General features: G+C 42.9%; 60 protein-coding genes, 3 tRNA genes and 2 pseudogenes (2 of these 65 only partly in view). 32 read left to right on the forward strand and 33 right to left on the reverse strand.

What is annotated here, in order from left to right; all coding sequences use genetic code 11:
- Positions 1–89 carry the beginning of a thiolase family protein gene (locus tag CMAQ_RS09980; protein ID WP_012186977.1) on the reverse strand. Its footprint begins 1102 nt before the window's first position, so 89 of the gene's 1191 nt are visible here — the first part of the coding sequence; it begins with the start codon at positions 87–89; the stop codon falls past the left edge of the window.
- 186 nt (positions 90–275) lie between these two features.
- Here CMAQ_RS09980 and CMAQ_RS09985 point away from each other — a divergent pair, with 186 nt between their 5' ends.
- From CMAQ_RS09985 to CMAQ_RS09995, 3 genes are read left to right on the forward strand one after another with little or no spacing between them, the layout of a single operon-like run.
- Entirely contained in the window at positions 276–1427 is a 1152-nt protein-coding gene (locus CMAQ_RS09985) for a tryptophan--tRNA ligase (RefSeq protein ID WP_012186978.1), read from the forward strand.
- A 37-nt stretch (positions 1428–1464) separates the two neighbouring features.
- Positions 1465–3180: a GH116 family glycosyl-hydrolase gene (locus CMAQ_RS09990; protein WP_048062818.1), complete on the forward strand. Its 1716-nt coding sequence runs from the start codon at positions 1465–1467 to the stop codon at positions 3178–3180.
- Positions 3181–4218: a GH116 family glycosyl hydrolase gene (locus tag CMAQ_RS09995; RefSeq protein WP_048062819.1), complete on the forward strand. Its 1038-nt coding sequence runs from the start codon at positions 3181–3183 to the stop codon at positions 4216–4218.
- Here the strand turns inward: CMAQ_RS09995 and CMAQ_RS10000 are convergent.
- Positions 4215–4676, reverse strand: coding sequence for a YkgJ family cysteine cluster protein (locus CMAQ_RS10000; RefSeq protein WP_012186979.1), 462 nt, complete (start codon positions 4674–4676; stop codon positions 4215–4217). The genes CMAQ_RS09995 and CMAQ_RS10000 overlap by 4 nt on opposite strands.
- 151 nt (positions 4677–4827) lie before the next feature.
- Between CMAQ_RS10000 and CMAQ_RS11020 the strand changes: the two are divergent.
- From CMAQ_RS11020 to CMAQ_RS10015, 3 genes and pseudogenes are all read left to right on the forward strand, one after another.
- Positions 4828–5109: pseudogene (locus CMAQ_RS11020) on the forward strand (30S ribosomal protein S26e); the annotation flags it as partial.
- Between the two features lie 249 nt (positions 5110–5358).
- Positions 5359–5449, forward strand: a tRNA-Val gene (locus CMAQ_RS10010).
- Positions 5450–5477: 28 nt separating this feature from the next.
- Positions 5478–6638, forward strand: a complete 1161-nt coding sequence (locus tag CMAQ_RS10015) for a hypothetical protein (protein WP_012186981.1) — start codon at positions 5478–5480, stop codon at positions 6636–6638.
- Here the strand turns inward: CMAQ_RS10015 and CMAQ_RS10020 are convergent.
- The 3 genes from CMAQ_RS10020 to CMAQ_RS10030 form a co-directional block, all read right to left on the reverse strand.
- On the reverse strand, positions 6635–7243 hold the full coding sequence (locus tag CMAQ_RS10020; RefSeq protein WP_048062820.1) for a hypothetical protein: 609 nt from the start codon (positions 7241–7243) through the stop codon (positions 6635–6637). The two genes, CMAQ_RS10015 and CMAQ_RS10020, sit on opposite strands and share 4 nt — an antisense overlap.
- A gap of 197 nt (positions 7244–7440) precedes the next feature.
- On the reverse strand, positions 7441–8247 hold the full coding sequence (locus CMAQ_RS10025) for a GNAT family N-acetyltransferase (protein ID WP_232203768.1): 807 nt from the start codon (positions 8245–8247) through the stop codon (positions 7441–7443).
- 69 nt (positions 8248–8316) lie between these two features.
- Positions 8317–9357 (reverse strand): histone deacetylase family protein, encoded by a 1041-nt coding sequence (locus CMAQ_RS10030; RefSeq protein WP_012186984.1) that lies wholly within the window; start codon positions 9355–9357, stop codon positions 8317–8319.
- Positions 9358–9475: 118 nt separating this feature from the next.
- On the opposite strand from CMAQ_RS10030, the gene CMAQ_RS10035 reads away from it, so the two are divergent.
- Positions 9476–9886, forward strand: coding sequence for a roadblock/LC7 domain-containing protein (locus tag CMAQ_RS10035; RefSeq protein ID WP_012186985.1), 411 nt, complete (start codon positions 9476–9478; stop codon positions 9884–9886).
- A gap of 46 nt (positions 9887–9932) precedes the next feature.
- Positions 9933–10712 (forward strand): eIF2B alpha/beta/delta subunit family protein, encoded by a 780-nt coding sequence (locus CMAQ_RS10040; protein ID WP_012186986.1) that lies wholly within the window; start codon positions 9933–9935, stop codon positions 10710–10712.
- Positions 10713–10740: 28 nt separating this feature from the next.
- Here the strand turns inward: CMAQ_RS10040 and CMAQ_RS10045 are convergent, their stop codons facing one another.
- Positions 10741–12123 (reverse strand): nucleotide sugar dehydrogenase, encoded by a 1383-nt coding sequence (locus tag CMAQ_RS10045; RefSeq protein ID WP_012186987.1) that lies wholly within the window; start codon positions 12121–12123, stop codon positions 10741–10743.
- 114 nt (positions 12124–12237) lie between these two features.
- On the opposite strand from CMAQ_RS10045, the gene CMAQ_RS10050 reads away from it, so the two are divergent.
- Together CMAQ_RS10050 and CMAQ_RS10055 are read left to right on the forward strand one after the other, a co-directional pair.
- Positions 12238–12327: transfer RNA gene (locus tag CMAQ_RS10050), tRNA-Thr, on the forward strand.
- Between the two features lie 204 nt (positions 12328–12531).
- Positions 12532–13068, forward strand: a complete 537-nt coding sequence (locus tag CMAQ_RS10055; RefSeq protein WP_012186988.1) for a THUMP domain-containing protein — start codon at positions 12532–12534, stop codon at positions 13066–13068.
- Here the strand turns inward: CMAQ_RS10055 and CMAQ_RS10060 are convergent.
- The 4 genes from CMAQ_RS10060 to CMAQ_RS10075 form a co-directional block, all read right to left on the reverse strand.
- Positions 13065–13424 carry a 50S ribosomal protein L21e gene (locus tag CMAQ_RS10060; protein ID WP_012186989.1) on the reverse strand — a complete coding sequence of 120 codons (360 nt, stop codon included), beginning with the start codon at positions 13422–13424 and terminating at the stop codon, positions 13065–13067. The two genes, CMAQ_RS10055 and CMAQ_RS10060, sit on opposite strands and share 4 nt — an antisense overlap.
- 55 nt (positions 13425–13479) lie before the next feature.
- The gene (locus tag CMAQ_RS10065; protein WP_012186990.1) at positions 13480–13899 is read right to left on the reverse strand and encodes a hypothetical protein; all 420 of its coding nucleotides are present in this window, start codon (positions 13897–13899) and stop codon (positions 13480–13482) included.
- Between the two features lie 118 nt (positions 13900–14017).
- Positions 14018–14224 (reverse strand): ribbon-helix-helix domain-containing protein, encoded by a 207-nt coding sequence (locus CMAQ_RS10070; protein WP_012186991.1) that lies wholly within the window; start codon positions 14222–14224, stop codon positions 14018–14020.
- Positions 14225–14627: 403 nt separating this feature from the next.
- The gene (locus CMAQ_RS10075) at positions 14628–15059 is read right to left on the reverse strand and encodes a hypothetical protein (protein WP_012186992.1); all 432 of its coding nucleotides are present in this window, start codon (positions 15057–15059) and stop codon (positions 14628–14630) included.
- An 80-nt stretch (positions 15060–15139) separates the two neighbouring features.
- On the opposite strand from CMAQ_RS10075, the gene CMAQ_RS10080 reads away from it, so the two are divergent.
- Entirely contained in the window at positions 15140–15688 is a 549-nt protein-coding gene (locus tag CMAQ_RS10080) for a thioredoxin domain-containing protein (protein WP_012186993.1), read from the forward strand.
- Positions 15689–15837: 149 nt separating this feature from the next.
- Here CMAQ_RS10080 and CMAQ_RS10085 read toward each other — a convergent pair whose 3' ends face one another.
- The 5 genes from CMAQ_RS10085 to CMAQ_RS10105 form a co-directional block, all read right to left on the reverse strand.
- Positions 15838–16356 carry a hypothetical protein gene (locus CMAQ_RS10085; protein WP_012186994.1) on the reverse strand — a complete coding sequence of 173 codons (519 nt, stop codon included), beginning with the start codon at positions 16354–16356 and terminating at the stop codon, positions 15838–15840.
- A gap of 46 nt (positions 16357–16402) precedes the next feature.
- Complete coding sequence (gene leuS, locus CMAQ_RS10090) at positions 16403–19354, reverse strand: leucine--tRNA ligase (protein ID WP_012186995.1); 2952 nt, start codon at positions 19352–19354, stop codon at positions 16403–16405.
- 196 nt (positions 19355–19550) lie between these two features.
- Positions 19551–20237, reverse strand: coding sequence for a YkgJ family cysteine cluster protein (locus tag CMAQ_RS10095; RefSeq protein WP_012186996.1), 687 nt, complete (start codon positions 20235–20237; stop codon positions 19551–19553).
- Positions 20238–20279: 42 nt separating this feature from the next.
- On the reverse strand, positions 20280–20915 hold the full coding sequence (locus tag CMAQ_RS10100; protein ID WP_012186997.1) for a dihydrofolate reductase family protein: 636 nt from the start codon (positions 20913–20915) through the stop codon (positions 20280–20282).
- The gene (locus CMAQ_RS10105) at positions 20854–21456 is read right to left on the reverse strand and encodes a GTP-dependent dephospho-CoA kinase family protein (protein WP_012186998.1); all 603 of its coding nucleotides are present in this window, start codon (positions 21454–21456) and stop codon (positions 20854–20856) included. The genes CMAQ_RS10100 and CMAQ_RS10105 overlap by 62 nt, the downstream gene beginning before the upstream one ends.
- Positions 21457–21598: 142 nt before the next feature.
- Between CMAQ_RS10105 and CMAQ_RS10110 the strand changes: the two genes are divergently transcribed.
- The 4 genes from CMAQ_RS10110 (at position 21599) to CMAQ_RS10125 (ending at position 24590) form a co-directional block, all read left to right on the forward strand.
- Positions 21599–22804 (forward strand): aminotransferase-like domain-containing protein, encoded by a 1206-nt coding sequence (locus CMAQ_RS10110; protein WP_048062822.1) that lies wholly within the window; start codon positions 21599–21601, stop codon positions 22802–22804.
- A 55-nt stretch (positions 22805–22859) separates the two neighbouring features.
- A tRNA-Val gene (locus tag CMAQ_RS10115) sits at positions 22860–22951 on the forward strand.
- 52 nt (positions 22952–23003) lie between these two features.
- Positions 23004–23693 (forward strand): DUF47 domain-containing protein, encoded by a 690-nt coding sequence (locus tag CMAQ_RS10120; RefSeq protein WP_012187000.1) that lies wholly within the window; start codon positions 23004–23006, stop codon positions 23691–23693.
- 3 nt (positions 23694–23696) lie between these two features.
- The gene (locus tag CMAQ_RS10125; protein ID WP_012187001.1) at positions 23697–24590 is read left to right on the forward strand and encodes an inorganic phosphate transporter; all 894 of its coding nucleotides are present in this window, start codon (positions 23697–23699) and stop codon (positions 24588–24590) included.
- Here the strand turns inward: CMAQ_RS10125 and CMAQ_RS10130 are convergent.
- Entirely contained in the window at positions 24582–25565 is a 984-nt protein-coding gene (locus CMAQ_RS10130; RefSeq protein WP_012187002.1) for a bifunctional phosphoglucose/phosphomannose isomerase, read from the reverse strand. The genes CMAQ_RS10125 and CMAQ_RS10130 overlap by 9 nt on opposite strands.
- Before the next feature lie 89 nt (positions 25566–25654).
- Positions 25655–27130 (reverse strand): MFS transporter, encoded by a 1476-nt coding sequence (locus tag CMAQ_RS10135; RefSeq protein WP_012187003.1) that lies wholly within the window; start codon positions 27128–27130, stop codon positions 25655–25657.
- 98 nt (positions 27131–27228) lie between these two features.
- Here CMAQ_RS10135 and CMAQ_RS10140 point away from each other — a divergent pair, with 98 nt between their 5' ends.
- Together CMAQ_RS10140 and CMAQ_RS10145 are read left to right on the forward strand one after the other, a co-directional pair.
- Positions 27229–27879, forward strand: coding sequence for a 6-hydroxymethylpterin diphosphokinase MptE-like protein (locus CMAQ_RS10140; RefSeq protein WP_156769902.1), 651 nt, complete (start codon positions 27229–27231; stop codon positions 27877–27879).
- Between the two features lie 54 nt (positions 27880–27933).
- Entirely contained in the window at positions 27934–28851 is a 918-nt protein-coding gene (locus CMAQ_RS10145; RefSeq protein ID WP_012187005.1) for a glycosyltransferase, read from the forward strand.
- 83 nt (positions 28852–28934) lie between these two features.
- Here CMAQ_RS10145 and CMAQ_RS10150 read toward each other — a convergent pair whose 3' ends face one another.
- Complete coding sequence (locus CMAQ_RS10150) at positions 28935–29993, reverse strand: sn-glycerol-1-phosphate dehydrogenase (RefSeq protein ID WP_048062823.1); 1059 nt, start codon at positions 29991–29993, stop codon at positions 28935–28937.
- Positions 29994–30060: 67 nt separating this feature from the next.
- The gene (proS, locus tag CMAQ_RS10155; RefSeq protein WP_048062824.1) at positions 30061–31527 is read right to left on the reverse strand and encodes a proline--tRNA ligase; all 1467 of its coding nucleotides are present in this window, start codon (positions 31525–31527) and stop codon (positions 30061–30063) included.
- A gap of 105 nt (positions 31528–31632) precedes the next feature.
- On the opposite strand from proS, the gene CMAQ_RS10160 reads away from it, so the two are divergent.
- A complete protein-coding gene (locus CMAQ_RS10160) occupies positions 31633–33060 on the forward strand; it encodes a TldD/PmbA family protein (RefSeq protein ID WP_012187008.1) in 1428 nt (475 codons plus the stop codon).
- Between the two features lie 21 nt (positions 33061–33081).
- Here the strand turns inward: CMAQ_RS10160 and CMAQ_RS10165 are convergent, their stop codons facing one another.
- Entirely contained in the window at positions 33082–33633 is a 552-nt protein-coding gene (locus tag CMAQ_RS10165; RefSeq protein ID WP_012187009.1) for an XTP/dITP diphosphatase, read from the reverse strand.
- Positions 33634–33719: 86 nt separating this feature from the next.
- Between CMAQ_RS10165 and CMAQ_RS10170 the strand changes: the two genes are divergently transcribed.
- Positions 33720–34007: a transcriptional regulator gene (locus CMAQ_RS10170; protein ID WP_012187010.1), complete on the forward strand. Its 288-nt coding sequence runs from the start codon at positions 33720–33722 to the stop codon at positions 34005–34007.
- Positions 34008–34047: 40 nt separating this feature from the next.
- Here the strand turns inward: CMAQ_RS10170 and CMAQ_RS10175 are convergent, their stop codons facing one another.
- Positions 34048–34362 carry a pepsin/retropepsin-like aspartic protease family protein gene (locus CMAQ_RS10175; RefSeq protein WP_012187011.1) on the reverse strand — a complete coding sequence of 105 codons (315 nt, stop codon included), beginning with the start codon at positions 34360–34362 and terminating at the stop codon, positions 34048–34050.
- A 91-nt stretch (positions 34363–34453) separates the two neighbouring features.
- On the opposite strand from CMAQ_RS10175, the gene CMAQ_RS10180 reads away from it, so the two are divergent.
- Positions 34454–34741, forward strand: a complete 288-nt coding sequence (locus CMAQ_RS10180) for an acylphosphatase (protein WP_012187012.1) — start codon at positions 34454–34456, stop codon at positions 34739–34741.
- On the opposite strand, the gene CMAQ_RS10185 is transcribed toward CMAQ_RS10180, so the two are convergent.
- Positions 34738–35742, reverse strand: a complete 1005-nt coding sequence (locus CMAQ_RS10185; protein WP_012187013.1) for a sodium:calcium antiporter — start codon at positions 35740–35742, stop codon at positions 34738–34740. The genes CMAQ_RS10180 and CMAQ_RS10185 overlap by 4 nt on opposite strands.
- Positions 35743–35876: 134 nt before the next feature.
- Here CMAQ_RS10185 and CMAQ_RS10190 point away from each other — a divergent pair, with 134 nt between their 5' ends.
- The gene (locus CMAQ_RS10190; RefSeq protein ID WP_012187014.1) at positions 35877–36287 is read left to right on the forward strand and encodes a hypothetical protein; all 411 of its coding nucleotides are present in this window, start codon (positions 35877–35879) and stop codon (positions 36285–36287) included.
- Positions 36288–36290: 3 nt separating this feature from the next.
- On the opposite strand, the gene CMAQ_RS10195 is transcribed toward CMAQ_RS10190, so the two are convergent.
- From CMAQ_RS10195 to CMAQ_RS10205, 3 genes are all read right to left on the reverse strand, one after another.
- Complete coding sequence (locus CMAQ_RS10195; protein WP_048062826.1) at positions 36291–37118, reverse strand: DMT family transporter; 828 nt, start codon at positions 37116–37118, stop codon at positions 36291–36293.
- A gap of 685 nt (positions 37119–37803) precedes the next feature.
- Positions 37804–38379, reverse strand: a complete 576-nt coding sequence (locus CMAQ_RS10200; protein WP_012187016.1) for a DUF655 domain-containing protein — start codon at positions 38377–38379, stop codon at positions 37804–37806.
- 6 nt (positions 38380–38385) lie between these two features.
- Positions 38386–38733, reverse strand: a complete 348-nt coding sequence (locus CMAQ_RS10205) for an RNA polymerase Rpb4 family protein (RefSeq protein WP_012187017.1) — start codon at positions 38731–38733, stop codon at positions 38386–38388.
- A gap of 267 nt (positions 38734–39000) precedes the next feature.
- Between CMAQ_RS10205 and CMAQ_RS10210 the strand changes: the two genes are divergently transcribed.
- The 3 genes from CMAQ_RS10210 to CMAQ_RS10220 all read left to right on the forward strand — a co-directional run bounded on the left by CMAQ_RS10210 (position 39001) and on the right by CMAQ_RS10220 (position 43628).
- The gene (locus CMAQ_RS10210) at positions 39001–39840 is read left to right on the forward strand and encodes a ZIP family metal transporter (RefSeq protein WP_012187018.1); all 840 of its coding nucleotides are present in this window, start codon (positions 39001–39003) and stop codon (positions 39838–39840) included.
- 897 nt (positions 39841–40737) lie between these two features.
- A complete protein-coding gene (locus CMAQ_RS10215) occupies positions 40738–42468 on the forward strand; it encodes an FAD-dependent oxidoreductase (RefSeq protein WP_012187019.1) in 1731 nt (576 codons plus the stop codon).
- Positions 42465–43628 carry an NAD(P)/FAD-dependent oxidoreductase gene (locus CMAQ_RS10220; protein ID WP_012187020.1) on the forward strand — a complete coding sequence of 388 codons (1164 nt, stop codon included), beginning with the start codon at positions 42465–42467 and terminating at the stop codon, positions 43626–43628. The genes CMAQ_RS10215 and CMAQ_RS10220 overlap by 4 nt, the downstream gene beginning before the upstream one ends.
- Before the next feature lie 5 nt (positions 43629–43633).
- Here CMAQ_RS10220 and CMAQ_RS10225 read toward each other — a convergent pair whose 3' ends face one another.
- From CMAQ_RS10225 to CMAQ_RS10240, 4 genes are all read right to left on the reverse strand, one after another.
- Positions 43634–43933, reverse strand: coding sequence for a hypothetical protein (locus CMAQ_RS10225; RefSeq protein ID WP_012187021.1), 300 nt, complete (start codon positions 43931–43933; stop codon positions 43634–43636).
- A gap of 94 nt (positions 43934–44027) precedes the next feature.
- On the reverse strand, positions 44028–44450 hold the full coding sequence (locus tag CMAQ_RS10230; RefSeq protein WP_012187022.1) for a hypothetical protein: 423 nt from the start codon (positions 44448–44450) through the stop codon (positions 44028–44030).
- A 165-nt stretch (positions 44451–44615) separates the two neighbouring features.
- Positions 44616–45671, reverse strand: a complete 1056-nt coding sequence (locus CMAQ_RS10235) for a GH12 family glycosyl hydrolase domain-containing protein (RefSeq protein WP_012187023.1) — start codon at positions 45669–45671, stop codon at positions 44616–44618.
- Positions 45672–45765: 94 nt separating this feature from the next.
- On the reverse strand, positions 45766–47034 hold the full coding sequence (locus CMAQ_RS10240) for an MBL fold metallo-hydrolase (RefSeq protein WP_012187024.1): 1269 nt from the start codon (positions 47032–47034) through the stop codon (positions 45766–45768).
- Positions 47035–47150: 116 nt separating this feature from the next.
- Between CMAQ_RS10240 and dph5 the strand changes: the two genes are divergently transcribed.
- Entirely contained in the window at positions 47151–47975 is an 825-nt protein-coding gene (gene dph5 / locus CMAQ_RS10245) for a diphthine synthase (protein ID WP_012187025.1), read from the forward strand.
- On the opposite strand, the gene CMAQ_RS10250 is transcribed toward dph5, so the two are convergent.
- The gene (locus tag CMAQ_RS10250) at positions 47950–49254 is read right to left on the reverse strand and encodes a hypothetical protein (RefSeq protein ID WP_012187026.1); all 1305 of its coding nucleotides are present in this window, start codon (positions 49252–49254) and stop codon (positions 47950–47952) included. The genes dph5 and CMAQ_RS10250 overlap by 26 nt on opposite strands.
- Positions 49251–50831, reverse strand: a complete 1581-nt coding sequence (locus tag CMAQ_RS10255; protein ID WP_052290738.1) for an AAA family ATPase — start codon at positions 50829–50831, stop codon at positions 49251–49253. The genes CMAQ_RS10250 and CMAQ_RS10255 overlap by 4 nt, the downstream gene beginning before the upstream one ends.
- A gap of 445 nt (positions 50832–51276) precedes the next feature.
- Here CMAQ_RS10255 and CMAQ_RS10260 point away from each other — a divergent pair, with 445 nt between their 5' ends.
- Together CMAQ_RS10260 and CMAQ_RS10265 are read left to right on the forward strand one after the other, a co-directional pair.
- Positions 51277–52134: a KaiC domain-containing protein gene (locus CMAQ_RS10260; protein ID WP_048063100.1), complete on the forward strand. Its 858-nt coding sequence runs from the start codon at positions 51277–51279 to the stop codon at positions 52132–52134.
- A gap of 52 nt (positions 52135–52186) precedes the next feature.
- Entirely contained in the window at positions 52187–53134 is a 948-nt protein-coding gene (locus CMAQ_RS10265) for an NAD-dependent epimerase/dehydratase family protein (protein WP_012187029.1), read from the forward strand.
- Positions 53135–53144: 10 nt separating this feature from the next.
- Here the strand turns inward: CMAQ_RS10265 and CMAQ_RS10270 are convergent.
- A pseudogene (locus CMAQ_RS10270) lies at positions 53145–53666 on the reverse strand (encapsulin); the annotation flags it as partial.
- Between the two features lie 265 nt (positions 53667–53931).
- On the opposite strand from CMAQ_RS10270, the gene CMAQ_RS10275 reads away from it, so the two are divergent.
- Positions 53932–54699 (forward strand): SDR family NAD(P)-dependent oxidoreductase, encoded by a 768-nt coding sequence (locus CMAQ_RS10275; protein WP_012187030.1) that lies wholly within the window; start codon positions 53932–53934, stop codon positions 54697–54699.
- A gap of 347 nt (positions 54700–55046) precedes the next feature.
- Complete coding sequence (locus CMAQ_RS10500; protein ID WP_012187031.1) at positions 55047–55883, forward strand: hypothetical protein; 837 nt, start codon at positions 55047–55049, stop codon at positions 55881–55883.
- A gap of 7 nt (positions 55884–55890) precedes the next feature.
- On the opposite strand, the gene CMAQ_RS10285 is transcribed toward CMAQ_RS10500, so the two are convergent.
- Entirely contained in the window at positions 55891–56352 is a 462-nt protein-coding gene (locus CMAQ_RS10285) for an ASCH domain-containing protein (RefSeq protein WP_012187032.1), read from the reverse strand.
- A gap of 84 nt (positions 56353–56436) precedes the next feature.
- Between CMAQ_RS10285 and CMAQ_RS10290 the strand changes: the two genes are divergently transcribed.
- The 3 genes in view from CMAQ_RS10290 to CMAQ_RS10300 are tightly spaced (at most 14 nt apart) and all read left to right on the forward strand, a layout consistent with a single transcriptional unit that may run on beyond the window.
- Complete coding sequence (locus CMAQ_RS10290; protein WP_012187033.1) at positions 56437–56973, forward strand: AAA family ATPase; 537 nt, start codon at positions 56437–56439, stop codon at positions 56971–56973.
- Positions 56973–57371, forward strand: coding sequence for an RNA-binding domain-containing protein (locus CMAQ_RS10295; RefSeq protein WP_012187034.1), 399 nt, complete (start codon positions 56973–56975; stop codon positions 57369–57371). Before CMAQ_RS10290 ends, CMAQ_RS10295 begins: the two co-directional genes overlap by 1 nt.
- A gap of 14 nt (positions 57372–57385) precedes the next feature.
- A protein-coding gene (locus tag CMAQ_RS10300; RefSeq protein WP_012187035.1) for a DMT family transporter crosses the window boundary here: on the forward strand, positions 57386–57671 show its beginning. Its footprint extends 566 nt past the window's final position; 286 of the gene's 852 nt are visible here — the first part of the coding sequence; its start codon is at positions 57386–57388; its stop codon lies beyond the right edge, outside the window.

Below are 57671 nucleotides of genomic sequence, written 5' to 3' on the forward strand. Positions count from 1 at the left end.
AAGTGAGGTGATTTAACACTCTTAAGTGAACCACCGAACTTACCTATGGGGGTCCTCACATACCCCACTATCACAACTTCATTACTCATAATGCCTAACGTTCACGTTAAGTGTTTAAAAATATTAAGCCTACGTTACTTGGTTTAACATTACCTACGGTTTTTAAATCATTGAACATTAATTGCATATTACCGAGCAAAGGTTATTAGCCTTAACCCATGCCTAAACATTAAGCCTAGTATTCCAATGAATGAAATACTTTTATACACCTAATAGTGGGCGTCTTCGGTGATTCTTATCTGGGTCAGGAGTATGCTGTCACCCCATGGGAGGTTAAGGGTAAGGTGGATTACTTAAGGTTAGCTAAAGAATTCGGGGTTCAATTATTAACTGAGGATGACTTAAACCTACTTAAGGATTTAACAAGTGGCGATGTACATTACTTAATCAGGAGGGGCTTCTTCTATGCGCATAGGGGGTTTAGGGAGATATTGAATAGGGCTAAGCTGGGTGAGTCATGGGCCCTATACAATGGTAGGGGCCCAAGCGGTGACCTCCACGTTGGTCACCTGGTGCCTTGGATACTTACTAAGTGGTTTGTGGATAAGTTTAATGTACAGTACTTCTTTGAACTCACTGATGATGAGAAATTCCTGGTTAGGGAGGGTTACACGCTTGAGGAGACTAATAGGTTGGCTTACGATAATGCCCTAAGCCTAATAGCCCTCGGCTTCACGCCTGATAAGTTACACATAATCGTGGATTCCGATGATATTAAGTACCTCTATAAGATAGCCGTTAAGGTTGCTAAGAAGCTCACCTTATCCACTGTTAAGAATACCTTCGGCTTCACTGATTCAAACAACATTGGTGCCGCCTTCTTCCCAGCCATTGAAATAGCCGTAGCCTTCCTGCCAACTGAATTATTCGGTAAGGAAACCCCAGTATTAATACCAACCGCCATAGACCAGGACCCGTACTTCAGGCTTGCTAGGGATGTTGCTGAATCCCTCAATTACCCTAAGCCAGCCACATTATACAGTAAATTCCTCCCAGGATTAACCGGTGAGGATAAGATGAGTGCCTCCAACCCAGACTCAGCACTCTACGTTAATGATGATGAAAGGGAAGTTAGGAGGAAGATAATGAACGCCTTCACCGGTGGTCAACCAACAGTTGAGCTTCAACGTAGATTAGGCGGTAACCCGGATTCATGCCCAGTCTACAAGTATCACATGCTCATTGATGAAAATGATGAGGCAGTTAAGAAGATTTACGACGACTGCAGGGGTGGTAGGCTCCTCTGCGGGGAATGTAAGCTAATGCTTTATGATAAGGTTAAGTCATTCCTAAGTAGGCATAGGGAGTTGAGGGAGAGGGCTAGGGATAAGGTTAATGACTACAGGGTGTCCGTTAAATTCAAGTGAAGGAATGCATTAAAATAACTGCACTGTGCTCTAATCCATGAGGGTTTACGCATCCAAATTCTCCTCAGGTATACCGCTTGGTGGCTTAGGCACGGGTTCGATTGAGATTTGGCCTGATGGATCCTTTAAGGAATGGTTAATATTCAATAATAGGAAGTGGAGTAACTACGGTGAACCGGAGTTCTACGTTAATGACTCAGACCTAGCCTTCATGATTAGGATAGCCCCAGAGGGTTCTGAACCATTGGTTAGGCTACTTAAAACAGGCTTCTGGGTTGAGACTGACCAGGACTTAACCTACAGGGGATGTGGGCCAAGCGCCGTGATTCACCCATATCACATGCCTTGGTTTAGGCCAGTTAGGGAAATTGAATTCACGGGTAAGCCACCCATGGCTATACTCAAGTTCATAGACCCCTCCCTGGAGGAGCATGGGGTTGGCGTGGAATTGGAGGCCTTTGGATCATTAATACCGGGTAACGTTAATGACTCAGCGATACCAGCTGCCTTCCTTAAATTCAACCTAGTGAATAAGGGGAGGACCACAGTGGAGTTATCATTAATGGGCGTTATGAGGAATCCGCATAGGATTAATGAGGGCGCCGGTGTTGTTAATAAGTTAATCGAGGGGGAGGGTTATAGTGGGGTTAGCTTCAATGGGTTAAGTATCCCGAAGACCCACGGTATGTTTAATGGCGAATTAGCGTTAGTTATAATGGGTGGATTCGACTCAGCTGCGACGCTTAGGTTGAATCAGAGGAATAGGGGTGAGTTCATTAATGCGTTAAGGCGGTTAATGGTTGATTTCAGGGGTGATGGATTATTAAGCGGTGTTACTAATGATGAGGCGTATGGTGTTGACTTATACTCAGCCCTAACTAAGAGTATTAGACTTAAGCCCGGTGAATCAGCATCAATAGTATTCATTATTGCATGGTATTACCCTAACCACATTGATAATGATGGTGAATTAATCGGCCACTACTACGAGAACCTATTCAGGAACATTAAGGGGGTATTGGATTACTCGGTTAAGAACTTTAATAGGCTTTACAGTGATGTTAAGGATTTCGTGAACTCACTCTACGATACTAATTACGATGAGTGGATAATTGACTTAGCATCATCTCAATTAACCACGTTACCTAAATCAACCTGGCTAACTAAAGACGGGTACTTCGCTATTTGGGAGGGTGGACCAGGATGCTGCGGCTTAACAACACTTGACGTTGCATTATGGGGTATTGTTGGTGTTGCCCTACTCTACCCCGATCTAGCAGTTAAGGTTAGTCGCCAATTCTCAGGGTTCATTCTTAAGCCTGGAATGTCACCATTCTATGAATTGTTTGCATTAGCCTTCCCTGAGAACATGAGATTATATAGGGAGGCTTTAGCCAAGGACCCAACTATACAGCATGATGTTGAGAAATTCAGAAGCACAGTAAGGGCAATAGTTGAGAAGACTGGGCTTGATCCAACGGGCAGGGTGCCTCATGCCTTCAGGGCCAGTGAAAGCAGTGTTGATGGGTACGATAGGAATGATTTAATGCCTGAATTCATACTACTAAGCCTACTCAACTACTACTGGACTGGGGATTCATTATTCCTTAGGGATATTTGGGGAAGCGTAAAGACTGTTATTGAAGCTATGTTAAGGCAGCATAATGAAGCCAAGTTAAACCTACCATACCATACTCCACCATCTGGTTATGAAGGCTCCTCACAGGTGGCTAATGAGCTTGGGAGGGGTTAGATGAGGGATGTAATGAGGCTACTTTTCAGTGGACCAATGTACTTCCACACAACCGTTAATACGTTTGATACAATGAGCCTACTGGGTATCGCAACATTCACCTCAGACCTATGGATAGCTGCATTAAAGGCTACTTTAAGCATAGCCAATGAGGCTGGGGATGAGGCCTACGCCAATAAGTTAAGTGAAGTCTTTAACATCGCCTTAAGTAACTTCATTAAATACCTGTGGAATGGCGAGTACTTCGACCTATGGTTCGACCCTGTAAGTGGCCTTAGGGATAATGCAGTAATGACCGCTGGCTTAACCGGAGAATGGTACCTCAGGGTTCTCTTAGGCTTAGATTACGCCGTGGATAAGGATAAGGTAGTCTCAATGTTAAGGGCAATATACAGGAATAACTTTAAGAAGGGTGAAGGCTTAATTAACGCCTCATACCCAGGTAAGCCTAGGCCATCACTGGTCGGTGACTTAAAGTACTTCAACAGTACTGGAATACCGTATAGTGTTGGTGGACAAATGGATACACCTTGGACTGGTATAGAGATACCTGTTGCAATACACATGATATGGGAGGGATTGGTTAACGAGGGCTTAGAAATACTGCGTAGTGTTCATGATAGGTATATTGATTACGGATTATACTGGAACCACGTTGAGTGTGATGGCCATTACTTTAGGCCATTGGTATCACTTGATATACCCAATGCCCTAGCTGGATTCAGGTACATTGGGAGGGATAAGTCAATAACAGTAAACCCAAGAATTAAGACACCCATTAGGGGACCTGTGCTTGCACCTGGGTCAGTTATGACACTGGACTACGGTGAACATGAGGTTAAGTTAACCGGTAGGATTGGTGAAGTGGAGGTTAGTAAAATAACGCTTAGTGGTTTCATGGGTAAGTCCATTAGGGTCTTCTACAATGGCGTTGAGGTTAAGGCAGTAGTGAACATTGAGGACGGCCACGTCTCAGTAATTTTAGATAACCCTGTGAAGCTTAGTAGGGGAGGCACATTAACTATAATTGGGTATTAGTGAATCCTTAAGTGAATCCTAATACCAGCCCTCTTAACCCTAACGTATTCATCAGTCTCCCTAATCCTCCTAACGAATAATTCAACAATAGGCCTAAGCCTCTTAACCTCACTCACTGGTACAGTACCCCATTGGGGACAGTACTTATCAACCACAACACCGTAATCATCATCGTAGTTAAGTGGGTAAAGCCTACAACCCACCGGCCTATTCTCATAAATCCTACACTTCTTACTGGCCTCATCGAAGAACACGCAGTGACCATTAATATTCTTAAGCCTCCATACCCCATATTCCTCATCAAACTCAGCGAAGTAATTGAGACTATAGCCTAACTGCTCAATCCTCTCAATATCCTCAGGCAGCAGCTCCATCCTAGTGTTCACGCAGCATAATCCACAGAGCGTGCACTTGAATGAGACCTCAACGTACTTTAAATCCTTGAAGACGTTACTCATGCAGTTAAGTAAAGCCCACCACACTTTAAATAACTTAACCCGATTTGAATTATGTTTGAGTTAATTAGGGGCTTAACCATTGTTGACTAGGAGACGTTGCAAGGTAAGTTTAAGGAAAGACTTAAATACTGGGATCTTAATGGTGATATTCGTGCCTAAGAAGAGGAAAAACAGGGGGAGACATAAGGGAGATAAGGGTAAGGAGTCGATAGTTTACTGCGATAATTGCGGTAAAATGATACCTAGGTCAAAGGCAGTTAGGGTAACTGTACCCTACTCACCAATACCGACTGACTTAGCTAAGGAGCTTGAGAAACAGGGGGCGATAGTGCCAAGGTACTACATTACCAAGACCTACTGCGTCAACTGCGCAATCTACCTTGGGATAATTAAGGTTAGGTCTGAGGATGAGAGGAAGAGTAAGAAGCCAATACTAAGGGGGCAACAGAGGCCGCAAAGGCAATTACCAGTGGCAGCCTCAGCGGCTGCTGCACCAGCGGCATCAACAGCATCACCAACTCAACCAACTGAAGGTAATGCGCAGGCTGAGTCAAATAATAAGCCAAGTGAGAATACTAGTCAAAGCACCTCGAAGTAAGGGCAGTAAGCTTAAGCAACGTAATCACTAGGTATTGTTAATTCATGGAAAAACTTATAAACCATAATGGACTTGGCGTTTAAAGGGCCCGTAGTCTAGCTTGGTTAGGATGCCCGCCTGACGATGCATGGCATCAGATCGCGGGAGATCCCGGGTTCAAGTCCCGGCGGGCCCACTATTTGGTTTAGAATAATGCTTAAATAATGCTTAAGCTTGAAGGCAATATAATGAGAATAAACATGCATTTAATCATAGTGATAGCATTAGCGTTAGTGCTAATAATTGAACTCCTACTAGCCATCGGTAACATTAGTAGGAGCTACGTAGACATTAGAAGTAGCTACATTAACCTAAAGATTAATTACACATCCCTTAAGTCAACGTATAATGCATTAAAGCTAAATTACTCAATAATAAGCACTAACTTCACTTCATTGAGGGGTAGCTTCATGAATTTAACAAGGCAATATAACATACTCCTCACTAAATATAATTTAACAATACGAATATACTATAATGTTAATACTAAATATAATGAATGCATTAATGCAACAAACATGCTTAATGCTAGGATAATTAATTATACTAATATAATCAATGAATTATATATTAATTTAACTGAATCAAGTAATAGAATTAAGTCATTAACCAATTCCCTAAACATCTGTAACTCAACCTTAGCAACGCTCACCAGTAACTATATGAATAAGACTAAGGCATTATCGAACTATATCGCAAACCTATACAGGAATTACACTGCATTAAGCATGAAGTATGATTCATTGAAGAATAACTACACTAGGTTAATGATTACTCTTGAGGAATATAATAATACATTACTTAAACTCAATAATACGGTTAATTACTTAGCATCAGGTGGCTATGTTTATGAGTATGGATCCACGAACCTTGGATCATCATGCAGTATGCTAATAATGAATAATGGCGGCGGCTTAGGTACTATTAAGGTGATGATTAATTCATCAGTAAGTGTAGCTGATAAGATATTAAGTTACGGTAATCCGATTATGTTAATAATAGATATACCGGTGACTCAAGGCAACCCTATCCTAGCTGTGTTGGGGACTATTAGTATACAGAATGGTGTAATAGTGCTGGCATCTAATATAACTATTAATAATTACGGTAATGGGAGTATTGAGTTAGTGAACCCAATAAACATAATAAGTAGTTTCACGGTCGTCGACACTGTTATTCTCCCCAGTAAACCATACTACGTGGGTACGCTTACAATAACTTCATATGATTCATCTAAGCCCTTCGCCTTTAACCTACTCTACTCGCTTCAGAATCAGAATGCGGTATCAACGTTATGCATCATTAAGGTTAAAGGCACTGGTTAAGAGGCCTCAGTGACCTCACCGTAATCCATGGGCATAGTATCACTCTCTGTTAACTCTATTTCAACCGCTAATTCCGTTAACTCATTGTACTTACCATATGTCTTAACTATGGAGAGTATTGATAATGCTGATAGTAGTAGGAATACTCCACTGAAGGCTATTCCAATATTTGATACTATTATTACGTAGCCATTATTGAAGTATATACTTATGGGTAATGGAATCACCAGTAGTAGGCCTAAGGCCAGTAGTGAACTTGGGATGAGTAACTTGAATAAGGTATTATTACCATTGAATACATTATTAGTTTCCTTACTGTAGATTAACCTAGTTACCGCCAGTATGATCAACCCAACTACCGCAGATACTACTGATAATTCGAAGAATAAGTGATACAATTTATTAAGGGATAATGTTACGAAGATTACACCATTAGGATTATCATTTATCACTATTGAACTTAAGGGCAGGGTTAACGTTAATTGTGTTGAGAACCCCTTATCAAAGGCTATGAATGTTGAGAAACCAATGCTGGTGAAGTATATGAAAATAAGCAACGCCACTGCAGCAGCATACACTATCATAATAATGTTTAACCTATTCATTAATGCTACAAGTTAATTAACTGATTTATAAGTATTCAGCCATTAAGTTCACATCTGATCTTCAGAATGAGTATACTTCATAGATTTAAGTTACTTACCTAGTGCTTAAAGCCTCATTGATTGCGACCAGTGATGATATTACCCATTGAACCATTAAACATGAATCACAGGTTAACGAGGAATAACCCATATAACCCCTAAAGGTGAGGGGAATGCTTAATTAGGAGGGATTCTTGAACAGCCTGGAAGCCTATGCTCCTATATGCTCTTAAGGCTGGTTCATTATCCTCATCAACGTGAAGCATTGCCATTGCTCCGCTTGCTAAGGCATCCTTAACTATTGCTGACACCACGGACTTGGCTAACCCCATGTTCCTGTATTCGGGTAAAGTAACAACATCACCAATAACCCATAATTCAGGTAACTTAATGTAAGTACCCCCCAGTGAAACCAGTCTATTACCTTTAAATGCTCCGTAGTAATGCCAGTGTGGTGAAGTGAGTCTTGCCTCGGCCTCAGCCTTACTCATCTTAATAATCCCAGTGAACTCATCTACATCCCGTAGGTTAAGTCTCCTAACACTATGCCTACTGTACTCCCTAAACGTATCGCTACTGCAAACCATTGTTAGAAGCCTTGAAACCTCAACACCCCCATTCATGCTTAGTCCCTTAATAAGATTCATTACAACCTCCTGTTTAGTTAATGCATGTATTACCACGCTTCCAAGGCTTCTAACATCAATTGGTATTTCATCCACGTTACCAAACACATGCATTGATGACACGTAACCCCTCCAGAGAAGTACGTAACCGGTTATCCTACTTCCACTTAAGTTAAGGTATAGTTCAGTGTACTCGGGGTAATATAATATATTATACATTAGATACACGTATTGAATAGGGTTCTCTAGGTAATGCCTCTTCAATACGCTTAATAGGCTCCTATTAAGTGCATTAAAGAGACTAAGCATGAATACTTGCATTAATCCAGTGTTCAGCATGTTTAAATAGTTAATCACCTTTAAGGCATCAACACTCATTAAAGTAAACATAAAGCCTCCAGTTAACCCCTACCAGTACTGGGTGAATAATGCCTTATGCTGCTCAATCATTTTATTAAAGTACTTAACCACACCTGCATCAGTCCTAGTGGGATCCTCAATTCTAATTGAATCCACACCATTACTTACCATGGCTAAGGCCCTTGAACCCTGTTTAATAACATCAGAATTATAACCACCCTCTAGGACATAAACTGAACCCCCGGTAACACCCTCATTAATGAGCCTTCTAATCATGAGGAATACCTCAATGTAACTGTTTAGGCTTAGGTTAAGGTTAGTTAATGGATCGAGATAATGTGCGTCAAAGCCCAGTGACACCACTACGTAATCTGGCTTATATTCCCTTAATGCATTCTCAATTGGCCTTAAGATAATCTTATATAAATCATCACCAGTCATTGGTGGTAATGGTATATTCATGTTAAAGCCCTCCCCATCACCCACCCCAGTCTCATTAACATAACCAGTACCCGGGTAAAGTGTTCTTGGATCCTGGTGAGTACTAATGTAGAAGACCCTGGATGTGTTGTAGAATATTTCCTGTGTACCATTACCATGATGCGCATCAATATCCAGTACAGCAACCCTAGAGGCCCCACCCTTAAGTAGTAGACTACTGATTATTGCGGCGTTATTAAGTATGCAGAATCCCTGCGTTGAAGCCATGAGTGCCCTACCCCTGAATCCAGCATGATGACCAGGGGGCCTTAAGGGTAGGTAAACGTACCTTACACCTGACTTAAGTAGATTAACCGCTGTGGCTAAGGCGTTAACACTGGAGTTTAAGGCGTCGCAAGTACCCTTGGATACATAGGTGTCTTGGTCAAGCCACCCCCCAGTTGCGCAAAGTGATGTAACGTACTCAACGTAATGGTACTCGTGAACAAGCCCAGCTGTTTCAATTAAATCAACATTAACCATGGGTTTAATCACCTTAGCTAACCCACTTAATCCACTTAACGCGCTCAATACCCTATTAGGGGACTCAGGATGATTCGAAGGCGTCTCATGCCTTAAATAACCCTCATCATGCACAGTCACCAGCATTAGCCTTAAATTAATTAAGTGGATTATAAATTTTAGTACCTAGATTAATCCATAATGCAACCTACTTCCTTTAAACTAATGGGAGATTCAATAAAAATTAACACACCAGTCTTAAATTATGGAGGTGAGTGGCTTGAGGAGCGAGATTAATAGGCTGCTTCAAAGTGAGTTAGATGATGTCGACGGCATCATTGCAGTAGCCCTAGTGAGTACTAATGGCTTACCCCTTGGTTTCGTACAGAGGGGGAACTTAAACATAAGTAGTGTTGACTTGTCATTATTTTCAACATTAATGACGAATGTGATTAATCGTATTAGGAGGATTAACCCGGATAGTTGGTTCATTAATTTTAAGCATAGGGTAGTCATAATTAATGGTGACCAATACTCAGTAATAATAATTAATAACAATGACTTAAGCATAATCGCTGTCTTCGAGAATTACGTAGACATTAACATACTCACATACAGGTTAATTAATGACTTGGACTTACTGAGTAATCTGATTTCAGGACCATTAGGCAAGTGAGTTAAATTAATGTTATTAATTTTAATAGGCCTACGGATTTAACACTATGGTTGAGTCCTATAGGGGTATACTGGAGGAGATGATTAATGATAAAGTTCACGGCGCCTCATGGTACTTCCTTAAGTTAGCTGATTTAATTGAAGCTGGATATAGGGAGGGGGTTAATGTTGAGTCAATGATTCATGATATTAGCATGATTAGGCCAGGCATGGCTCCGCTTGAAAACATTGCTGAACTACTTAACCAGGTTAATCCAGTAAAGTTAGCTAGGGCTATTAAGGCTTACTGGAGGGAGGCTGGGGAGGGTATTAGGGTTAATTCACTTGCCCTTAAGGGTAAGGTTAAGGCAATGGTCACCATTAGTTACTCATCTAACGCCAGACTACTAGCAGAGTCAGTGGGGGCTAGGGTGATTGCCCTTGAGTCTAATCCAGGTGGGGAGGGTAGGATGTGGGGTAGTCATGGTGGTTTAATAATACCTGACTTAGCGATGTCTCACTTCATTACTAATGCTGATGCCCTAGTGATGGGTGGTGATGGGTTGTATGAGGGTTTCATCGTTAATAAAATAGGTTCATTACCCTTAGTGTTAACAGCAAGGTACTTCGGTAAACCCGTAATCATTGTACTTGAGTCCTTTAAGGCACGTAAGTCTAAGCCAGTGACTATGCATCGAATTAACGTAAATGGTATTGAAGTACCCTTGTTTGATGAAATACCACTGAACCTAGTGGATACCCTGGTGACTGATGTGGGTGTATTCACAAGCATTAATGTGGATTATATTGCCGGTAAGTTTAAGGAGAAATTACTGAAGTACATTTAATCCACTATACGCAGCCTCAACAATGCAATCACGCCTTTGCAGTGGGTCTACCCACAGCCAGGTAAACAACACCCGGGGGTGGGTTTCTCCAATCCTTAATCATGTGCCTTGAATCCACTACGGCAATACTGCTTAAGCCTGTTAATTGAATAATCCTACTTAACGTTAACCCACCGTAATCACTGTGATCTGTTGCTATCACCACTATGTTAGCCCCCTTTAACGCATCCTCAATACTGTTAGTTAACCTAATCCCCCATTCCTCAAGGGTTTTATCGAATTTAACGTATGGATCATGAACAATAATATCCATTGAACCCCTTAGGTAATTAATTATGTCGTATGATGGACTAAGCCTAGTGTCATCAACATTACCCCTAAAGGCTAAACCCAACACAGCCACCCTAGGCCTACTAACCCCTAATTCACCCGCAGCAGTCTTAATCAACTCAGCCACATAAGCGGGCGCATACTCATTAATACCCCTGGCTGTTTGAACAAGCTTCATGTTGAAGCCAGCCCTCTCAGCAGCATACATTAGGAAGTAGGGGTACACTGGTATGCATGATCCACCAACCCCTGGGCCAGGCTTATGAATATTAGAGTAGGGTTGACTATTAGCCGCCTCCCTTATCTCATCGAAATCTAATCCAAGTAACCTAGCTAATTGGGCAAGCTCATTAGCCAACGCTATGTTCACGTCCCTATAAGCACCCTCCGCAAGCTTCTCAAACTCAGCGGCTGTTGGATTGGATAAAATTAAGGTACCCTTCCTAGCTATGGCACCGTATAATGTGGACGCAACCCTGCTACTAATGGGTCCAACACCACCAATAACCTTAGGATAACGCTCCTCAATATCAGCAATAGCCCTACCAACGTAGATGCGTTCAGGCGAGTAGGCTAATGCATAATCCCTCTCAACCCTTAATCCACTAATCCTCTCCAGGATGGGTAAGGCAACATCCATTGTTGTGCCAGGGGGAACAGAGGACTCTATTATGACTAAGTCACCGACCTTAAGCCCCCTGGCAATATTCTCTATTGAAGCCTTAAAGGAATCGAAGATTGGTCTCTTATCCTTACCTAAGTAAACTGGGACAGTAACAATCTTCACATTACTTAACCTCGATGCCTCAACACCATCAGTGGTGTAGCTTATCCTATCCTTAAGCCTCCTCAACTCCTCCTCAACCTGCCTATCACTTAACTTAAGTTCACAGGCATCCAGTTTCTTAATCTTCTCAGCATCAACATCAACACCAATAACCCTGGCACCAGCCCTAAGCCATACGGCAGCAATGGCAGTACCTACGTAACCCATGCCGTAAACGGATACGGTTAATGAACCACTCCTCAAGGCATTAACTAAATCCTCATTACTCATCAACAATAGATTAAGATTACCCATAATTCACCACTAACCCCAGGGCCTTATTAATTTTGGGTTCCTGGAAAGAAGCAGGCATCATTAAGGAATTGCTTCAGTAAAGCATAAAAACAACACCATGCTGAACATTAACAAGCCCCGGTAGCTCAGCCTGGTCGGAGCGCCCGCCTCGTAAGCAAACACTGAGTAAGCGGGAGGTCCCGGGTTCGAATCCCGGCCGGGGCTTCAGCGTCTTTTCATTAATCCATGGAAACTTGAAACTACTATGAATGATTCACGGCTTAGTTACTTCACTCTAATTCTTAAGTAATTAGGCTGAGTGCACTATTATTGATTTAATATGATCCTACTAGGGTTATTTTCATCTTTATGGATTTCAATACTGATTCAGCGTAAAAATGTATTTAAACTAAGTTATTGGGGTTAAGTATGGTAGTAATGTCGTTTAACCTGGTGATATCCACGGGTAGGGGTGTTGAGGGTAAGTGTATAGCTGAGTTGAGGAGGGTGGGTGAGTTGCTTTCCGTTAATGTTAGGACATTCTTCACGGGCTTTGATGGATTACTAACGGGTAGGGTGGATATGGATCCAGTGGGGTTTAGTAATAGTTTAAGGGAGTTGGTTACCAGTAATGCCTTTGTACCAAGGTTCATACTTAAGGTTGTGCCCATTCAGGAGGTGGTTAAGACTAATGTGGATGAGATTGTTAGTAAGGCTGTCCAAATGGGTAATTCCATGATTGCTGAGGGGGAAACTTATAAGATAGAGGTTAGGAGGAGGGGTGTACTCTTTGATAGAATGGCTATTATAGATAAGGCGGCACCGCAGATATTAAGGAAGGTTAAGTTGGAAAATCCTGATAAGGTGATTCAAATAGAGGTGTTCCCATCGAAAACTGGTATAGCTGTGATAAGGGAGAGTGATATTTTCAGTCTACTTAAAGTAACAATAAGTGGTCAACATTAATTAGCCTCACTTTGAATAATGGGTTTACCCAACACCCTCTCCTTAAGGAACTCCTCAAGGTTAAGTGGCTTAACATGCTCAGGTGTTGTTATTATAATTCTCCTCTCACCCATGAAGTTAACCTCCAGTACAAGGGCCCTCCCCCTCCAGCCAATTAATGTTCCAACCCTACCCTGATACCTCTTATGCGGTGCCGTACTTACGTAGACTGGGTCAATGTCTATAGCCAACTTATCACCAACCCTATAATACCTTGCGAGAAGCCACTTAAATAATCCAGGCCTACCCTTCTCCCTAGGGGTCTTTGAGAGCAGTTTCCTCGACTTGAACCTATAGCCATGCGTCCTAGCAACCATTGCTGCAATGCCTACTGAAGGTTTTTAAACTTATAGTGAGGTGAGGCAAGTTAGGTTAAATGGCTGTTGGAGGACCCTTCTGCTGCGTCTGCTGGGGCTGAGCCATGGCTGGTAATGGTATCGTTGGAGGAATACCCAACTCCCTGGCAACTAAACCCGCCTCAAAGACCGCGTACTGCGTTATTATGGCTTGAATCTCAGGTGGAACATTACCGCTCTTTAATTGCCCACTTATCCTCTTAACATCATCGCTAGTGGCTTGAATCGTTAATAAACCCCTTATGGTTATGCCTATTGATGGCGGCATTGAGGACACCGTTATTGTGAATGGCACATTAACTAGCTCCTCCATAACCTCAGGTGGCCCATTAACCTGAATATTCATTGCCATTTGAAGCTGAGCACCAGGCGGTGGCGGTGCTGTAACTTCTCCATGTATGTAAAGGAACCTTACCCCAATACCCTTGTAAACCACTATTAAGTCTATTGAGGCATATATTTAAGTATTCCGTAACCAGTTAATAACCATTGATTAATTCATTATTAGTGATTAAGCTAAGGCATTACCATCCCGTCATTTTAATGAACCTACTTCACCTACCACTCATTAGCATTCCACTACCTTGCTCAACCCCCCTAGCACTCTCCCTGAGGAGGAGGTCTCTTATGGCTACTCTAATGGCTTCACTCCTTGAAGGGAATACTCCCCTCCTAACTAATTCATCAAGTTCCTCAAGCATCTGTCGCGGTATGTGGACTGATATTAGTATCATCTTCTCCTCCGACTTAGTTTTAGGCATAATTTTATTTTGAACGAGCCCTTTTTAAATATCTCCCTCGTATCCAGCCTTGTAATTCACATGTATAACAGGTGAGGTGTTATTAGACGTTAGGTTTATGATCCAGGTAATTATTGGATTAATGCTTAGACTTTAAGTAAATGCGGAATACGTATGAAGACGCATAATCCAGTTGAAAGTATGGCTACTGAGAAATCATTACCCTCTCCAAGGTGGCTTGAAGTGAAGGAGATATGGATAGGAGTAGGCATAAATCAGAGTGGAGTAGCTTACATGATTAATGTGGTGCAATCAGTATTGCGTATTATAGGGCATTAAGGTGTAATGTGGATTCGCGTAAAATAGGGGCATGATAGTGATGTTAAACGTGGTTTGCCTCATCTTAATCCAAAGCGGGAGAGGCTTAACTAATGGTGCTTCTTCTCCTTATAAGTACCCTAATGTTATTATCGTACTTGAGGGTATAATCCACTAGGCCACTTGCCTTAAGGATCTCAAGTATCTTAATAACTTGATCAGGGGATGCGTTAAGCTTCTTCACTAAATCATCCAAGTACTCATCATTACCATCATCCATTATTATCTTCAATAGGCCTGACTCAACGTTAACACTTGTTGTGAGGTAACGTGCAAGTAACCTCTGGGATTCGGTGAAGGTCCTTGAAATGAAGTCCAGCATAATGCCAACTTCATTAGCTATACTCCTTAATTCATCAACTGCCTTATTAACCTCAACACATGAACCACTGCACTTACTCCTATAAGTCTCAAGTAGCCTGATCACATTACTAATATCATCAATGATACCCACAATGATTATTACCCTAACATTCATTTAAACGTGTCGTTTAATAAATCTACGCAATTTCAGCGGTAAGTAAGGTTATTAAGCAGAACCCACGCACCCGTTTAAGTATGAGTGATAAGTGGGTTATCAGTAATGTGGGTGATTTCCTAAGTAAGGTGGATAAGTACGCGCTTAAGATTAAGGCTAATGGTAATGCTAAGGGGTTCGTAGCACTATTCTATGACTTACACTGCCCTGGATGCGCATTACTGGATGTGGATTTAATGGATTACTTAATTCAACTGAATCAAAAAGGTATCATTGATATAATATTCGTAGACTACCCAGTGCACAGGGTTGAGAAGCTTCACGCTAAGGTAAGGGTACTGTTTAAGAAAAACCCAAGTCAATTCCTTAGTACACTTAATAGGATCTACAGTAATATGATTGAGAAGGGTGAACTCGTCAAGGATATCCAGGAGGTAAGTGATGAGGAGGCTGCTGGTGAACTTCAGGCGGTTAATGAATGTAAGAAGCTGGCTAAGTTGGTTAAGGTCCCTGGCACACCAACAATCATGGCTGGTAGATATGATAGGAATACTGGAGTAGCCTTATTTGGTTACGATGGACCAGACTCAGTAATGAACCTGATAAGGGAAGTAATCTTTGAATTTTAATTACCAACCCCCACCTAGGGGTAAGGGTTTCCTGAAGCCTTAAGTGAACATTTCTTCCAACCACCCTGTGGGTAATCAAGCAAGTAATAATTGGGTTTCTCCCCCTATACGTCAACTTGTTTTCAAATAACAAGTAGCTCCACTGGGATTTAATCTAGGAGTAACTGAATCTCATTTAGGAGCACTTTTAACCTAGAATACTCATCCTCAAGACCATACTTTAACGCTAACGCAATTGCCTCGGCTAAATCCCTCCTAATCTTCCTAGCATAATTATTATTACCAGTTACCCTAATTATGCCTTTCTTATATTTCTCAATGAATTCATAAGCCTCCTCAACCTTATCATCAATCTTAATCTTAGCTAACTCACGCTCAGCATTATTAATTCCCTTAACGGTCTTATTAATATTAATGTTAACGTACATTGGTGGGGTAAGCAGCTTCGGTTCAGGTTTAACTACGTTAAGTTTACTGAGGAGGAATGATGCAATTATATGCCTAACAAGCTCAGATACACCATCAAGCCCCTCCTCCCTGGCTATGCGTGTTAATACATCCTTAACCAGTTTATGCACCCTTATTGAAACCACAGCCCCATCCTTATCCGGTGCACTGAATAAGAGCTCATAGTTCAGTTCCTGTAAATCCCCAGTCTCCTCCTTCACGGGTTAACTCTTTAACCTGTTTAAATCACCTTATTAGGTAATTTAATTAATATATATTAGTGTATGTGGGTTCAATGTAAATAGCGGGTCTACCTGGTAGCGATAACCTAGCCCTATTGGCTGGGTCATTAATGGGCGCCACTGCATCCTGTATGGTTACCTTAATGCCAAGCCTCCTCTCAATGTACGATTTGAAACTATGCATTACACTCATCTCCATATCCCTTGATAACTTAAACCTAGGTAACTTACCGTCAGCAATATCGTTAACAATCCTAGCAACCACCTCACCCTTACCCTTATACTTACTGGCCAGGTTCCTTATCACATCCTTAACAGCAATGCCCCTGTCCATCATTTCAATGGCTTCATTGAAAATATCGTAAACGTAATCAGGGGGGCCGACGTAAATGTTCACAGCCCCAACCTGACCCCTAACCCTAATGACTTCCCTAATATCATCTATAAGCCTCTCAACCACCTTGAAGGCGTTCTCCACATCATCATTAATGTATTGCTGCTCCACCGTAGGCCACCTCTCAGTGGATACGTATGTTGACTTACCCATACTGTGCCAAATCTCCTCAGCCATATGCGGTGTAATCGGTTGCATCATCCTAACCCAAGCATCCAGAACCTTCCATAGCGTGTACCTCACCTCATCCTTAGGTAACTCATCCATCAACGTCATGTATACCCTCACTGCATCATATAGGTTGAAGAATACCATTAATGCAAATTGCCTAATCCTCATCTCCTCAAGGGCCTTAGCACCCTCAGTAATAGTCCTATTTAGGATGCTTAACAGCCATTTAGTGGGTATTGTTGGGTTACTGGGTTCCTTAGTTTCCTCACCCATGCTTACTATGACTTGAGCCGTATTCCAAATATCCATTAACCTACTAAGCACTGTATCAACCTCGTCACTCCTCCAATCCATTACATTATCCAAGTCCGCCGAGTAGGAGACGTATAGTCTCACTAAGTCTGGTGAATACTGTTCAACAGCCTCCTTAAGGTAAATGACGTTGCCTAGGGACTTACTCATCCTCCTCCCCTCCCTAATTACGTAGTTGTTCACGGATATTGCCCTGGGCCAGTGCCTTTCAGGGAATATTGCGGCGTGATGGGCTATGAAGAAGCTTAGGTGATTTGATATTAAATCTATACCACTATGCCTTTGATCAACAGGGTACCAGTACTCGAATTCAGCCCTAATACCCTCAATAATGCTTTTATCAACACCCAGTGATTTAGCGATGGTCTCAGGGTCTCCTTGACCTAGGAATACGTAATCATAGAAGCTCACTAATTTATTTAAGGCAATTGAATCCTCAGCCTTAGTTTCAATAACCCTCTTAGCCAACTCACCCAACTTAACGGCTAACCCGGTTTCATTAAGTTTATGGGCTATTGTGTAGAAGGCCATGTAGATTGTTGAGTCGCTTAACGATTCAATAACCCAATCAGGATCCCACGGCATCCTGGTGCCTAATCCCCTCTTCCTGGCGCAGGGCCTCATGTTTAACCAATCTAGGGTCGCCTTGAAGTTTTGCCTATACTCCTCAGGTATTATCTTCATGTTATCAAGGGCCTTAAGCATTAGGCTTTTCCAAGTTGGGTCACCGAAGTTAAGGAACCATTGATCCTTAATCACCGCCACAATAACCCTTGAACCACCCCTAGTGTACACTCTCCTAGGCTCAATCTCATACATAACGTCTAATAATCCCCTACCCCTCAACTCCTCCGTTACCTTAACCCTAGCATCATTAACCTTAACACCGTTGAATGGGGTATTATCACCCATGACTCCATTATAGTACTCCTCCCTGTACACTATGCTGGTTGCCTCATCTAACCTCTCCCTATCATTCTGGTTCTTAACATTCAGCTTCTCAATAACATCCCTAGCCGGGTACTTGCTGAATCCAGGTAATTTAATTATGCTTATTGGCTCAATTGCCTTAACAATACTCTCAATACCGTACCTCCTGAGTAATTCATCATTACTCTTCAAGTCCATTAACGCTGCGTAATCATAGGGTGCATGTGCAGGAACACTGTACACAACCCCAGTGGCTGTGTCATCGTCAACGAAGGAAGCTGGCAGTATGGGTAACTTAACCCCTATTGGGCTTTCAACAAACTTACCCACAAGTTCACTACCCTTAAACTCCCTCAGAACCTTAACATCCTTATCCTGGTACTGAAGCTTCCATGCAGCGGCCTTTGAAATAATCCACCTCTCCCCATTAACAATAGCCTCAACGTAAATTGAATCTGGGTTAACCCAAACATTGGTTGCCCCATATATTGTCTCAGGCCTTAGGGTTGCGGCTACTAGGTATGAGTCATTTAACTTAAACTTCAGTAGATTAAACTGCAGTATGTCTATTTTTAACTCATCCCCACCCCTAATGTCATGTTCACCCACTGCCTGATTCTCATCAGGTGCGTAGAGGACTTGATGACGCCCCCTCACTAAGTAGCCCTTTGAGGCTAATTTAACGTACTGCCAGATTATGAAGGAGCTGTAATGTGGGTCACCTGTCATGAATATTCTCCTGAAATCCATTGAGTAGCCTATTGACTTAAAGTCATTAATGTACGTACCCTTGAAGAAGTTAACAATGTTCCAAGGATCCTTAAAGCCATTGACTATTTCACTTGCCTTAACAGGATCCTTAACATACATGTTAACCTCCCTTCTCAACCTATTCTCATACTCCACATCCCCCTTACTTAACCTATCCGCAACGGCCTGAATGGGTGTACCAGTTATGTGGAATGCTATTGGGAATAACACGTTGTAACCCATCATTCTCTTAAACCTGGCCACGACATCACCCACGGTGAATGTTCTACCGTGACCCATGTGGGGTGGACCCTCTATGTACGGGTAAGGCACAGTTATGAAGAATTTAGGCCTTGAATTACTTGGATTAGCATTGAATACCCCATTACTATACCATTCCTCCTGCCACTTCTCAGCTATTTTAGTAAGCTCCTTAACGAACTCTTCTTTACTTGAGAAGAAACCGCATCAGGGCCCATAATTTAAGTGAGTATTTAAGCTTTAATTCAGCATTAAGCCGGCGTATAACTTATTCTTAGCGTTGAATTCCCATGCAGTGTTCGAGGATGTGGTTTAAATCCATGGGACTCTCATAATGTTTACGTAATTCAAATGCCTAGGCACCTATGTTTATGCTACTTCTCTTACCCATCTTACTCATATTAACTATGTCATTAACCGTGAGGTTTGGGTAATATCTCCTTATGAACCAGAAGGAGTTCACTATGGGGTAATTGTAGGTTCCATCATCCTCCCTTAAATCCACTTCACCAATCCTCCATAGGTATGATAAGTAGTTTGAGTATATTTTCCTAGCCTCCACCATCTCTAATGCCGCTGGGAATTCATTAACAAACACTTGACCGGCTAGGTTTAAGTCCGTGCTTAACTTAATTAATATACCATTACTTAAGCCCTGCTTAACCACTGGGCATACTGTTGAGGCTGCGTACTTAACCTCGAAGTCTATCACCTTATTTAACCTATCAATGGAGTACCTTATTATCCTTGGTAAATATGGGTAGGCGCGGCAGGTTAAGGGCTTATACTTATTGTGGACTAGGCACTTATTGTTACTTAGGAAGGGGCACTTATTATCATCGTCAAGGAGCATTAAGTACGATAGGGCTAAAATAACCTTGTTATTTAAATCAACCACAGTGTAACCTGTCCTAAACTTAACTTCAACACCCAATTCCTCAGCCTCATCCTGTATTAAGTAGACTTCGTGGGGTAAAACTGTTACTGGACTTAGCCTACAGCATAGGCCGCAATTAGGCATGCATTTAAACACAAACGACACTATGGATCACTTTTAAAGGGAGTTTAAATAGGGTTTTTAACCCTACTCCCTAGTGTAATGAATAACAACCTCCCTACCGCACTCGCATAAGTACCATTTAACTGGCTTAAACCTTGGGGATTGATCAATCTTAAGTGAATCACCCTCTATGAGGCTTGTACCCTTACCCATCATGAAGGGGGCTATTGTTAACCTAACCTCATCAATTAGGTTCCTGGAGAAGAATTGCCAGAAAACAGCACCACCACCCTCCACTAAGACCTTCTTAATACCCCTCTCAGTAAGCTTACTTAATAATACTTCAACATCAACCTGCTTATCAAACTCCATAACCTCTATCCCAGCCTTCCTGGCAAGCTCAATCTTAGCCCTTGGAGCCCTCTCAGTAACGGCAACTAGGGCTGGTGCAGGTGAGTTGAAGAACTTTGACTCTAAGGGAACCCTGAAGGCCCCATCTATAAGCACCCTGAGTATCTGCTTACCTGTCTTGGGTGTGTACGTTCCATCAACATCAATTACAGTCTGAGCCCCCACTATGGTGGCGTCTACCTCATCCCTAGCCTTAAACAACCTCTCTAAATCATATCTGCACGTGAACCTATTTCTAATGTAGGGGTTAGCTATTTTTCCATCCATAGTTATTGACGCTATTGCAATTACGTAGGGTTTCACATTCATCTCGATCTAGTAGGGTTAACAGCTTAAGCATTAAAATCTTATATTCATTTACCGCAGGTATTAGTACCAGGTAACCTGTATAAAGCCCATATAATATACCAGTATTACCAGGGGCCTCAAGTACAGCTGGTATGGCTAATAAATCCTCCTCACCATCAACAATAATAGTCACCCTATTACCTGAAAGCACATTAGCATAAGCACTCCTCATGATGTTGAATGATTCGTAACTCAACGTACTCCTCTCATTCCTAACCCTATAAACCACACCATCCATGTCACTATGCTGAATAACAGTACCCCTCCTGGTGTTTAGATCAATAACCCTTAAGTCAGGCCTCCTCCAGTAGGTGGCTACATTAAGGGATACAACATCACCAACAGTCGCTATTATGCTTAATTTAAAGTCATTGAACAATTCCCTAGCAATCATTATTGAGTCAGGGGGATCCCTAGGTATTGATATTGCGAAGGGCAATGCCATTAACGCCCTTGCGCGTTTACTTCTGAGAATTAACCTAGGGTGATTGGTCTCACTCATATTAATGACTTCACGTACCTTAAACACCCTATAAAGCTTTTCCCACGCATAAGTTTACGATTCAATCACCTGCACCTAGATCCATTACTGTAAGGAGCCCTTAGTGGGAAACACTTATATGTTTAGTTGCGTGAGTATGCATATGAATGTGAAGGATTTACTCTCAGAGCGGACTAACTACATGAAGGCCAGTGACATAAGGGAGCTCCTCAAATGGGCCACGGCTGACGTAATATCCTTCGGAGGGGGTTTACCGGATTTATCCCAATTACCACTTAATGAGTACTCTGAGGTAGCTAAATTCGTTGTAAGTAACTATGGTTTAAAGGCGCTTCAATATGGTAAAACAGAGGGGGTTGATGAGCTTAAGGAGGAGTTGGCTAAGTTCATGGCTAAGCAGGGCATTAGGACTGATGCATCATTAATACTACCCACTGTGGGTAGCCAGGAGGCGCTTGAACTCATGGCAAGGGTCTTCATTGACCCAGGTGACGTAATAATTACTGAGAAACCAACCTACTTTGCTGCATTACAGGCCTTTAGGGTTTATAGGGCTAGGATAATTGGTGTCGATATGGATAATGATGGATTAATCATTGATAAGCTTGAGGACACGATTAAGAGGCTTAGGAGTGAGGGCGCTAGAGTAAAGTTCATATACACCATACCCATTTGCCAAAACCCCACTGGGGTAATGATGAGTATTGATAGGAGGAAGGCGCTGCTTGAGTTAGCCAGTAGGTATGATTTAATGATTCTTGAGGATAATCCATACAGTTACTTCACCTTTGACCCAGTGGATACAACACCCCTAAAGGCCCTTGATAATGAGGATAGGGTCGTGTACACGTCAACGTTCAGTAAGATAATAGCCCCAGGCATTAGATTGGGTTGGGTTGTGGCTAATCAGGATATAGTGAATTGGTTAGCCATAGCTAAGCAGGCAATGAATCTACATACCCCAACCCTAAGCCAATACATAGCCTACGAATTACTGAGAAGAGGTATAGTGGATAGGTATATTTCTAAGATTAAGGAAACCTATAAGGTTAAGAGGGATGCAATGCTTGACGCATTATCCAGGTACATGCCGAGTGGGGTTTCATGGACTAAGCCAAGTGGGGGAATGTTCATATGGGTTACCGTCCCCGGCAACGTGAGGACTGAGGATATGCTTAACTTAGCTATAAGAAAGTATAAGGTTGCCTACGTACCGGGTAAATCATTCTACCCAGATGAGGATGTTCATAATGATATGAGACTGAACTTCACCTACCCATCAGTGGACCAGATATATGATGGTGTTAGGAGACTGGCACTGGCCATAGAGGAATATAAAGGCAAGTAAATTAACTATGTTGCGGTAAAAAATTAAAAGAACACTACCCTAAAGGTTTGAGGAAGGGCCCGTAGTCTAGCTTGGTTAGGATGCCCGCCTCACGGGTGCTGCATCTGGGATCGCGGGAGATCCCGGGTTCGAGTCCCGGCGGGCCCACTCATCATAGTGTTCTCAATAATGTTTTTAAGTTACTTAACCTTACCTTACTGTGCCTCACGGTGTTTTATCAAGGTTACTTAACCCATTCATTAGGGGTGAGGTGGAGTTGTTTAATGAGCTTAGTGAACACGCTAAGCTAACCCTTAAGGCCCTGGATATTATTGAGGGTGCGTTAAGGAGTGGTGACCTTATTAAGGTTAAGGAGGCTGAGGTTGAGGTTAGTGTACTTGAGAATCAGGGTGACGAAATCAGTAGGATGCTTTCCCAGGAGGTTTCCACTGGTGCTATAGCAACCCCTATAATGGGTGATGTGGAGATTCTCATAGGTAAGGTTGATGATATCCTGGATAGGGTTCACATATTGGCTAGGGAGGTTAGGAGGGCTATGAGTATTTGCGTGAGCCCTGAGGTTAAGAGGGTTCTTTCAGAGGATGTTGTTGAACTCCTAATGGTTGATAAGAGGGGTGTGGAGGAGTTCATTAACCTAGCGTCCACTATAGCTAATGGTGGTGATTGGAATAAGATTAGGAGTTACGTTTTAATAATAAGTAAACTGGAGGATGAGGTTGATGAGGCTAAGGATAGGCTTGTTGATAAGCTTTATGAATTAGCCAAGGAGGTTTCATACATTGAATTCATGAGTCTACTACACATAGTGTTCACACTCGATGACATAGTAGACATAACTAAGGATGCAGCCTACTTAACCTCCACAATATTAATGAGCCTGGGTGCTTAATTAATGATAATTGAGGCTGCCCTAGCCTTAATACTCGCCTTAACATTCCTAGTCTCATCCAATAACCTCTCCCTGGTGGCGGGAATGGCTGTGGGCAGTAGGTTACTTAGGCCTGGGGTAGCCATGATGATTGCCTTAACTGGGTACGTAATTGGCCTATTGGCCCAGGGGAGTGAAATGAAGGGTTACAGTGTTGCACCGGAGGGCTTACTGATACTCTCCCTCATTGGGGTACTGGTGTTCACTATTGGGGAGGTGGCTAAAATACCAATGTCGATAACTAATTCACTATACATGTCGTGGTCAGCGTTAGTGCTTTACAATGGTGGGTCATTGCCCGTTAACTTCCCCATAGTCCTATCATCATGGTTCATAATACCCATACTACTAGCCCTAGCTGCATACCTACTATACCCGTCACTGGTTAGGTTAACTGCATCATCAAACCCCATTAGGAGACTCTCCCTATATAGGTTGGTTATGATTCTAACGGTGTTTCTAGTGGGTTTCTCCTTCGGTGCTAATAATCTTGGCTTAGTGTGGAGTATGCTTGGCTTCAGTAGAATTGGCTTAATCGGGGTTATTTTCGCATCAACCCTAGGCGTAATTATAACTGGTAGGAGGACCCTTGGTCAATTCAGTAGAGGCATGTTTACACCACCCCCAGTTTCAAGTAGTGTGACTCAATTATTATCCTTCACTGCCCTTGAACTTAGCACAGTATTCGCAATCCCAATATCCCTAACATTATGCACTGTTGGTTCGCTTTTAGGCATATCCATGGCTAGGGGCATGAGGATTATTAACACTCAATACCTTAGATTAGTCTTGATAGGTTACGTGTCAACAATGATAATAGCCTTCACTGGGGCATTACTTATAGTTAAGTTAATTTGATGGACAATTAATGCCCCTTATCTTCTCCTTAAGGGTGTTTATTGGATCAGTCCTAACCGGGTCAATACCGTATAATTCAGCCAACTTAACGCTAACTAGGCCGAGGAGCATTGAACCGTAAACCTCCTGGCTGAGTCTACTTGAACCCTTTAATTCAACAACCTCAACATCACTGGAGTAATTCTTAACAACCTCCTCCACAGCCCTCATTAAGTAGTCGTGAACGTCATCAGTCCTCCCCCTTATTATAATGTACTTAACAGGGTGCTTAAGCATGACTGCAACTATATCATTGTGATCAGCCTCAGGCACAATGGCTACCACTGCAGGTGTCTTGGAGTTTTCATTGAGGTCATTCTTAAACCTATACGCCACCGCCTGCAGCCCAATGGGTGCGAAGATCATGGGGACGTAGCCCTTCAGGAAGGAGGCTAACCTACCTGGTAACTCACTCCTCAACGCATCACCCTGAACACTAATGCTCTCATCAATTTCAGGAATGGTTAAGTAGTGGCTTAATAAACCAAGCACCGCGTACAGTAGGTTAGGTAACCCGAACCTGGGGGCTATGGCTTTAGGAACCTTAACCACCGGTGCACCCCTACCCTCAAGCTCTGAGGCTAACCTACCACCAGTGGTAACACCCACCACAGGTACCCCCCTTCTTAATGCATCCAGTGCACCGCAAATCGTCTCAAGTGTCTCCCCTGAGTAGCTTACAGCTACTACGAGTGACCTTGAGTCAACCCACTTAGGTATGTTAAAGTCCTTGTGAATAATAATATTGTGGCCCCATAGGGAATCCCTAACAATATCACCAACTATACCTGACCCACCCATCCCAGTGATCACTATGTTACTTGGCTCGAAGTCATAGTTAATGGATCCAACCTTAATTGACCTTAGATTCAATTCCCTACCCAGTTTAAAGGACTCCAGGGATAATTTAGGCCATTCCTCGTAGCCATACGGCATGATACACCTCTAATTTACTTGGTTTAAATGCTTTAAGTTAAGCCGCAGCATTATACAGTGTCCGCATTATAATGATTAATTCATTAACACTACTCCTGGCTTAATGAGGCGACAGTCTGGGATTCATTTCTCCAGGTTATGACCTCCACTGAGAAGTAAGCCAATATACCTATCGTTACCACTGTTAAGGCTGAGATTACTGCACCAATCTGGAAGGCGTACATTGATGGCACTGTAACTAAGAGCGGCACATTACGCCCCGGCAGTATACCCATTAGAACCAGTGATGTGAATGTTGACTCAAGTGAACCAGCCACCGCTGGGCCTAGGGTACCACCCAGGTTCCTGAAGACTGAGTTCATTGCTGTTGAAACCCCCATTACCTGCGGTTCCACTGAGAAAACAAGGATATTAATGAGGGATACATTCATTGCCGCTACCCCAGCCATGGCTAATGTTGTTGATGTTATCAAAGCCCCTAAACCCAGGGGGGCCACGGCGGCGGTTATTAGGCTGAATAAGGCGGCTATACTTGCCCCAGTCATGAGCATTCTCCTAGCCCCTATCCTAGTTATTAATATGCCTGCAACTGGGGCGACTATTAACTGCGCCACAGCCATGGGGATTGCGTATAAGCCGGTATCGAATATGGATAGGTTGAAGCCAACGGGCTTAGGCTCCTCGAGGAGTATTATTAGGCTTTGTTCAAATAGGAAGAGGCCGAAGCCAGCCACCATTGCGGCTAGATTAGCTATTAACACGTTTCTCCTAGTTAATAATGATAGGTTAATTAACGGCTGCTCCCTCCTCCTCTCTACGGCTATGAAGGCTCCTATGAATATGAGGGCCGCTAGGAAGGTTATTATCGTGTTCGGGTTAGTCCAACCCCATATGGGTGCCTCGGTTAATCCGTAAACCACCAGGCCTAATCCAATTCCAAGTACCGCTGCCCCAGGTAAATCAACCTTAGCACTAGGGTTCCTGTACCTTGACTCCTTTATCCTAGTCACTATTAGGTACGCCACCAGCAGTACGAAGGGTATGGCTGTGTGGTATGTTGTTCTCCAACCAAAGTACTGGCTTATGTATGCGCCCAGGGGTAGTGCTATTGCCGCACCAATTCCAAAGGCTGCACTCACCAATCCCTGAGCCCTTGGTATTAATTCCCTTGGAAACTCCTCCCTGATTAGACTGAAGGCTAATGCGAACATGGTTACTCCAATACCTTGAATACCCCTGAAGGCTATTAAGTACGTGAAACTGGGTGATACACTGGTTAATGTGACTGCCACAGCGTATATTATGACCACTGCTGAGAGAACCCTCTTCTTACCGTAAATGTCACCAAGCCTACCCACTATTGGTAGTAGAACAGTACCGGAGAGTAGGTATGATGAGAGGACCCAACTAACTTGACTTGAGGTTACCCCGAACTCCCTCTCTATTTCAGTTAATGACGGTATTAACATGCCTTCTATATACATTACTATTACCGCTAATGAGGCAAGTATGACCATTGCCCTATAGGCGTACTTAAGGTCATACTCCGCATTATTAATTAGCATAATTAGCGATATCGGTGAGGTCTTTATAAACCATTTCACTTAATTAACATTGAAATCAATAAATAACCGAAGGCTTAAACCCAATGAGTGCACTGGGAATGAGGAGGAGCATAGTACTGGATCCCCTTGAATCACACCTCTCTAGGTTAGTTTACATGAGGGTTATGAGCGGCTTAGGCCTAAACTTCAGTAATGACGCAAAGGCAGCTGAACTAGCCAGCCACTACTGCAGCGGTGACCCGGATCAATTATGGTCCTTAAACTGGGAAACAGTGACAATCTACATGCCGCCTTATGCCGGTGAACCTAATCCACGTGGATTAATTATAGCTGTTGAGGGTTATACACTACGTAGGCTACTTAATGATGGTGTCGTCCCCGACATAGTTGTCACCGACTTTGATTATGAACCAGATAGCCTAATTGGGTTTAAGGGCATTGTTATTGGTCACGCCCATGGTGACAACGTGAATGCGTATGTTAAGTATGCTAGGCACGTAAGTAGGCTAATACCAAGTGTCCAGGTTTGGCCAGTGGACTGCTCAATCCTAGTACCAGGCTTCACTGATGGTGATAGGGCGGTTTACCTAGCCGCCTACATGGGTTCACGGCGAATTACAGTAAGGGGGTTTAACCCCGATGCACCAATTAAGAGGAGTGATGAGGTTAAGAGGATGAAGCTTAAGTTAGCTGAATACTTCATTAATAGGGCAAGTAGGTTAACTAATATTAGTATTAGTAAGTATTAGCCGTTGATGTTTTCAAGCTTAATAAACTTATAAATCTTGGAGAGTTTAATCCAGGTGCATGAGAATGCATCAGGGTGCGTAACCGTAGTTATTCCAGTTAAGAATGAGGAGGAGGGGCTTGACTTCACATTAAGGGAATTAAGGGAATTAGGGTTTAATGACGTAATAGTTGTTGATGGGCACTCCACTGATAATACTGTTAACGTTGCAAGGAAGTATGGGGCATTAGTGGTGGAGCAGCCTGGGGAGGGGAAGGCTGATGCGGTGTATTATGGTTTAAGAATGGTTAAGAAACCTTACGCCCTAGTAATAGATGGTGACGGTACGTATGATCCATCCTACATACAGGCAATGTTAAGTAAAGCCATTAATGAGGACTTAGATGAGGTTCTCGGAGCCAGGACCTGGGGTAGGGAGAATATACCATTAATTAACAGGTTCGGTAACAGAATCCTCACCTCCCTATTCAACTTAATGTTTGGGACAAACCTATCGGATGTATTAACAGGCATGTACTTATTAAGGACAAGTATGGCTAAGGCCATAATACCCTCCACCAGTGGATTCAGCGTGGAGGTTGATATTGCATCACAAGTCGCATCCATGGGTAAGGTGGGGGAAGTACCCATTAAGTATCGTAGAAGGATCGGGGACCCTAAGTTGAAGTGGACTCACGGCATAAGCATAGGCTTTGACATGATTAGACTAATGGCAAGGTTCAACCCCTTACTCATACTAGCTCTATTGGCTAGTTTACTCGTGTTTCCTGGAATAGCGATAACAATATATGTGGCTTCCCAATTAATAGTTAACCACATTAACCACTTCATATGGGGTATTATAGCCTTCCAGCTTGACACCACGGGTTTGCTTGGAATCCTAATCTCACTAAACACGCTTATGATTAAGAGAATGGAGTATAGGGTTATTAGACTATTCACTAAGAGGGAGGCTGAATGCGCATTAGAGTAATTAACCCAAGTACCCACTTATGATTGAATCTCATCTTCATAGGTGACTTAAGTGAACTTAAGGCAACCCGGTGATGAAAGGAACTAGATTACGCCTGTTTGCTCCAAGGCAGCCTCAGCAGCCTCCCTGGTTAAGCCATTTGAACCAAGTATAGTGTACCTGTCTGGCCTAATTCTATGAGCATTCATTAACGCCTCAACCACCAGTTCCTTATCGTATCCAAGTTCCTTAAAGCTTGTTGGTAGGCCAAGCATCTTCATTATTTTAATTATCCTCCTCCAATTAGCACCATGTAGGTAAAGCATAATCACTGAGCTTAAGGCAACCTGCATACCATGCATTGCCTGCTTCACCCCATATTCCCTAGCCAGTAAGTCAAGGGAATGACTAAAGAGGTGCTCAGACCCACTGCATGGCCTTGTACTACCAGCTATAGCCATGGCTACCCCGCAGCCTAATAGGGCTTTAACAACTATCCTAGTCTCCTCTTCACCATGCCTAGTTAATTTATTCACGTTATTCATTATTATCATGTGGCTTGATAAGGCTAACATGGCTGCTGATTCACTGTAGTCTTCACCCTTAATCCTATGGCCAAGTCTCCAATCCATTAAAGCCACCTTCTTACCCAGTAATTCCCCAATACCGGCTAGTAGGAATACCCTAGGTGCCTCAGCAACTATGCCAGTATCCACTATTATTGCTAAGGGGGTTTTCCTAACCTTACCCACACCTAACTTGTTTAAATCATCCTGCATTAGGAATGAAATATACGGTGACGCTATACCATCATGACTAGCTACAGTTGGTATTGATATTAAATGCTTATTAAGCTTATAGGCTATAACCTTACTAACATCAATAACCCTACCCCCACCTACACCGGCGATGAAGTCAACATCAGAGAACGCACTCATACCCTTCACTACGTCGCTTAATTCAATTTCATCATCACTAATTATCTGGCAATCAACGCACTGTTCACTAACCTTAGATGCAATATGCCTACTGTGAATGTGACCAGTTATTATTAAACCCCTCCTTAATCCAAGGTAAGTAAGCACCTCTGAAACCTTACCTATGGCGTTAGGCCCAAAAACAACCTGCCTCGGAACCTCAAACAACTCCAAGCCCTTAACCACGAAGATAACAGTTTGCACCCTTTATATTTATACTTATAACGATGCACCTAAGGGTCCTTGAATGGTGTTAATACCTCCTTGATAATCTAAGCCAGTACTCAGCCTTCTTCTCACTGCAGGCTGCGTCACGAAGGTCACTTGGGGTTTCATCAGTATCCAGTGGTATGCCTAATGCATCGGATTCAGTGAGCTCCATTATTCTCCTACCGCATTCATCATCGCCACTCCACGGAACCTCAACCACACCACCCTCATTGAGCAATGCCTTAGCTTCACTTACATTGCTGCTTCTCCTAACGTGGCTCCTTAACCACTCCCACGTTGACTTACGCATATTATCCTCTATAGCCTTCATTAATTCCCTCACGGCATCAACGACATTACTCCTCTCCACGGCATACTTCTCGAATGTATCCCTCCTGGTTAATGTTACTGCATTATCCTTAACATCACTCGGCCCCACCTCCAGCCTAATTGGAACACCCTTAAGCTCCCAGTGGTAGTACTTCCAGCCAGGTGTCTTATCCCTCCTATCATCAACATGAACCCTCACACCGGCATTAAGTAATTCACCGCTTACACCCTTAGCGTAATTCAATACGCTTTGATCCTCACCATACATTATCGGTATTACCACTACTTGAATTGGAGCGTACCTTGGGGGTAGGAGTAAACCCCTATCATCACCGTTAACAGCGATCATTGACGCTATGATTCTCTCAGATATTCCGTAACTGGTGGTGTGAATGTAATGCATTTGCCCATCCTTACCCAGGTACTTCACGTCAAAAACCCTTGAGAAGTTCTCACCCAGGTAGTGAACAGTGCCTATTTGCATTGTCCTACCGTCGGGCATTATTGTATCGAAGGCTATGGTGTATACTGCACCTGCGAATTTATCCCAATCCGGTCTCCTACTTATTAAGTACGGTATGCATAATTCATCCATAATCCTCCTATATATGCCTACAGCCTCCTTAACCTGCCTCTCAGCATCATCCCTATCCGCATGGGCAGTGTGAGCCTCCTTAAACATTGAAATCTCCCTAAGCCTAATCATTGGGTGAGTCATCTTTGTTTCAGCACGAAACACACTGACTATTTGATACACCCTCAATGGTAAATCCGTGTGATCCCTTATCCAAAGCTTAAACATAGGCATCATAGCAGTCTCACTGGTCGGCCTCAACACTAGGCGCTCCTCACCACCAGTACCCTTACTAACCCAGAAGACTTCACTCTCAAAACCCCTAATATGCTCACTCTCCTTTGAGAAGAACTCATAGGGGATGAACACGGGGAATAATACCTCCTGGTGCCCTGTCTCATCATGTAGGCGACGTATTAACGCCTCCACATTACGCCTAATAGCGACACCGTAAGGCCTCCATATGTAGGCCCCCTTAACAGGGTACCTGTAGTCATACACTTCAGCATCCATTATTACCTTATTAAACCACTCAATGAATGAAACCCACCTACTCCTAGGCCTCCCCTGAGGCCCCCTAACCACCTTTAGGTTAACCGTGGCAATACAAATCCCCTGTGGTTATTGTCTCAGGTTTTATAAACATAAGCCTATTCAGTATTCAGGAGACGGATGAGGAATAATTAAAAGCCGCAACAGCGCAGTGAAATTATGGAGGATGAATTAAGGAGGCTTCTAGATAAGGCCCTCAGCCTAGGTGCCTCATACGCTGAGGTTAGGTATCAGGTTGATTCAGAGAGGAGTATTAGGGTTAGGAATGGTGTACTTGAAATGTCATCAACAGACTCAACGGAGGGGTATTCGGTTAGGGTACTTTACAAGGGGGCCTGGGGCTTCTCCTCTGGGCCAAGTCCATCAATTGAGCTTGCTGAAACCGCCTTCAAGATGGCTAGGGCAGCATCCTTATTAAAGCCTAAGGGTGCTTCACTAGCCCCCGGTGAGTTAGCATCATTAAGGTATGATGTTGTTGAGAAGGTTAAACTCAATGATGTTCAAATTGAGGATGCCGTAAAGTACATGATGGATTTAGACAAGGCAATTAACGTGGATAAGAGACTAACCGTTAGGATACTTAACTTAAACATGATGGAGACTAGGAAAACCATAATTAATAGTGAGGGGGCATTAGTGGAGAGTAGGGTTCCTAGGCTTGAGTTATTCATGATAATTATAGCCCATGACCCAGGTAGGGGACTTAGCCAACAGAGAAGCGAACAATACGGTGGTAGTGGTGGTTGGGAGTTGACGAAAACCCTCCGCATAGAGGAGGATGCCAAGGGGAATGCTGAAACATTGGTTAAAATCATTGATGAGGCGAAGCCCATTAAGAGTGAGGAGAAGCTTGACGTAGTATTCTCACCTGAGTTGGCGGGTATATTTGTTCACGAATCCATAGGCCACCCCAGTGAGCTAGATAGAATAATGGGTAGGGAGGGGGCGGAGGCTGGGGAATCATACATGAAGCCCAGTGACCTAGGGAATTTGAGAATTGGAAGTGAACACGTCACCATAATTGATGATCCAACGATACCGAATAGCTACGGTTACTACCTGGTTGATGAGGAGGGGGTTAAGGCTAGGCCTAGGATCCTTGTTAATAAGGGTGTTGTTAATGAATTCCTAATGAATAGGGAGTACGCGGCGTACATTGGGGCACGTAGTAATGCCGCGGCTAGGGCAAGTGAATTCAATAGGGAGCCGATACCGAGAATGGCTAATACTTACTTAGCCCCAGGTGATTGGAAGCCTGAGGAGTTGATTAGGGAGACTAGGAATGGGTTGTATTTCGTTTCTTACCAGGAGTGGAACATTGATGATAGGAGGTGGTTCGGTAGGTATGGTGGATTGGAGGCTTATAGGATTACTAACGGTGAATTAGGTGAATTAGTTCTAATGCCGTACGTGGAGTTAACCACCAAGGCCCTTTGGAGTAGTGTTGACGCAGTGGCCAATGACCTATCCTTCAACGCCGGTACCTGCGGTAAAGGTAACCCATCGCAGGGTGTACCCGTGTGGTTTGGTGGCGTAACCTTTAGGGCTAAGAATATACTGGTTAAGCCCCCTGTCTTAAATCAATAACCCCTGTATCCCGGATTTGGCTTAATTAATCCTGGTTAAGTAGGTTGCTAAATTATTGAAGGCCCTTGACCTATGCGACAACTTATTCTTTAAATCCTCACCCATCTCAGCGAACGTTAAGTCATAGCCCTCGGGAATGAAGACTGGGTCATACCCAAACCCACTACTACCCCTCGGCTCCTCACTTAACCTACCCTTAACAATACCTGTGAATAACTTAACCTCATTATTAATGCATAAGCCCACAACGGACTTAAAGTACGCACCCCTGTCCCTTGAGCCTTGAAGAAGCCTCAACAGGCCCCTTAACCCTATTGTCCTATAAACGTACTCTGAGTAGGGTCCGGGGAAACCGTTAAGGGAATCCACGAATAAGCCGTCATCCTCAACGACAAGCCAATCAACGCAATTTAACCTAAGAGCGTAATTAACGATCTCCTCCAAGCTATCACTCTGAATCTCAACCTTATTAATCGAATTCTCCATCACTATACTTATACCGTACTGGGAGAGTATTGAAGTAGCCTCCTTCAACTTATGTTGATTCCTAGTCACGAACCTTAAGGTCACCATAATAGGTCCCTAATACATGGGGAAATATACCTTTAGGTGTTTCATTACGACAGTAATACTTATTAATTCACAACACTCACCCACTAATGCGTAGAGACACTGCGATTGGTGTTGCATTAATGGTGATTGGGGCAGTGGTAATAGTGGCTTACGGTTGGTTAGTCTTCGCCACCCCATGGTGGCGTATTGTACTTGAGTTAACAGGCTTCATAGCAGTCGCCGCCGTATTCGGTATACTGGCGTGGATTGGGTACGCCCTAGCAACCACACCACCACCAAAGCCCATTGAGGAGATTGAGAAGGAGATTCAGGAGGAGCTGCAGAAGCTTCAGGAGGAGGAGAAGAAGCAGGAGGGTAGTAAGGGGTCATCTTAACATTCAAGGTTACTTAGTAATGCATTAAAATTAAAACATGTTAACTCCTCCTAATACCCTGTAGGGATTTTAAGTCATTGATACCGATTATGACCTTATCTAAGTAATCCGTTATAAGCACCATGGTGTATATCGACTTATCACCTATCATTAAATCAACGTGACTGTAATTAGCCTTAACTAGTGAGCAGCATGAACCAATGGTGGCCTCACCTTCAATTAATAAGCCTAATTCAACTGCAATATGCCTTGGTAAAATACTGTGAAATGAACCGTTAACTTCACCATTAACTGTAACGCTTAATCCACTCCTCCTATTAATTACCTTAACAATCATTTCAAATCTAGAAGCCATACTGGTTTAATTAAACCTAACTCGTGATGAATCTAGGTATGAGGCAATAGTTTTAAGCCTATCATTAATTAAGCTTAAATCAGGGGGTGCCATGGGGAGTGGGGTTAGGGTAAGGGTAATTGTTAAGGGTATTGTGCAGGGTGTGGGTTTTAGGTCATTCATTAGGCGTCATGCCACGGCCCTCGGTTTAACAGGCTATGTTAGGAACCTGCCTGATGGTGAGTCCGTTGAAATAGTGGTGAGTGGACCGGAGGATAGGGTTAATGAGTTAATTAAGTTAGCTAAGAGGGGTCCACCCGCTGCTGTTGTTGATAGCGTGGAGGTGGAGCCTTATGAGGGTGTTGAGGATTTCACAGGCTTCTCAGTAAGGTATGATTAAGCCAGGTGAAAAACCAGTATTATGTAGGCTACATAACCCATTAAACCCAGTACCGCTACATCAGGGGTTAACCTCCTCCTCACTATATGGTAAATCACCACCATTGAAATGACCTCAACCACTATAACGCTTACTAATGCACCTAACGTTAACCTCCAGTGGGTTAGAAGTAGACCTAATGCCGGGTATATTGTGGAGTAAAGGACCTTCTCACCCACTAATGCGGCTACAGCCATGGTGTCCCTATTCTTAAGCACCCATATTACTGCGGTTATTGATTCAGGTAAGACAGTGGCTAAGGGGACGATGATTATTGTTAATGATAATGCATCAATAGAGAGCAGGGAGGAGGCCTCATTAATGGCGTAAACCATTAGCCTTGAGCCAATTATTAAGATAACTAGGGCTAAAGCCGCTTGGGTAATGGCTAAGGCGTATTTACGCCTACTTAAGCCAATGATAAATGACAGGTATGGTTCCTCATAATCCTCAATCACCAATCCCTGGTGAGAGTACATTAACTTAATGTAAATTAAGTAGGTTAGAATGAGCAGTAAAGCAACCGTGTACTTTACGGTAACATTACTTATTAAGGCTGGTAGAAGTATAGTTGGGTAGAGTGCGGTGAAGAGTAGGTAAGGGATTATTAATTCCTTATTAACCTCAAGTACCGTATCATCCCTAATCCCCATTAACCTACCTATGGTTACGAAGAGGAAGAGGAATGGGAAGACTATTGTGGATATCATGAAGGGTTCACCCATTACAGTCCCAATTCCAATATCCTGCCCAGACTCACCACCGTATAGGTAAAGAGCCACTGCAAATATAATTAATTCAGGCATTGATGTAAAGATGGGTGATATTATTGCCCCAATGAAGGATTCACCAATCCTAGACCTCCCACCCATGTACTCTAAGGCATTAGTGAACAGTAAACCCCCAGTGAAGGTTAAGGCAACTCCAATGGCAATTAAAACAACTACGTCCACTATCCCCATTCATTAAGGTGAATTAATCAGCCTATTTAAACTAAACTCAAGGTATTGTTGATGAGGCCCATCCCTAGTTACTTAAGTAGTAACGCATTGTGAACCACCCCAGGTTTTATTAATCCCTAAGCCGTGGTTTAAGCATGTCCAGTAACCCCTGGGATGTAGTCTCGGAGTACGTGAACTCGCTTAGTGGATTAAAACCATTATTAGTCATAATGCATGGGTTATGGGTAACCGGTGAAGCATTCCTGATGGAGTCTAAACCACCCGTAGACTTGATAATCATCGCCGATAATGCACCAGTAGGTGTTAGGGAGGATGAGGTTAAGGGCTTAAGGATTAAGGCCAGGTTCCTCACACCGGAATCAGCGTTAAGCATGGTTGAGCAATGTGATGAGGAGTTAATTAACGCAATCTACACTGGTACATTTATAGTGAAGGATGAGGAATTCTATAAGCGTATTGAGAATGCTTTAAATGAACAAATTAGGGAGGGTAGGTTAACTTGGGATAGTAAAAGGGGTCTTTGGGTTAAGGCATCCTTGATTTAAGGCTTAACTGGATTTAACAACCATGAATAAGCCAATGATAGTAATCACTGCACCCACTACTTCAAGGGGTGTTACACTTGATTTAATCATTAATGCACTGAAGTAGAGGGCTAGTATTGGTGTTAAGAGTAGTATTGACGATACTGTACTCGGCCTCTCACTGCTAATTGCCTTAAACCAGAGCATGAAGCCTAGTACCTGGGCATCAAGCACCACTAGAAGAATCAGTAAAATACCCTTAATGGTTAAGGATAATGCAGGATCAATGGGTAAAGCCAATGCAGTCACAGGTATTGATAATACTGATGATGATGCATTAGCCACCAATGGGTTAACATCCCTAAACCACATTGAGTAAAGAACAGTCCCAAGACCCCACAGTAAACCAGCCATTAAACCCACAACCACCCCAAGGCTAAGGGACAGTGAACTCAATGAAGCCACAGCAACCCCCATGAAACCCAATAAAACACCCCCAATCCTCATTAAACTCAACCTACGTTTAAGCATCAACCACTCAAAAACAGCCACAAAAAGCGGCTGCGTATATATCATTAACGCCGCTAAACCTGGATTAGGGGAGTAGAGTATTGACATGTTTATCAAAACCAGGAAAAGCCCCATGTTAAGCACCGACACTATAAGCATCCTTGAATTCAATATAAGCCTCCTAGCCAAAGGATACATGAGTAATGAGGCGGCACCCACCCTAACCACTGAAATAACCATAGGCGAAGCATAAGCCTCAGCCATCCTTGTAAGCGGATACGCCACACCCCACACCAAGGCCAACGCAATAGAGTAAATCAAACCACCACTTAGCCTACTCATCTCCCTGCACCAAATAACCCACATTTTAAACCTAACCCCTCACCGTGAAGTAAAGGAAGCCCAATTCCTCCAGGAATGAAATTAAATAATAAAGCCTAACTGAATCAAGTAAGCAACCCGCATGATGAAGATAATCATTAAATTTGGAGCGCCAGAGTAGCGATAATATTAATACTGCATGCAATGATCATTAGTAATGCTGATACTACGATGCTTGTTTACCTACTCACTTAGAATTTGGACTGTCAGAGTCGAGGTAGTATTAATACTATCGCTACTCTGGCGCTCCAAAACTCAATGAGGAAGAAATTCATTGCCGGAATCATACAATTAGCATTCACTGTACATTAACTTTAGTATTAATATTACCTCGACTCTGGCGCTCCAAAACTATGGTAACCTTGTTGATCGCGGAAGGGGCTAGGGGATTGTAATGAATTATCGTAAAAACATAGGCTGGAGCTATGCATTATATGCCTAGTTAACTCATTAATATTAAGTCTCTGACCCCCTCCCCGCCCTAAAGGGCGAGGGTTCCGTTGGGGTCTCGGGTGTTACCCCCCCCCCCCCCTTTGTGGGGGCTACTTGATTATGATCAAAAAGGAATACCCCTAAACCATGTTGATGGATTCTTGAATTCAGACTCAGTGAGCATAGCCTACTACTAATGCTTGGTTTAAAGCCTCTATGGTGGGGGTGGTGCTGTGAAGACGTAGTATTGTTCATTCCCCTGAAGCTCCCTTATAATCCTCTCAACGATAAGCCTCTGCACATTAATCCCAATCCTATTCTTAAAGTCATCAAAGCTTTCAAAGGGCTTCTTAACCCTCTCCTCAAGCACCTGGTTAAGGGTCTTCTTACCAATACCCTTAAGTAATTCAAGACTATGTAGTTTTAATGTAAGTGGCCCGGCCTTATTAATCCAGTCTATGAAGAACTTCTCCCTAACCTTAACAATCTTCTCCACCACAGCCTCAAGCTCCTGCTTAGCCTGTGGCGTTAATTCATCGTACTTAAGCCTCCTAACAATCTTATTCACTTTATCCCTAACCCCATTACCAATGTAAACCCTCTCCCCAATCTCCACAGTAGCCTCATGCTTAAGCGTAACCTCAAGAAGCGTGAAGTACTCCTCCCCAACAACCTGCAGGTAAGTGTCCCTCCTAGGGAAGCCCCTCCTAATAATCTCAGCCTCCTTCATTAAAGCCTCCTCAGGCGGTATTATGTCTAGGACGTAGGCGTAATCCTCCTTCCTAACCACACTTAATCACCCTAACTTAGCCCTATGGGAGTTAAGGAGATCCACAATCTCCTTAAGATCCTCCTCCTTAAAGGGCCTCTTCTCAACACTTATTATTGCCTGAAGCTCCTCAGGGGTTGAGGGCATAATGTTAACCACCTGAATAGCTGTAATCCTGGCTAAACCATACTTACTCGTCAACTCCTTAATAAGGGCCTCAGCATCCTCAGGCTTAACCTTACTATACCTCCTAAGGTAATCCAGGGTAATGTTTATTACCTGTGACTCTAAGCCATACTTAGTTACAATATCCTCAAGTAATCTAAGCGCCTCCGGGTTACTCACGTCAATGTAATCCTTAACTTTCCTAACCACATGAGTTCACCGGAATAATGTTTATAAAGATTATTACTGAGTAGCATGAGTCATAAAGTGTTTAAAGAATCCTTAACCTCATTTAATTAAAGCTTAGAACCCTATACAGTAGTGATTACCCTGGGCCAAGGGTGAGTGATATTAGGGAGAACTTATCATTAACATAACGCATAACTTACCCAGGAACATGTCAAGGCTTTATCGATATGCCTTATGTATTATTGAGACACTAATGTTTAAAAACCTAGCAGTGTCTCGTGGGTAGTTATGGTTCCATTAATTGCATTGATTATGGGCCTTTACGCCGGCCTTACAGTCTACCTAGGCTTCTCCATAGTGCTCCTCAGGAGGATAAGTATGCAGAGGTTAGGCTTCATGAATGCAATAGCTGGGGGATTATTGGGTTACCTTTTTGTGGAGCTGGCCATGGAGCTAGTTGAGAAATCCGAAGAGTTAGCCAGTGAGGGACTCTGGTGGGACTACACAGTGTTCATCATAACCACGAGCATATCGTTACTCTGCACACTGGCTCTTCTCTCATACATAGAGAGGCGCATAAAGAGGAATAAGGCCTCATGGTCAAGGCTGGGGTATAGGCTTGACCCATCATCCCTGAGCACCCTGTTGGCTGTGGGTTTAGGCATACATAACCTCGGTGAGGGTTTAGGCATAGGCTCCGCGCTAGCGTTAACCAACCTGGGTCTGGCTGCATTATTATCCATAGGCTTTGCAGTACATAACGCAACAGAGGGCTTCGCCATATCTGCACCCCTATTAGCCAGCAGGGTGATTAATGATAGTGGAGACACTGATGCAAAGTATCCCCTAAACCTACCCAGGAGATTACTCGTACTTGGTGCAGTGGCCGGGTTACCCACAACAATAGGGGCCTTGGCGTTATCCGCCGTGAAACCCAACGAGTTGTTGATAATGAATGCTTTAGCAGTATCATCAGCCTCAATAATCTACGCCACATTTAACGTAAGCATATCAGCCCTAGGTCAACTAAAGGAGGAACCTTTCAAGTTCTGGCTAGGCATATTCCTGGGTGTAGTGTTAGCCATATTAGTGGAGACTATCCTAGCCATACTCAACATAAATATTTAGCCCCACCCAGGATCACCTCAATATTATTTACCATCTTCTTAACCAATCCATGGGCAGTATCCTCGCCCAGAAGTAATCTTCACGCATAACCTTACTCCTAAGGTTCCTCATAATAATAAATAATTATGCTAACCATACTCTTTATATTTACATAGGAAAACCTGTAAACAGCAATTGAATACGCAGGCTACTCAGCAATCAATTACATTACTGAGTAATGTCTTAATCCTCGTCATAGGCCCTCCTCTCTACTGGCTCGTTTCCTCTAGCTCCTCAATGCGTCAACCACTTCATGGAGTATACCCGTAGTAAACCCTTCTCGATGACACTTTCTGGTATCCTAAACTCCCAAGCCACTGTCTTGAGGACGTAAACATTACCCATTAGTGTGAACCTCCTCTTAACCATCAATAAGCTTTAAATTACCTTCATATCCACAGTGGAGGTACTTAGCTAATGTCGTTAACCCTGATTACATCGGATTCTCTGACCATACTTAATCAAGTACTTGGTACCTCCATGCATTAGTGGTGTAATTAGGTAAATCCTGATCCTTGAGTAACTGATGCATTATGCTAAGACGTTGAGTGGTAATGATTCATCAATATCACTTAAGCCCGTAACCTCACTGATTAATTGCCTGACCCTGACTTGTCCAGGTTTATAATTAAGAATATATGATGAGGATAAGATAGTTAACATCATAAATCGTGTTCAGTGGCTTCCCTGTGGTAATTCTGATGGGCTTTAATGTTACTGTTAGGCCTGCGTCTTGAGCATAGTTAATGGTGAGGAAGAATCCAAGCCCTAGCTCTAACGGGTCTAGGTGATTCCCACCTAGTTTTAAGGTGGTGAGGGAGCCAGTTCTTTTAAACCTACTACTCTTTAACTTAACTAATGGTTGATCAGGGTCAGGGACGATTAAGTAACCCGGTAATGTTAAGTAGTCCGAGGACTGGTGAGGTTAGGGGGTTTATTTGCTGTGAGTGGTGGTGTAGTGGTTACTGGCTTAGTAATGGTGCATTGAATCAATGTGAAGGACGGGTTAATGCTCAATCCCGCTTAATGGGCTTCTTAAGCGGCTTAGCTAGGCCATCAGTATTGCCTAGGAGTAGGCTTGTTAAGGTTGCGTGGCCCATTGCTACCAGGTTCGCTAAGGGTATGAGGCATGTTGATGCGTCTCAGCTCCCTGAGCCGCCTAAGGCTAAGTTGATTAATGTTGTAACCGATGTACTGGTGATTGGTGGTGGGTTAAGTGGCTTGGTTACGGCTATGGAGTTGAGTAGGCTTGGGTTAAAGGTGACTATTGTTGAGGGGAATAGTGAATTAGGTGGTAGGATTGCTGAATTAGAGGGTCAGGGTAAGTTCAAGGTTTCCGACTACGTTAATGAGGCTAAGGCTAAACTCACTGATGGGGTGTTAACGGGGGTTGTGTTTGATGGTTTCCTTGAGGATGCGGCCATTGGGCATTCATTAGATGGGGGTAGTCTACTTGAATTCAACTATAAGGTTCTCGTATTGGCCACTGGGTCTAGGGAAGTCCCCCTGGTTTTTCCAGGCAACTATAAGGTACCCATGTATACTGGTTTAACCTACCTTAAACTGGTTAAGGCTGGTGTTATTAAGGGTGAACCAATACTGTATGGTACCGATGAGTGGGGTCTTGGGGTTGCTAGGGAATTAATTAGACTTGGCTTGAATCCACTTGTCATGGATCACGCCATACAGCCCAGGACAGGTAGGCTTAATGACTTGAAGGATTTAAGAACATTAATGGGCGCCTACATAAGTGGTGTCGAGGTTGAGGGAACTAGGTTTAGGTTAAGGTACCAAATCCCTGAGGGCCCTAAGAAATTCACCACTGGTGAAGCCACTGGTGATGCATTAATCTCCACAGTCAGGGTGCCTGCAGTGGAGCTTCTTGCTCAATTAGGCGCTGAATTAGTTTATGATGTTGTGCTTGGTGGTATAGTGCCTAGGCATAAGTGGGGTGGGGAGGTTATTGGGTTGAGGAATGTGTACGTTGTCGGTGAGGTCACTGGAATGATACCATTATCCGTTATTCCACTTCAAGCTAAGGCCGTTGCCTACTCAATAGCAGCCACATACGGCCTAGTTAAACCTGAGGAGGCTGATAAGGCTATTGCTGAGTTTAAGAATGCATTAGTAACCAGTAACCCAGCTGCCTTAGATGCCTTTAATAGGCTTGAGAAGGGTCTTCACGATGTGGGTTACTTCCAGGAACCAAATGTACCAGAGGTGCCTCAATGGGCTAGTGACTGGTACTTCCTGGATAAGGCTGATGACCAGTTAATATGCTTCTGCGAGGATGTTTCACTAGGTGACTTACTTAGGGTTACTAGGGAATTCCTGGGGTTGAAGGAGATTAAACTGTATATTCTTCACGATGAGGTTCCAAAGCGCCGTGAACTCAAGATGCCTAGGATGGAGTACATTAAGAGGGCCACCGGGTTAGGTACGGGTGCATGCCAGGGTAAATTATGCATGGTTACCGCTAACCTAATACTGGCTAGGTTAATGAGGAGGAAGCCCTATGAATTCGGGCTCTTTAGGCAGAGGCCTCCATTGAATCCAATACCCATGGGTACACTGGGTGATGCGGAGTGATTAGGCGAGTGGTGCATAGTGCTGATGTAGTAGTCGTTGGGGGCGGTGTTGTTGGCTTAGCCACAGCCTATAATTTAGCTAAGAGGGGGGTTAAGGTTGCGTTAGTGGATAGGGGGGTTATTGGTGGTGGTAGTTCAACGAGAAACGCCTCAAGGTTCAGGGTTCAGTTTGGGAATAGGGAGAACACTAGGTACGCCATTGAGGCTGTGAGGGAGTTAATGAGGATTAGGAGTGAGTTAAACTGGAACCCAATGATAAGGAGGGGTGGGTACCTTTGGTTATTTAGGAGTAGTGAAGCCATGAGGAGCTTCGAGGAGATTAATAACAGTATTTGGAAGCCCCTTGGTGCATCAGTTAAGTTAATGGATAGTGGGGAATTAGCTAACAAGTACCCTTACATTAATAGTAAGCTTTACGTTGGAGCAGCCTTTGGGCCTCAGGACGGTGAACTGCACCACGACTACTTAATGTACGGGTACTTGAGTAGGCTTAGGGAAATGGGGGCGTTGATAATTGATGAGACTCCTATCAATAAGATAAGTGTGGTTAACGGTGAGGTTAAGGGTGTTGAGGGTATTGGTGCTGTGGTTAATGCTAAGACAGTCATCGTCACTGCTGGTGCATGGAGTGGTGAAATACTTAAGACAGCTGGTGTTGAATTACCCATTAACGCAATTAGGAAGGAAATAGGCATAACAGCACCAGTGAGGTTCTTCATTGAACCCTCACTAATAATAGACACACATACCAACGCCTACTTCGGCCAGACCCTGAGGGGTGAGATCATTGGATCCATTGAGGTTAATGAGGAGCCTGGGCTTAAACCCTTCAATAACACGCTTAAGTGGTTGAGGGCTTGGGCTAAGGCAATGAGCGAAGTTATGCCTGCATCAAGGAGAATACCCTTAATGAGGATTTGGTCAGGCTACTACGAGGTGACTCCAGATAACAGCCACATTATGGGTAGGCTCGACTCATGGCCAAGGGGACTATACGTTGCAGCAGGCTTCAGTGGGCATGGTTTAATGTTTGGTCCATTAACCGGTAGGTTAATGGCTGATTACGTGCTCGATGGTAAGGTAAGCCCCATAATGGAGCCATTCCTACCTGACAGGTTAAGTAAGGGTAAGTTGATAAAGGAGCATTTAGTGATTGGTTAAATACACTACTTATTCTCCTCAGGCTTAGGTTCATTGGTCTTGGCCTCCCTAGCCTTAGTAGCCTTGGCCTCATTCTCAATAATCCTTAGGTAATACTCAATCTCAGGTATATTATACTTCTTAGCCACCTCCATACCGTAGTCAGCAATCTCCCTATACTCATCCTCACTCTCCTTAATCATTAACCTAGCCGTATACACCACGCACTCCGTTAACTTCTCCTTGAACTTAAGCTGATTAACCGCATTATTAGCCTTAACAGCCCCCTCAAGTTTAACCTCCCACTTCCTACAGGGATTAACCATGGTAAGTCCACTTCCCGGGGTTTTAATAAGCTTTAAATTAAGACACCCCTTAACTAAAATGCGCCCACCCTCAATTTAAGTTAAAATAATCCTATTAATAAGGTGCGTTAAGACTATTGTTAAGTAAGTCAGCTATCACGGCCTTTGCATCATTACTATGCATTACCACATCTTTAAGCACCTTAACTGCATCGATTAGGCGTAAATCCTGCATAAGCCTCATTTGATTATAAATCACTGAGTAATACCGCATACCACTAACCCTACTAGGGCTTACTAATGTAAACACCAGTGTCCTTAAACCCAACTTAGCGCTCACTGTTACTGAGCCGTCATTAAATATTGTAACGTTCATTGGTGCATCACCCCATCCAGGATGCCTTTGCAGAACAAGCTCCATTACTCTTAAGACACCATCAACGTTACCATCATTAATAGCTAATTTAGCATACTGCCCACTGAGTATCATTTCAACAGTACCCACTATTACTGCATTATTAACAATGTTATCCACCATGAAATCACCAATACTAGTAGGTTTTAAAATATGGGAGTTATCTTCTTAATTCCATTAATGGTTTTTAATTCATTAGAGGATTAAGCTAACGGAGGGGGCTTACGCTTTAGGATTGGTAGATTCATTGTCTTTAATTATGGTGTAATTATTATGGAGAGGCGTGGTTCACCTCTCCTTGAGTATACTAATGCCCTTAAGGTAATAGCCGACTTCCCCATTCTTAATATGCATGTTCCCGAATTCTATTCCAAGTTCAATATCAACCATGGTTAAGTTCTCTAGGTAAGCCTTATCCTTAATTGGGTAATTTGGTAAGCCTGTCCCGCATTTCTCATTGGGTACGAATTGAAGGATTGCATTTAAGAATGGGGCTAACTGAAATTCAACCGTTGCAGCCCTCCATCCACCAGCTATTGTAGTGTTGCCGGTGTCCTGTGGTACTACTGCGACGTAAGTCCATGGGAAGTTACATGAGACTAATACTGCCCAAGTCACATTACTATAAACACCATTAACTATGATTGGTATTTTAGTCTCCCCAACCTTAGCCCATGTTATGCCGGTGTTATTGAAGAATAACCAAATCATCAACTCTAAGTCAGGTTTAGTAACAGTCCCAACTTCGCTTGGATTATGCAGTATCCAAATATCGAAGGCGAAGTCCTCCGGGAATGTGCTTGGTGAATACGCCACTGAGTAAGTTAACTTAATCCAATCATAACCGCCACCATTAGGTTGAAGCAGTTCACTAATCTTAGCTGGTAATGTTAAATTAGGATTACGTAGATTGTAAACTGGGTAACCATCCCAAGGCTTGTAACCAACAATTATTATTTCAGGGTAAGCCCATTGAGCAACCCCCTTATCCTGAACATTAGTGAAGTTACCGTAGTAGCATAATGAGCCGTTTAATGGATTAAAGGCTAAGTAGGATACACCATTGAAGGAAGCCACATTGTAGAGGTTATTCTCAATCCTGTAACTCAACCTAACGTCACTTAATGTAGTTACATACCTAGACAAGTATGCTTGCGAGGCACTGGTTGAGATTAACGTAATGTTAAACTGACTTGAACGACATAGGTTAATTAACGCAGTCATATTAATGGGTAGCTCCTGAGCCTGGCTCACTGAGGGCTTATGAATTAAAAGCAACGCACCTACACCTATTATCACCAGTACCACTATTATTACAGTCACTGTGATTAACTTAGTGTTCATAGGTTTTAAGACTTGGTTAAGTGTTTATAAGTAGTAATTATTCAAAACTTCAATAAGATGGTACATGAGGTAGGTTTTTCGCTTTCAACTAAGCCTATATCTCAATGGCTTCACCTGTTGTTAATGTTACGTGTATGTTTCTTTCATCCAAGTGTTCACTAAGCCTTAACGCGTTTCTCGGGCTTGAGTGGACTATAAGTATGTTGGTTTCATCCTTAAAGTAACTAATGAAGTTAATCAACTCCTCCAATCCACTGTGCGCTGAGAAGTCGAACCAGTAAACCTTAGCATTAACCCTAATCTCCTCATTATCAACCTTAACCACACCCTTGGTTAATAATTCGTATCCAGGTGAATCTGGGGCTTGGTAACTGGGTAGTATTACCGCATTCCTCCTATCACCCCCAAGCCTCTTAAGGTAATATACCGCTGCACCACCCTTAAGCATGCCGGCTGGTGTTATTATTACTGCCTGATCCCTTAATGCGTTCTTCCTATAGTAATTACCCATTACTTCACTACTGTATGTTATTGCCTTAGCGTATAGGTTTGGGTCCCTTAGGAATTGAGGGTACTTGCTTATTATCCTATTAGCTATCCTGGCTAAGCCATCAATGTATATTGGTACATCAGTGATGTTATGCTTAATTAAGGTGAGGAGTAGTTCCTGTGTCCTACCTATGGTGAAGCTGGGTATTAGGACTGAGCCCCCTTCATCCAATGTAGTCTTAACGGCATTAATAAACTCCTCCTCAAGCTTCTCCCTAGGTGGATGCGTTCCACCTGCGTATGTAGCCTCCATTACCACTAAGTCAATGTCCCTGGGTATTGAGTAGACATCAGCCCCATTAAGTAGGTTGGATTGCGAGAGATTGAAATCCCCAGTGAACAGTATCCTGAAGCCATCAATGTTTAGAAGCGTCATCATACTGCCTGGCACGTGCCCAGCGTTGAGGAATGTTAAGGAGTCGCCATTTAGGTTAACGGTATCATTGAAGTTAACCGGGTTAACCCTCCTTAAGGTATTCCTAACCTCCTCCTCCTCATAAGGCAGGTAATAGCCACTTAACTTAACGGTATCCTTAAACATTATCTCAGCTAACTCAGCCGTTAAGGGGGTTGCGTAGAGTGGTGGTGATGCGCTAATGTATAATCCAGGCAATGCCCCACAGTGATCTAGATGAGCATGACTAAGCACAACAGCTGAAAGATCCCTCGGCCTAACATGCAGTGGGAAGACCGGCTTACCCTCATCATCGAAGTTAACCCCATAGTCAAGTAGCACCGAGTTCCTTGAACCCTTAACTAGAATAGCCATCCTACCTACTTCACCGCCTCCACCAAGAACCTCAACGGTAACCATTGGTTAAACCAACCCTTAAACAAGCTGAAACACCGATAATATTAACCTTTCGCCGCCTCCCACTGTTAAGGCCTTTAATTTAAGCATATTAAGCCCAATTAAACTGAATCAACGCAATGAATGGTGTACTCTACATTGTGGGTATTGGACTTGCACCCAATCAAATAACCCAGGAGGCTATTGAAGTCCTTAAGAACACTGGTGCAGTATTCATTGAGGAGTACACGTCAATGTTTGAGGTTAAGCCAAGCGAATACTTAACCAGGATAATAGGTAAACCAGTGACACCGGTTAATAGGCGGGAGTTAGAGGAGGAGAATGGCAGTATATTAATCAAGGCTGTTAAGGAGTATGGCTCCGCAGCCTTAGTTACAATAGGTGACCCAATGATAGCCACAACACACTCAGCACTACTGATTACTGCCGTTGAGGCGGGGTTCAGTGTTAAGGTAATTAACGGTATTAGTATAGTTTGTTCAGCTATTAGTCAAGTAGGCTTATCACCATATAAGCTTGGCCCAGTGGCCACGGTAACCTACGAGAGGGGTGGGGTATTGAGTAGGAGGGCTTATGAAGTGCTTTTAAGCAATATAAGTAATGGGCTTCACACACTCCTACTCCTTGATATTAAGGATGGTGGCGGCTTCATGAGTATCAAGGAGGCTGCTGAAGTATTAACTAGGATTGAGGATGAGGTTAAGTTAGGCTTAGTGAATGATGACCTAGCGGCAGTATTTGGTTCCAGGATTGGTTGGGTTGATCAAGCAATTAAAGTCACCTCAATAACCAAGCCACCTGACCTAAAACCACCCAGCATAATAGTGGTGCCGGGTTTACTTAACCCAGTGGAATTAGACTTACTTAAGCTAGTTCACGGTGCTGATGAAGGCTTACTCAAGAGGCATATCGAGCACGTTAAGTCGTTTTTAAGGAACCCATAGCTTCACTTAAGACTTCACTAACCCTTCTTAATGCAGTGGCCCAGGTTGATTCAGGATCCTTAAATTCACCTGGGTCAACCACTAGTAGGTACATTGACTTACCATCATTCAACCTTAAATTAACGTACCTACTTCGCCTACTTAATAGTAGTTCATAGAGCCTTGATGTTGCATCATCCTCATCATCGAAAACTATCCCCTTATTAAGGCCTGGGAAGACGAGTATTCCCACGTTTGCGTTGTGCTCATACATGTATGCCATGACCTTAAACCTCCCAGCGGTTATGTAGCTTGGGTTAGTTGAGAACTTACACTCAAGCACTACACTACGCCTATTCTTAACATATACGTCGGGCTTACCCACAATATGCTTAATGGCTTCTTTATTAGATTCCTCAGTTAATTCATCAACCCTCTCAATAATACCCATGCTGATTGGTTTATTGAACATTAACTGCACAGAATCCCCAGTAATTGGATTAATGTAAAGTGAGTTAGAGCTCTTAACGTAACCCATTCCCCTTAAAGCAGTACTCACTAATGCGTATACAAGCACCTCATATAGCCTCCATGATAACATGACTAACGCATTATTACCCCTAATCCTCCTATGCCTTACGTAAACACCACTATGCAGATGCTTAGTTAGGATTAGTGATTCATAGGCGATTCTCAGCCATCTTGGTGCACTTAATGAGAATCTACCATACTCCTCCTTAATGATGATCCTATAGTTGGCTTTAGGCAATGAAGACACCTTAGGCCTTAATACATTAAGCAATCTACTTAAATTACCTAGATCACTCCTTAATCTTAGTGCTAATTCATGATTAGGGTTAAGGCTTCGTATTACTTCCCCTAACCTCCTTACGGCCACCTTAACCCTCCTAATCACCATAGTTGAGATCTCCCTAAGTAGCATGTATTCTGGGGCATTAATGCTGGGTAGGTAGGTTAAATAGGAGTAAAGGCTCATTGGGTATGTTACAATGGTATGCGGTACACTTAATGAACCAAGTACCTCACTGCCCTGCTCAACACTGAATTCCCTATAGGTAAGCATATCCCTGAGTGCGGAGTCTATGGAGTGTCTCAGCATCTTTAAGGATAATGAAGCAATCATTAACCTAATATACGCCTTAGTTAATTTATCAACCTTAACACCCATCCCCAATCCAATAAGTTCCTTAACATTAGAGTATGATGAGAAGTAGTATTTACTAACCAAGTATGCTAAATTCCTTAGCCTTTCCTCCTGCTTAGTATTTTGCCTACTCATTGTTGATCACCTTTATTCTGTCTTAGAAATGATCCTAAGCGTTCATCAATTTCACTAAGTATCCTAGTACTTATCACACCTAGGGATGATTTTAAAGCCTCATTAAACTCAGTTAAGAGTGTTGATTCATTGTTTGAATCAAGTTCACCTACCTGAATCATCCCATTAATTATATGTAATGCATTTAAAACGGCACCGGTTGATATGCAAACCCGTTCCCTTAATTTCCTATCGCTTCTGAGGTAGTTTATGTATTTAATTATGCTGTTAAGCATGTTATCGGGAATGCTAGGCCTCAAGGCTTTAACTTCATCTTCAACATCAGTAGTATTGGATGGGCATTTAACCTCAATTACCTGGAACCTCCTAACCAGTGCATTACCGATTAAGAATAGATTCCTTAAATCCACTGCATTAATTATTGCTATTACCCTTAGTTTCCCCAATGCCTCATCCTTATACTTACTGTAATTCTGCATGAATCTACTAGCCTCTTCATCAGCCCTATCACTATTAACCCACTTCCCAACCTCATCAACCAATTCACTGATTAACTCCCAATTCTCTGGGTTAGGGGATCTGAATATTGTGAAGAATTCACCAAAGGCCTTATCGACATCAGCCCTATTTAACTCATCTATTATTAGGAAGAATGGTGAATCATATCCATTCGCCAACCTCTCCGCAGCCTTATTATACGCCTTAATCAGGAAACCTGAAACCCATTTAACGGAACCACTCTCAATGGTTTCACCCCCGATTACATCTCTCCTAAACCAAAGGGAGTTAGCAGTCTTAATCATGTAACCGCCATCCCCGGAAACACTCCTAGCCAGTAACTCAGCTAACGTGGTCTTACCCATACCTGGTGGACCAACTAACATAACATTACCCAGTAATGCACTCACGATGAATCTACGTAATAACGCTTCATCAATACCATGCAATTTCCCCTTAATTTCACTTAATAACTCATTAATTAATTCCTTGTTAAACCCCCTAGATAATTTATTACTTTGAGGAAATTGCCTAAGTACTGTGAATTCCTCGTAGAATTTAATCATAGAGTTAGTCTCATTATCAGTTAATAGACCCTTTATTATCTTATTCCAAAATATATCAATTATATCTTTATCATCATAACAAATATTACCTCGGGGAATCAATTTTTCTCTACCCAATTCTTTTAATAATTTATTAATAATGAGCTTGTCTCCGGCATTTTTTAATTCATTTTCAACTGAGTCGTTATAATCTTCATACTTTATCAGTAGCTTACGAACCTCCTCATCAATCCACAGTATCCTAATTCTCCATCTAATCAGCCAATATCTATTCTCTTTCTCTTCCTCCCTCCAATACTTAAAGTTCCTATATACGTCAAAGTTTATATCAGTGATTAGACCAAAACCTACGTAGCCTGCATTATTTATGTAGAATAAGCCGATTAAGGGCTTAATATCATTAAGGTTCCTAATTGCTTTATTATCAGCTAATAATAATCCCTCTCTATATTTACTAACCAGTGCTCTAAAGGGAAGGCCGGTTGACTCATCAACTGAGGAAGAACTCTGCAAACTGGCTCCCCATAAAGTGTAGCCTTTTTCTCCTCGCATGGAATACTTAAATGACCAAAACCAATGCTCTGCACGACCTGGGAAAGTACATATATTGACTTCTTTCCTGTCTCTTAACCATTCAAGTAAGTCCTTTAAATTAGTTAATTTACTAAAGGGCTCCCTATAGGTTAACCAATCCCCATACACTATAATTAATGTTTATCTAATGCTTTAAAAGATGTCGCTAAAGGGGCTCATTAATGAGTCTCCTAGCCTTAATGTAGCCTTGATTTAAAAGGGACTAGAAGTATGCCGCGTATAGTTGCTATTCCTAGTATTTAAAACACATTAATGCGCTGGGGTGCTGTATTATTTTTCATAATGCTAACCTATGGTACTTATGGCTATTGCCTCACTTGAGGAAGCTTTAAATATGAATAATACACTTAATACCTTGTTGATTATGGAGAAGAGAACTGAGGGTAAGGGTGAGGTTAGGAGGAGTGAGGATGTTGAGAGGGAGGCCTTTGGTATTGATGCCCTTGATGATGCCCTTGAGGGTGGATTACCTAGGGGTACTTGGACTGTGGTCACTGGGGAGCCTGGTGTTGGGAAGAGTATACTATGCATGCACTTCGCCTACACTGGTTTAGAGGATGATGAACCAGTTATTTACGTTACCACGGAGACTAGTTTCCGTGACGTGGTTAGGCAGGCTAGGCAATTCAACATGGATCTCACTCAATTTAAACCAGTTAACCTGAGTGACGTGTTGAGTGGTAGGGTTAAGCCTGAGAACGCTAAACTAGTAGTTATTGACTTATTCGGCCTTTACAGGCAGTACCGTGAAATGGTTAAGGAGGCTGGGGAGGAGGGGCGTAGGCCCAGTAGGGCATTGAGCATTGAGGTTCTTGAGGGGGCTGTTAGGAAGGCTTATGAAGTGTTAGGCTTCAGTGAGGGTAAGGTTAGTGAACCCAGTAGGTTAATTATTGATTCCATGACGGCCTTCTGGGCTGATAAACCGGCTATGGCTAGGGCCTATAGTTATGCATTAAGGCAGAGCCTCTATAGAAGCAACATCACGGCACTACTGGTGAGTCAATACGCACCAACCACTGAAGCCAGCTTCGGCTTTGGGCTTGAGCACATTGCCGACGGTATAATACACATGTGGATGGATAAGGTGGAGCAGACTAAGACCATAAGGAGGTGGTTAATCATTAAGAAGATGAGGTTAACAAACCATGCAAAGGACGCATACCAAGTGGATATACAGCCGGGTAAAGGATTAATCCTCATTGAGGCCAATGAAACTCAATGAAGGGAACCTGAAAATAAAAAGACGCAGTGGCTGTGAGCATGGTTGACCACGTATGGTTAAGTTCCTGGTACTGGGCCTAGGATTCATAGCAACACACGTTGCAGAGGGGTTATCTAAAATCGGGCAGGTTACTGTAACATATAGGTCACTGAATGGTGTTAATGAGGTTTATGCAAAGGTACTAAGGGGTAGTGTTGAATTAACTAGGCTTAATCCACTTACTGATGAGGATGAGTTAAGGGGTTTAATTAAGAATTCCGACACAGTGATTAACCTAATTGGTGCATTGGGTAATGATGCCCAGCTCCTTAGGACAGTTCACGTAGTTATTCCTAGGCAGGTCGCCTCATTAATAGCTGAGTACTCACCCTCAACAATGCTGGTGCATGTTAGCGCATCCAATGTTATGGGGCCTATTGGTAAATTCATTAATGAGGAGCCTAAGCACTGTGAGGGGGCTAGGCCATCAACACCCTATGAGGAGACGAAGTGCCTTGGCGAACAGGTGGTTTACTCAATGTCCCAATCCGCTGGTTTCCCACTAGCCATAATTAGACCAACCCTAGTTTACGGTAAGTATAATGCTCACCCTCAATTCCTTCAAATATACAACATGGCTAAGAGGGGTATTGTACCTAGGATTAACGTTAAATTAATGGCCATCAGCGCCGTTAAGCTCACTGAGTTGATTGCTAGGCTGCATGAATTGAGGCCAAGGGGCCTTTACCTATACGCCACTGAGTGTGAACCAGTTGAGGTGACTAGGTTCTTTGAGGTTATGGTTAAGGCACTTGGGAGGAGGCCATTGAGGATACCGGTACCTAATGCCTTATTGAAGTTAGCATTACCAAGTGATATTAAGCCACTGTTCAAGTACGTTAATGTGGTTTACAGTTGCTTGAAGGCTAAGGAAATTGTGGGTGACTTAGGATTCATGGAGAGTGAGGTTTATGAGAATGCATTATTCATTAAACAGTATGAGGATTACATTACTGTGTAATTAATGGTCCTTAGGTGGATTGCTTAAGTATTACCACTCCCCTAGGATCCTTAACCCTAACTGCTAAGATTTCCCATAACCTAAACTCATGGTCACCATCCCCAGCACCTAAGTACACTAAGGCTGTATCCACCCCAACGGCTACATCAATTACTGACTGATGGGTTGAGGCAAGTATTGCTTCATCATCCCTTAACTGCGGTATTACTACAACATCCTTAATAAGGGATTTAACCCTAGTTAACTCCATGACACCGGTCCTCTCATTAACCATAAGCAACCTAGTATACCTACTAGGACTAGTGAAGAGTACGTAAGGCTCAGGCACGTAGTTTGCGTATAATGCATTAACGGCGCTTGAAACCTCATTAACTGCTGAACCAGGGGTGTCCCATGGTGATATCGCCATGGTTTTAACCTTAGGGTTACTTAATATACCGTTAAGTATCATTGAATCCTCTTCGTAGGTGAACCTGACCGCGGCTTGATCAATGGTAACTGAGTAAACCACCTCACCCCTGGCTCTAGCGTACTCAACCTGTCTCTGTTAAATTAGTGAATTTAATATAGCTAACCTAAGCGCCTCCCCAACTTCATAGAATTCCCTATCCCTAATTACTTCCACAGGATTTTTGAGAAACCATATTAATAAATCACGCTTATTAAATTTAAATTTCGCTATTGGGTAATCAACCCATGCTTCATCCTTTAAATTGCTTTAAAGGAGCATTAAGTTAATTTACTGCATTCAATATTTGAATCACTACTTAATAACCCCTCAAGCACTATGCCTATTCATGAGCATTGATTTAAGGGGTAAGGTCATTTTAATAACTGGCGTAACCCACGGTATCGGGGAGGCCACTGGTAGGTTATTAAGGCAATTGGGGGCTGTGGTTTACGGTGTTGGTAGGGATGAGGCTAAGGGTAGGTTACTTGAGTCTGAGGCTGGTGTAGTGTTTAGGAGGGTTGATTTATCGAAGAGGGGTGAGGTGCTTGACTTCATTAAGTGGTTTGAGTCCGAGGTTGGTACTATTCATGCATTGATTAATAATGCCTCAAGGAACTCAAGGTTCAGTATCCTTGACACAACCCTGGAGGAGTGGGATAGCATGATTGAGTTAAACTTAACCTCACCCTTCCTGCTTTCTCAAATGGCCGCTAGGCTAATGATTAAGAGGGGGATTAAGGGTAAGATAATTAATGTTGCGGCCATACAGGCGCACTTCCCCCTTGAATCATCATTCCCCTACGTAACCACTAAGGGTGGCTTAGTGGCAATGACTAGGAGTATGGCTGTTGATTTAGGTAAGTACGGTATACAGGTTATAACAGTAACCCCAGGGCCTGTTTACGTTAAGGGTGGGGAAGTACCCAGGAGTCTTGATGAGAATGCGGCAACGTTAATAGGTAGAATGGGTAGACCCATGGAGGTTGCCTGGTTAATAGCCTTCCTAGTATCAGACTTAAACACATTCATGACGGGCAACGAGATAATAATAGATGGTGGCAGGGTTATAAGTAGGAAACCGGACCCAAGGGAGGTAACCACCGGTGAGGTTTAAGTAAGCTGTTCAAGTATTAAACCCATACACCATGCTTAAAGTAATGCCCACCCAACGCAAAGCCTGTAATGAAGAATGATGCAATAGCATGCGGACTAAGCCTAGTCATAACAACTGGCTAATCCTAGTAGGGAATTGCAGTGATTAACTAAGTATATGCATTAATGCCCACAACAATAGGTAGGGCCAGTCACTGGGCTAGTAAGGTGTACGTAAGCATTATGGTTACTGGCATGGCTTTAAGGTAAATAACCTTAGATTACTTTAAACCAATGCCATCACACCTAGTTTACTTAAACTATTACCATTAACATAAATTATTTAAATCTAGCAGACTGAAAAACACCGTGGTTAGTGAGTTGCTTTTTACTGTTATTGGATTGTCTGTTACTGTGATTAGTGTACTTGGTGGTTCATTGTATTGGCTTGGCGGTAAGTTTAAGGAGATTGATTTAAGGTTTAAAGGCATTGATGAAAAATTTAATCAAATTAATGAGAGGTTTAATCAAATCAATGAGGGGCTTAAGACCATTAATGATAGGCTTAAGCAGGTTGATGAGAGGTTTAGGCAGGTAGATGAAAGATTCAATCAAATTGATGAGAGGTTCAGGCAGATTGATGATAGATTTAAACAGATTGATGAGAGATTTAGACAAATGGATGAAAGATTCAGGCAGATGGATAATAGATTTGGGCAAATAGATGAGAGATTTAAACAGATTGATGAAAGGTTTAGGCGTATTGATGAAAGATTCAGTGAGTTGAAGGGTTACATGGATGAGAAGTTTAAGGATGTTGACGCTAGGTTTAATCAATTAGGTAATAGGGTTGATAGGGTTGCTGAGGCCTTTGGGGATTACCAGGAGTTCTTCGTTGAGTTCCTAACCACTGAGGGTGTTATTAAGCGGGATAAGGCTGATATGGTTAGGAATGAGGCTAAGAGGATTATGAGGTTAATTAGGATTAACCCATTGAGTAGGGAGGAGTATGAGAGGCTTAAGGAGCTTCTCGATAAGGATGATTTAACTTATGATGAGGCCATTGAGTTGAGGGATTTGGCTAGGAAGATAATTAAGGAGTATGGTGAATACCCTGAGGCTTGGAAACTACACATATATGCATCAATAATGGTTGGTTTAGCCATGTTGAAGAAGGGCAGGGAGGGTGAGGGGAGGCAATCGTGATTTATGCCTACTTCCATAGGCTTCTGAAGTACGGCTCAATACATCTCCTGAAGATTAACCAGTAGATGTCGCTATTCGGCTTAAGCCTAATGTAGCTTAAGGGTGGTTTAAACCAGGGGAATACGCTGATTAATTGATCCAGGGTGAGTGGCTTAATGCATCTTCTTGGTTCTGAAACAATAATCATCATTCCCTCCCTATCCTCATCAACGTAATTCCAATCCCCCTCCCTTAAACCAAGGTCATTAAGCCCCTTGGCAATCCGCATTAACTCACTCCTCCTACCAATGTAAACCCTCTCAGCCTTGAAGAATCCCTCAATGGCCTTCCTGGGTGATGATAAGTAAAGAACCACAGTGTCCCCTGGGGTTACTGGGCCATTCACAAGTCTCCTTAACTCAGCCTTCTTCCTACCATCCAGTATTGCGTCGCCGAAGCCTGGCTTAATGGACATTAGGATTAACTCCATTTAAGTAGTACCCAGTAATATGCTTAAAACCCTAATGCCTAATTGTAGTTAAGTAATTTAAGCCCAGTGCGCAGCGTTGGATTAATGCCCATACTGTGCATAACCGGCTTACCTGGTTCAGGGAAGTCCACTGTGAGTGGTATATTGGCTGAAATGGGTTTTAGGGTTATTGTAATGGGTGATTACGTTAGGAGGGAGGCTGAGAAAATGGGGATTAGTAGTGGTGAGGCGGCCACTAGGCTTAGGTTAATGTATGGTTCAAGGATCATTGCAAGACTGGTGCTTGAGGATTTACGTAGGCTTAGTAATGGTAGGGTGGCTGTTGAGGGGCTTAGGAGTAGGGAGGAGTATGAGGCCTTTAGGGAGGAGTATGGGGAAGTTAAGTTAATATTCACTGTGGCTAGCCTAGGGGTTAGGTTTAGGAGATTAGCCAGTAGGGGTAGGCCTGATGACCCTAAGAGCATAATGGACTTAATGGCTAGGGATTACAGGGAGCTTGCCTTCGGGCTAGGGGACTTAATTGGCTTAGCCGATTACGTGATAGTTAATGAGGGGTTGAGTATGGAGGATTTAAGGAGTAGGGTGGCTTTAATAGTGAGGGAGGTTTACGGTGAGGCTTAATGCTGGGTGAAGTTGAGGTTGAGGTTTACGCTGAGGTTAAGCCCACTGAGAGTGAGGTTAAGGTTAAGAGGGCTGTCTTAAACATTATTGAGTTGGATGAATTAGAGGTTATTGATGTTAATGGGGTTAAGTACATCCACGGTAAGGCAAGGGGATTAAGCTACCTGAGTAGGATTAGGGATTTAATAAGGAGGGAGAGGATTAGGGATACTGCAAGGGATTTACTCAACCACAGTGTGGTTGGTGATGAGGTGGTTATTAATGTTAATAAGCAGGCGGCGTACGTTGGGGTACTATCCTTCGCCATGGGTGAGGTGGAGAGTCCCCTAGGCCCAATAACGATTCGCATCAAGTCAAGTAACCCACAGCAGTTAATAATGTGGTTAACCTCAGGTTAAGACTAGGGCACTGTATGGGTAAAACCAACGCCGTAGTATCATTAGCCGTGGCAGGCTTCACGGTATCATGGGCATCAATACTAATAATTTGGAGTGGGGTAAACCCCATTGCTGTATCCTTCTGGAGGACTACACTGGCTTCATTAGCCTTAACACCACTCATGATTAGGGACTTGAGGAGAAATGGCCTAAACATACCCCTTAGGCTAATTGCATTAAGTGGTCTTGCCTTAGCCATACACTTCATGACCTGGATAACATCACTATACTACACCACAGTAGCCATGAGCGTTACCATAG

Origin of the sequence: Caldivirga maquilingensis IC-167, assembly GCF_000018305.1 — an archaeon.
GTDB classification, from domain to species: Archaea; Thermoproteota; Thermoprotei; order Thermoproteales; family Thermocladiaceae; genus Caldivirga; species Caldivirga maquilingensis.

Coding starts and splice junctions, on each gene's coding strand:
- CMAQ_RS09990 (WP_048062818.1), top strand. CDS start 1,465: ATGAGGGTTTACGCATCCAAATTCTCCTCAGGTATACCGCTTGGTGGC.
- CMAQ_RS09995 (WP_048062819.1), top strand. CDS start 3,181: ATGAGGGATGTAATGAGGCTACTTTTCAGTGGACCAATGTACTTCCAC.
- CMAQ_RS10000 (WP_012186979.1), bottom strand. CDS start 4,676: ATGAGTAACGTCTTCAAGGATTTAAAGTACGTTGAGGTCTCATTCAAG.
- CMAQ_RS10015 (WP_012186981.1), top strand. CDS start 5,478: ATGCTTAAGCTTGAAGGCAATATAATGAGAATAAACATGCATTTAATC.
- CMAQ_RS10020 (WP_048062820.1), bottom strand. CDS start 7,243: ATGAATAGGTTAAACATTATTATGATAGTGTATGCTGCTGCAGTGGCG.
- CMAQ_RS10025 (WP_232203768.1), bottom strand. CDS start 8,247: ATGCTGAACACTGGATTAATGCAAGTATTCATGCTTAGTCTCTTTAAT.
- CMAQ_RS10030 (WP_012186984.1), bottom strand. CDS start 9,357: ATGCTGGTGACTGTGCATGATGAGGGTTATTTAAGGCATGAGACGCCT.
- CMAQ_RS10035 (WP_012186985.1), top strand. CDS start 9,476: ATGGAGGTGAGTGGCTTGAGGAGCGAGATTAATAGGCTGCTTCAAAGT.
- CMAQ_RS10040 (WP_012186986.1), top strand. CDS start 9,933: ATGGTTGAGTCCTATAGGGGTATACTGGAGGAGATGATTAATGATAAA.
- CMAQ_RS10045 (WP_012186987.1), bottom strand. CDS start 12,123: ATGGGTAATCTTAATCTATTGTTGATGAGTAATGAGGATTTAGTTAAT.
- CMAQ_RS10055 (WP_012186988.1), top strand. CDS start 12,532: ATGGTAGTAATGTCGTTTAACCTGGTGATATCCACGGGTAGGGGTGTT.
- CMAQ_RS10060 (WP_012186989.1), bottom strand. CDS start 13,424: ATGGTTGCTAGGACGCATGGCTATAGGTTCAAGTCGAGGAAACTGCTC.
- CMAQ_RS10070 (WP_012186991.1), bottom strand. CDS start 14,224: ATGCCTAAAACTAAGTCGGAGGAGAAGATGATACTAATATCAGTCCAC.
- CMAQ_RS10075 (WP_012186992.1), bottom strand. CDS start 15,059: ATGAATGTTAGGGTAATAATCATTGTGGGTATCATTGATGATATTAGT.
- CMAQ_RS10080 (WP_012186993.1), top strand. CDS start 15,140: ATGAGTGATAAGTGGGTTATCAGTAATGTGGGTGATTTCCTAAGTAAG.
- CMAQ_RS10100 (WP_012186997.1), bottom strand. CDS start 20,915: ATGAATGTGAAACCCTACGTAATTGCAATAGCGTCAATAACTATGGAT.
- CMAQ_RS10105 (WP_012186998.1), bottom strand. CDS start 21,456: ATGAGTGAGACCAATCACCCTAGGTTAATTCTCAGAAGTAAACGCGCA.
- CMAQ_RS10110 (WP_048062822.1), top strand. CDS start 21,599: ATGAATGTGAAGGATTTACTCTCAGAGCGGACTAACTACATGAAGGCC.
- CMAQ_RS10125 (WP_012187001.1), top strand. CDS start 23,697: ATGATAATTGAGGCTGCCCTAGCCTTAATACTCGCCTTAACATTCCTA.
- CMAQ_RS10130 (WP_012187002.1), bottom strand. CDS start 25,565: ATGCCGTATGGCTACGAGGAATGGCCTAAATTATCCCTGGAGTCCTTT.
- CMAQ_RS10135 (WP_012187003.1), bottom strand. CDS start 27,130: ATGCTAATTAATAATGCGGAGTATGACCTTAAGTACGCCTATAGGGCA.
- CMAQ_RS10140 (WP_156769902.1), top strand. CDS start 27,229: ATGAGGAGGAGCATAGTACTGGATCCCCTTGAATCACACCTCTCTAGG.
- CMAQ_RS10160 (WP_012187008.1), top strand. CDS start 31,633: ATGGAGGATGAATTAAGGAGGCTTCTAGATAAGGCCCTCAGCCTAGGT.
- CMAQ_RS10165 (WP_012187009.1), bottom strand. CDS start 33,633: ATGGTGACCTTAAGGTTCGTGACTAGGAATCAACATAAGTTGAAGGAG.
- CMAQ_RS10170 (WP_012187010.1), top strand. CDS start 33,720: ATGCGTAGAGACACTGCGATTGGTGTTGCATTAATGGTGATTGGGGCA.
- CMAQ_RS10175 (WP_012187011.1), bottom strand. CDS start 34,362: ATGGCTTCTAGATTTGAAATGATTGTTAAGGTAATTAATAGGAGGAGT.
- CMAQ_RS10180 (WP_012187012.1), top strand. CDS start 34,454: ATGGGGAGTGGGGTTAGGGTAAGGGTAATTGTTAAGGGTATTGTGCAG.
- CMAQ_RS10185 (WP_012187013.1), bottom strand. CDS start 35,742: ATGGGGATAGTGGACGTAGTTGTTTTAATTGCCATTGGAGTTGCCTTA.
- CMAQ_RS10190 (WP_012187014.1), top strand. CDS start 35,877: ATGTCCAGTAACCCCTGGGATGTAGTCTCGGAGTACGTGAACTCGCTT.
- CMAQ_RS10195 (WP_048062826.1), bottom strand. CDS start 37,118: ATGAGTAGGCTAAGTGGTGGTTTGATTTACTCTATTGCGTTGGCCTTG.
- CMAQ_RS10210 (WP_012187018.1), top strand. CDS start 39,001: ATGGTTCCATTAATTGCATTGATTATGGGCCTTTACGCCGGCCTTACA.
- CMAQ_RS10215 (WP_012187019.1), top strand. CDS start 40,738: ATGGTTGATCAGGGTCAGGGACGATTAAGTAACCCGGTAATGTTAAGT.
- CMAQ_RS10225 (WP_012187021.1), bottom strand. CDS start 43,933: ATGGTTAATCCCTGTAGGAAGTGGGAGGTTAAACTTGAGGGGGCTGTT.
- CMAQ_RS10230 (WP_012187022.1), bottom strand. CDS start 44,450: ATGGTGGATAACATTGTTAATAATGCAGTAATAGTGGGTACTGTTGAA.
- CMAQ_RS10235 (WP_012187023.1), bottom strand. CDS start 45,671: ATGAACACTAAGTTAATCACAGTGACTGTAATAATAGTGGTACTGGTG.
- CMAQ_RS10240 (WP_012187024.1), bottom strand. CDS start 47,034: ATGGTTACCGTTGAGGTTCTTGGTGGAGGCGGTGAAGTAGGTAGGATG.
- dph5 (WP_012187025.1), top strand. CDS start 47,151: ATGAATGGTGTACTCTACATTGTGGGTATTGGACTTGCACCCAATCAA.
- CMAQ_RS10250 (WP_012187026.1), bottom strand. CDS start 49,254: ATGAGTAGGCAAAATACTAAGCAGGAGGAAAGGCTAAGGAATTTAGCA.
- CMAQ_RS10260 (WP_048063100.1), top strand. CDS start 51,277: ATGGAGAAGAGAACTGAGGGTAAGGGTGAGGTTAGGAGGAGTGAGGAT.
- CMAQ_RS10265 (WP_012187029.1), top strand. CDS start 52,187: ATGGTTAAGTTCCTGGTACTGGGCCTAGGATTCATAGCAACACACGTT.
- CMAQ_RS10275 (WP_012187030.1), top strand. CDS start 53,932: ATGAGCATTGATTTAAGGGGTAAGGTCATTTTAATAACTGGCGTAACC.
- CMAQ_RS10285 (WP_012187032.1), bottom strand. CDS start 56,352: ATGGAGTTAATCCTAATGTCCATTAAGCCAGGCTTCGGCGACGCAATA.
- CMAQ_RS10290 (WP_012187033.1), top strand. CDS start 56,437: ATGCCCATACTGTGCATAACCGGCTTACCTGGTTCAGGGAAGTCCACT.
- CMAQ_RS10295 (WP_012187034.1), top strand. CDS start 56,973: ATGCTGGGTGAAGTTGAGGTTGAGGTTTACGCTGAGGTTAAGCCCACT.